At 70.8% G+C, this 52411-nt stretch carries 43 protein-coding genes and 4 pseudogenes; 32 read left to right on the top strand and 15 right to left on the bottom strand.

Annotation, left to right across the window (positions count from 1 at the left end; all coding sequences use genetic code 11):
• The first annotated feature begins 213 nt into the window (after positions 1 to 213).
• The 5 genes from KUM32_RS24835 to KUM32_RS44760 all read left to right on the top strand — a co-directional run bounded on the left by KUM32_RS24835 (position 214) and on the right by KUM32_RS44760 (position 3939).
• Entirely contained in the window at positions 214 to 1200 is a 987-nt protein-coding gene (locus KUM32_RS24835; RefSeq protein WP_217144166.1) for a tripartite tricarboxylate transporter substrate binding protein, read from the top strand.
• A complete protein-coding gene (locus KUM32_RS24840) occupies positions 1197 to 1733 on the top strand; it encodes a tripartite tricarboxylate transporter TctB family protein (protein ID WP_217144167.1) in 537 nt (178 codons plus the stop codon). Before KUM32_RS24835 ends, KUM32_RS24840 begins: the two co-directional genes overlap by 4 nt.
• A 1-nt stretch (position 1734) precedes the next feature.
• Entirely contained in the window at positions 1735 to 3234 is a 1500-nt protein-coding gene (locus KUM32_RS24845; protein WP_217144168.1) for a tripartite tricarboxylate transporter permease, read from the top strand.
• Positions 3235 to 3559: 325 nt separating this feature from the next.
• A complete protein-coding gene (locus KUM32_RS24850; RefSeq protein ID WP_217144169.1) occupies positions 3560 to 3808 on the top strand; it encodes a hypothetical protein in 249 nt (82 codons plus the stop codon).
• Positions 3805 to 3939 (top strand): hypothetical protein, encoded by a 135-nt coding sequence (locus KUM32_RS44760; RefSeq protein WP_302185181.1) that lies wholly within the window; start codon positions 3805 to 3807, stop codon positions 3937 to 3939. Before KUM32_RS24850 ends, KUM32_RS44760 begins: the two co-directional genes overlap by 4 nt.
• 220 nt (positions 3940 to 4159) lie before the next feature.
• Here the strand turns inward: KUM32_RS44760 and KUM32_RS24855 are convergent.
• A pseudogene (locus KUM32_RS24855) lies at positions 4160 to 4264 on the bottom strand (IS5/IS1182 family transposase); the annotation flags it as partial.
• 206 nt (positions 4265 to 4470) lie between these two features.
• Between KUM32_RS24855 and KUM32_RS24860 the strand changes: the two are divergent.
• A complete protein-coding gene (locus KUM32_RS24860) occupies positions 4471 to 6750 on the top strand; it encodes an NACHT domain-containing protein (RefSeq protein ID WP_217144170.1) in 2280 nt (759 codons plus the stop codon).
• 157 nt (positions 6751 to 6907) lie between these two features.
• On the opposite strand, the gene KUM32_RS24865 is transcribed toward KUM32_RS24860, so the two are convergent.
• Entirely contained in the window at positions 6908 to 7372 is a 465-nt protein-coding gene (locus KUM32_RS24865; RefSeq protein ID WP_217144171.1) for a hypothetical protein, read from the bottom strand.
• 303 nt (positions 7373 to 7675) lie between these two features.
• Here KUM32_RS24865 and KUM32_RS24870 point away from each other — a divergent pair, with 303 nt between their 5' ends.
• On the top strand, positions 7676 to 9316 hold the full coding sequence (locus KUM32_RS24870) for a CDP-glycerol glycerophosphotransferase family protein (protein ID WP_217144172.1): 1641 nt from the start codon (positions 7676 to 7678) through the stop codon (positions 9314 to 9316).
• A gap of 9 nt (positions 9317 to 9325) precedes the next feature.
• Here KUM32_RS24870 and KUM32_RS24875 read toward each other — a convergent pair whose 3' ends face one another.
• Positions 9326 to 11341 carry an AAA family ATPase gene (locus KUM32_RS24875; protein ID WP_374227547.1) on the bottom strand — a complete coding sequence of 672 codons (2016 nt, stop codon included), beginning with the start codon at positions 11339 to 11341 and terminating at the stop codon, positions 9326 to 9328.
• A gap of 873 nt (positions 11342 to 12214) precedes the next feature.
• Between KUM32_RS24875 and KUM32_RS45395 the strand changes: the two are divergent.
• Positions 12215 to 13036, top strand: a pseudogene (locus tag KUM32_RS45395) (hypothetical protein).
• Here KUM32_RS45395 and KUM32_RS43730 read toward each other — a convergent pair.
• Together KUM32_RS43730 and KUM32_RS24895 are read right to left on the bottom strand one after the other, a co-directional pair.
• Positions 12972 to 13424: a hypothetical protein gene (locus tag KUM32_RS43730; protein ID WP_254406069.1), complete on the bottom strand. Its 453-nt coding sequence runs from the start codon at positions 13422 to 13424 to the stop codon at positions 12972 to 12974. The pseudogene KUM32_RS45395 and the gene KUM32_RS43730 overlap by 65 nt on opposite strands.
• A 332-nt stretch (positions 13425 to 13756) precedes the next feature.
• The gene (locus tag KUM32_RS24895) at positions 13757 to 14179 is read right to left on the bottom strand and encodes a secondary thiamine-phosphate synthase enzyme YjbQ (protein ID WP_217144176.1); all 423 of its coding nucleotides are present in this window, start codon (positions 14177 to 14179) and stop codon (positions 13757 to 13759) included.
• Positions 14180 to 14332: 153 nt separating this feature from the next.
• Here KUM32_RS24895 and KUM32_RS24900 point away from each other — a divergent pair, with 153 nt between their 5' ends.
• Positions 14333 to 15412 carry an NAD(P)-binding domain-containing protein gene (locus KUM32_RS24900; protein WP_217144177.1) on the top strand — a complete coding sequence of 360 codons (1080 nt, stop codon included), beginning with the start codon at positions 14333 to 14335 and terminating at the stop codon, positions 15410 to 15412.
• A 9-nt stretch (positions 15413 to 15421) separates the two neighbouring features.
• On the opposite strand, the gene mltG is transcribed toward KUM32_RS24900, so the two are convergent.
• Both mltG and KUM32_RS24910 read right to left on the bottom strand, forming a co-directional pair.
• Positions 15422 to 16288 carry an endolytic transglycosylase MltG gene (gene mltG, locus KUM32_RS24905; RefSeq protein ID WP_217144178.1) on the bottom strand — a complete coding sequence of 289 codons (867 nt, stop codon included), beginning with the start codon at positions 16286 to 16288 and terminating at the stop codon, positions 15422 to 15424.
• 43 nt (positions 16289 to 16331) lie between these two features.
• On the bottom strand, positions 16332 to 18134 hold the full coding sequence (locus KUM32_RS24910) for an ABC transporter ATP-binding protein (RefSeq protein ID WP_217144179.1): 1803 nt from the start codon (positions 18132 to 18134) through the stop codon (positions 16332 to 16334).
• Between the two features lie 138 nt (positions 18135 to 18272).
• Here KUM32_RS24910 and KUM32_RS24915 point away from each other — a divergent pair, with 138 nt between their 5' ends.
• The 5 genes from KUM32_RS24915 to KUM32_RS24935 all read left to right on the top strand — a co-directional run bounded on the left by KUM32_RS24915 (position 18273) and on the right by KUM32_RS24935 (position 24463).
• Positions 18273 to 18734: a MarR family winged helix-turn-helix transcriptional regulator gene (locus KUM32_RS24915; protein ID WP_217144180.1), complete on the top strand. Its 462-nt coding sequence runs from the start codon at positions 18273 to 18275 to the stop codon at positions 18732 to 18734.
• Between the two features lie 628 nt (positions 18735 to 19362).
• Positions 19363 to 21306, top strand: coding sequence for an ABC transporter ATP-binding protein (locus KUM32_RS24920; protein WP_217144181.1), 1944 nt, complete (start codon positions 19363 to 19365; stop codon positions 21304 to 21306).
• Entirely contained in the window at positions 21303 to 23084 is a 1782-nt protein-coding gene (locus KUM32_RS24925; RefSeq protein ID WP_217144182.1) for an ABC transporter ATP-binding protein, read from the top strand. The genes KUM32_RS24920 and KUM32_RS24925 overlap by 4 nt, the downstream gene beginning before the upstream one ends.
• Before the next feature lie 572 nt (positions 23085 to 23656).
• Complete coding sequence (locus tag KUM32_RS24930) at positions 23657 to 24127, top strand: DUF5709 domain-containing protein (protein ID WP_217144183.1); 471 nt, start codon at positions 23657 to 23659, stop codon at positions 24125 to 24127.
• A 63-nt stretch (positions 24128 to 24190) separates the two neighbouring features.
• Positions 24191 to 24463 (top strand): type B 50S ribosomal protein L31, encoded by a 273-nt coding sequence (locus tag KUM32_RS24935; RefSeq protein WP_217144184.1) that lies wholly within the window; start codon positions 24191 to 24193, stop codon positions 24461 to 24463.
• 72 nt (positions 24464 to 24535) lie between these two features.
• Here KUM32_RS24935 and KUM32_RS24940 read toward each other — a convergent pair whose 3' ends face one another.
• On the bottom strand, positions 24536 to 25330 hold the full coding sequence (locus KUM32_RS24940; RefSeq protein WP_217144185.1) for a metal-dependent hydrolase: 795 nt from the start codon (positions 25328 to 25330) through the stop codon (positions 24536 to 24538).
• A gap of 144 nt (positions 25331 to 25474) precedes the next feature.
• Between KUM32_RS24940 and KUM32_RS24945 the strand changes: the two genes are divergently transcribed.
• Both KUM32_RS24945 and KUM32_RS24950 read left to right on the top strand, forming a co-directional pair.
• Positions 25475 to 27988: an RNA helicase gene (locus KUM32_RS24945; protein ID WP_217144186.1), complete on the top strand. Its 2514-nt coding sequence runs from the start codon at positions 25475 to 25477 to the stop codon at positions 27986 to 27988.
• A gap of 19 nt (positions 27989 to 28007) precedes the next feature.
• The gene (locus KUM32_RS24950; RefSeq protein ID WP_217144187.1) at positions 28008 to 28874 is read left to right on the top strand and encodes an acyl-CoA thioesterase II; all 867 of its coding nucleotides are present in this window, start codon (positions 28008 to 28010) and stop codon (positions 28872 to 28874) included.
• A gap of 211 nt (positions 28875 to 29085) precedes the next feature.
• Here the strand turns inward: KUM32_RS24950 and KUM32_RS24955 are convergent, their stop codons facing one another.
• Positions 29086 to 29505, bottom strand: a complete 420-nt coding sequence (locus KUM32_RS24955) for a roadblock/LC7 domain-containing protein (protein ID WP_217144188.1) — start codon at positions 29503 to 29505, stop codon at positions 29086 to 29088.
• Between the two features lie 106 nt (positions 29506 to 29611).
• Between KUM32_RS24955 and KUM32_RS24960 the strand changes: the two genes are divergently transcribed.
• The 3 genes and pseudogenes from KUM32_RS24960 to KUM32_RS43745 all read left to right on the top strand — a co-directional run.
• Positions 29612 to 30040 (top strand): PPOX class F420-dependent oxidoreductase, encoded by a 429-nt coding sequence (locus KUM32_RS24960; RefSeq protein ID WP_217144189.1) that lies wholly within the window; start codon positions 29612 to 29614, stop codon positions 30038 to 30040.
• Between the two features lie 313 nt (positions 30041 to 30353).
• A complete protein-coding gene (locus tag KUM32_RS24965) occupies positions 30354 to 30953 on the top strand; it encodes a class I SAM-dependent methyltransferase (RefSeq protein ID WP_217144190.1) in 600 nt (199 codons plus the stop codon).
• 227 nt (positions 30954 to 31180) lie between these two features.
• A pseudogene (locus KUM32_RS43745) lies at positions 31181 to 31318 on the top strand (PadR family transcriptional regulator); the annotation flags it as partial.
• Here KUM32_RS43745 and KUM32_RS24970 read toward each other — a convergent pair.
• Positions 31307 to 32203, bottom strand: coding sequence for an oxygenase MpaB family protein (locus KUM32_RS24970; RefSeq protein WP_217144191.1), 897 nt, complete (start codon positions 32201 to 32203; stop codon positions 31307 to 31309). The pseudogene KUM32_RS43745 and the gene KUM32_RS24970 overlap by 12 nt on opposite strands.
• Positions 32204 to 32300: 97 nt before the next feature.
• Between KUM32_RS24970 and KUM32_RS24975 the strand changes: the two genes are divergently transcribed.
• Together KUM32_RS24975 and KUM32_RS24980 are read left to right on the top strand one after the other, a co-directional pair.
• On the top strand, positions 32301 to 32597 hold the full coding sequence (locus KUM32_RS24975) for a hypothetical protein (RefSeq protein WP_217144192.1): 297 nt from the start codon (positions 32301 to 32303) through the stop codon (positions 32595 to 32597).
• 140 nt (positions 32598 to 32737) lie between these two features.
• On the top strand, positions 32738 to 33673 hold the full coding sequence (locus KUM32_RS24980) for a hypothetical protein (RefSeq protein WP_217144193.1): 936 nt from the start codon (positions 32738 to 32740) through the stop codon (positions 33671 to 33673).
• Between the two features lie 233 nt (positions 33674 to 33906).
• On the opposite strand, the gene KUM32_RS24985 is transcribed toward KUM32_RS24980, so the two are convergent.
• Positions 33907 to 34089: a hypothetical protein gene (locus KUM32_RS24985; RefSeq protein ID WP_217144194.1), complete on the bottom strand. Its 183-nt coding sequence runs from the start codon at positions 34087 to 34089 to the stop codon at positions 33907 to 33909.
• 279 nt (positions 34090 to 34368) lie between these two features.
• On the opposite strand from KUM32_RS24985, the gene KUM32_RS24990 reads away from it, so the two are divergent.
• Both KUM32_RS24990 and KUM32_RS24995 read left to right on the top strand, forming a co-directional pair.
• Entirely contained in the window at positions 34369 to 37233 is a 2865-nt protein-coding gene (locus KUM32_RS24990; RefSeq protein WP_217144226.1) for a DEAD/DEAH box helicase, read from the top strand.
• A complete protein-coding gene (locus KUM32_RS24995) occupies positions 37230 to 38498 on the top strand; it encodes an SWF or SNF family helicase (protein WP_217144195.1) in 1269 nt (422 codons plus the stop codon). The genes KUM32_RS24990 and KUM32_RS24995 overlap by 4 nt, the downstream gene beginning before the upstream one ends.
• Positions 38499 to 38688: 190 nt before the next feature.
• On the opposite strand, the gene KUM32_RS25000 is transcribed toward KUM32_RS24995, so the two are convergent.
• Both KUM32_RS25000 and xylA read right to left on the bottom strand, forming a co-directional pair.
• Positions 38689 to 39132, bottom strand: a complete 444-nt coding sequence (locus KUM32_RS25000; protein ID WP_217144196.1) for an NUDIX domain-containing protein — start codon at positions 39130 to 39132, stop codon at positions 38689 to 38691.
• 90 nt (positions 39133 to 39222) lie between these two features.
• Positions 39223 to 40386: a xylose isomerase gene (gene xylA / locus KUM32_RS25005; protein WP_217144197.1), complete on the bottom strand. Its 1164-nt coding sequence runs from the start codon at positions 40384 to 40386 to the stop codon at positions 39223 to 39225.
• A gap of 205 nt (positions 40387 to 40591) precedes the next feature.
• On the opposite strand from xylA, the gene xylB reads away from it, so the two are divergent.
• The 7 genes from xylB (at position 40592) to KUM32_RS25040 (ending at position 49593) form a co-directional block, all read left to right on the top strand.
• On the top strand, positions 40592 to 42037 hold the full coding sequence (gene xylB / locus KUM32_RS25010; protein WP_217144198.1) for a xylulokinase: 1446 nt from the start codon (positions 40592 to 40594) through the stop codon (positions 42035 to 42037).
• 431 nt (positions 42038 to 42468) lie between these two features.
• Positions 42469 to 43677, top strand: a complete 1209-nt coding sequence (locus KUM32_RS25015; protein ID WP_217144199.1) for an ROK family transcriptional regulator — start codon at positions 42469 to 42471, stop codon at positions 43675 to 43677.
• 649 nt (positions 43678 to 44326) lie between these two features.
• Positions 44327 to 44932, top strand: coding sequence for an N-acetylmuramoyl-L-alanine amidase (locus KUM32_RS25020; protein WP_217144200.1), 606 nt, complete (start codon positions 44327 to 44329; stop codon positions 44930 to 44932).
• Positions 44933 to 45043: 111 nt separating this feature from the next.
• The gene (locus KUM32_RS25025) at positions 45044 to 46309 is read left to right on the top strand and encodes a GAF domain-containing protein (protein WP_217144201.1); all 1266 of its coding nucleotides are present in this window, start codon (positions 45044 to 45046) and stop codon (positions 46307 to 46309) included.
• 138 nt (positions 46310 to 46447) lie between these two features.
• Complete coding sequence (locus tag KUM32_RS25030; RefSeq protein WP_217144202.1) at positions 46448 to 47971, top strand: aldehyde dehydrogenase family protein; 1524 nt, start codon at positions 46448 to 46450, stop codon at positions 47969 to 47971.
• Between the two features lie 267 nt (positions 47972 to 48238).
• Positions 48239 to 48709 (top strand): hypothetical protein, encoded by a 471-nt coding sequence (locus KUM32_RS25035; RefSeq protein ID WP_217144203.1) that lies wholly within the window; start codon positions 48239 to 48241, stop codon positions 48707 to 48709.
• Between the two features lie 84 nt (positions 48710 to 48793).
• Positions 48794 to 49593 (top strand): IS5 family transposase gene (locus tag KUM32_RS25040; RefSeq protein WP_217144227.1). Its coding sequence is split into 2 segments (ribosomal slippage): positions 48794 to 49142 and positions 49142 to 49593, totalling 801 coding nucleotides; the frame shifts between segments, so codons are not numbered across the junction.
• Between the two features lie 46 nt (positions 49594 to 49639).
• Here the strand turns inward: KUM32_RS25040 and KUM32_RS25045 are convergent.
• A complete protein-coding gene (locus KUM32_RS25045; RefSeq protein ID WP_217144204.1) occupies positions 49640 to 50599 on the bottom strand; it encodes an SDR family oxidoreductase in 960 nt (319 codons plus the stop codon).
• A gap of 248 nt (positions 50600 to 50847) precedes the next feature.
• Between KUM32_RS25045 and KUM32_RS43750 the strand changes: the two are divergent.
• Positions 50848 to 51045, top strand: a pseudogene (locus tag KUM32_RS43750) (hypothetical protein); the annotation flags it as partial.
• A gap of 270 nt (positions 51046 to 51315) precedes the next feature.
• Here KUM32_RS43750 and KUM32_RS43755 read toward each other — a convergent pair.
• Positions 51316 to 51642, bottom strand: coding sequence for a hypothetical protein (locus tag KUM32_RS43755; protein ID WP_254406092.1), 327 nt, complete (start codon positions 51640 to 51642; stop codon positions 51316 to 51318).
• A gap of 182 nt (positions 51643 to 51824) precedes the next feature.
• On the opposite strand from KUM32_RS43755, the gene KUM32_RS45015 reads away from it, so the two are divergent.
• Positions 51825 to 52124: a hypothetical protein gene (locus KUM32_RS45015; protein ID WP_217144205.1), complete on the top strand. Its 300-nt coding sequence runs from the start codon at positions 51825 to 51827 to the stop codon at positions 52122 to 52124.
• Positions 52125 to 52411: the final 287 nt, after the last annotated feature.

Genomic DNA, 52411 nt, shown 5'->3' on the forward strand with positions numbered 1-52411 from the left:
GGGATGTGCTGTCTTCGCAATGAACCGGCGACGCACCGGCGACCCCGCGGCGACCGCAATGACCACAATCTCCCTTGGTTCCGCAAGGACGACAGGCCGCCACCGCGCGGGCACCATGTGGCCCACGTCACCCCCTTCCCCACAGGGCTCCCCGTACCCCGTACCCGACCGCTCTACCCGACCGCTCTACCCGACCGACAGGTGGTGTCATACGTGCGCCTGCGCACCCCCCTCGCCCTGCTCGGGGCCGCCGTGCTCGTGCTCGCGGGGCCGCCGTTGCTCTCCACGGGCGACGACGCCGAGACCGGCACACAGATCCCCGGCCTGCGTCTCATGGTCCCCAACACGCCCGGCGGCGGCTACGACATCACCGCTCGCACGGCCGCGAAGAACGCCGAGGACGCCGGGCTCACACACAACATCGAGGTGTTCAACCTCCCCGGCGCGGGCGGCACCGTGGGCCTGAGCCGGCTGGTGAGCGAGCACGGCAACGGCAAGCTCGCCATGTCCATGGGCCTCGGCGTCGTGGGTGCCGCCCGCTCCAACCACGCGCCCAAGACCCTCGCCGACACCACGCCGATCGCGCGGCTCACCGAGGAACAGGACGTCGTGGTGGTCGCCAGGGACTCGCCGTACAGGACGATCGACGAGCTGATCGCCGCCTGGAAGAAGAACCCGGGCAAGGTTCCCGTGGGCGGCGGTTCGTCACCCGGCGGGCCCGACCACCTCGCGCCGATGCTGATGGCGCAGGCCGCCGGGATCTCCCCCAGGTCGGTCAACTACATCCCCTTCGACGGCGGTGGCGAGCTGCTCGCCTCGATCCTCGGCAACAAGGTCGGCTTCGGGGTCTCCGGCGTCGGCGAGTACCTGGACCAGATCAAGGCGGGCGAGCTGAGGGTGCTCGCGGTGACCGGCCCGGAACGGGTCGACGACCTGAAGGACGCGCCGACGCTGAAGGAGTCCGGCTACGACGTGGACTTCACCAACTGGCGCGGCATCGTCGCCCCGCCCGGCCTGTCCGACGCGGAGCGCGACAAGCTGGTCCGCCTGGTCGAGGAACTGCACGACTCCCCCGAATGGAAGAAGTCGATGGAGCGCAACGGCTGGGACGACGCCTTCCTCACGGGTGAGGAGTTCGGCGCGTTCCTGGACGCCCAGGACAAGCGTGTGGTGTCGGTACTGAAGGAGCTGGGGCTGTGACGACGCGGACCGGCCCTTCCACGAAACCGGCCGTCGACCGGCGCTCGTGGCTGCGGGACCACTCGGAACTGGGTGTCTGCGGGCTGCTGCTGGCGCTCGGCGTGCTGGTCCTGAGCGACGCGCTCACCATGGACGTCGACATCACCCAGCGCGGCCCCGTCGGCCCCAAGACCGTCCCCGTGGTGGTCGGCATCGGCCTGCTCGTGGTCGCCGCGCTGCTCGCCGTGGACGTCCTGCGCGGCGGCCGGGGCGAGGCCGAGGGCGGCGAGGACGTCGACCTGTCCGAGCCGGCCGACTGGCGCACGGTGCTGCTGCTCTCCGGGATCTTCCTGGGCGCGTCCGTACTGATCGAGCCGGCCGGCTTCCCGGTGGCGGGTGCCCTGTTGTTCTGGGGTGCGGCCTTCGCCCTCGGCAGCCGTCGCGTGGACCGCGATCCGCTGATCGCCGCCGTGCTGTCCCTGCTCACCTACGTCGTCTTCGACAAGCTGCTCGGAGTGCCGCTGCCCGGCGGTCCGCTGATGGGAGTGCTCTGACATGAACGCCTTGAACTCCCTCATGGACGGCTTCGGGACGGCCCTCACCCCGCTCAACCTGCTCTGGGCCGCCCTCGGCGTGCTGCTCGGCACGGCCATCGGCGTCCTGCCCGGCATCGGCCCGGCCATGGCGGTCGCGCTGCTGCTGCCGGTGACGTACGGGCTCGACCCGGTCGCCGCGTTCATCATGTTCGCCGGCATCTACTACGGGGCGATGTTCGGCGGTTCGACCACCTCCATCCTGCTCAACACCCCCGGCGAGAGCGCCGCCGTGGTCGCGGCCATGGAGGGCAACCCCATGGCCAAGGCGGGGCGCGGCGCCCAGGCTCTGGCGGCCGCGGCCATCGGCCACTTCGCGGGCGGCATCATCGGCACGGTCCTGCTGGTGGCCCTGGCGCCGACGGTCGCCGACCTGGCCGTGGACATCGGCGCGCCGGACTACTTCGCCATCATGGTGCTGGCGTTCATCGCCGTGACGTCGGTGCTGGGTTCGTCGCGCATCAGAGGCCTCGCCTCGCTGCTGATCGGTCTGACGATCGGTCTGGTGGGCCTGGACCAGATGACGGGCCAGCAGCGGCTGACCTTCGGCTCGCTGCAACTCGCCGACGGTGTCGACGTGGTGATCGTCGCGGTCGGGCTCTTCGCCATCGGCGAGGCGCTGTGGGTGGCGGCCCACCTGCGGCGCGGGGCGGCCGAGCCGATCCCGGTGGGCCGTCCCTGGCTCGGGCGCGACGATGTGAGGCGGACCTGGAAGTCCTGGCTGCGGGGCCCGTTCATCGGCTTCCCCTTCGGTGCCATCCCGGCGGGCGGCGCGGAGATCCCCACTTTCTTGTCGTACGTCACGGAGAAGCGCCTGTCCAAGCACAAGGACGAATGGGGCAAGGGCGCCATCGAGGGCGTGGCGGGCCCCGAGTCCGCGGCATCGGCCTCGGCGGCGGGCACGCTGGTGTCCATGCTGACCCTGGGGCTGCCGACGACGGCGGTCGCGGCGGTCATGCTGGCCGCGTTCCAGCAGTACGGCATCCAGCCCGGCCCACTGCTCTTCGAACGCGAACCCGAGCTGGTGTGGGGACTGATCGCCTCCCTGTTCGTCGGCATGGTCCTGCTGCTCGCGCTCAACCTGCCGCTGGCACCGGTGTGGGCCAAGCTGCTGCGCATCCCCCGTCCCTACCTCTACGCGGGGATCATGTTCTTCGCGGCGGTCGGCGCGTACGCGGTGGGCGGCGAGGTCGTCGACCTGGTGATCCTGCTCATCATCGGCCTGCTCGGCTTCGGCATGCGGCGCTACGGGCTGCCCGTCCTGCCCGCCGTGATCGGCGTCATCCTCGGCCCGAACGCCGAACAACAGCTGCGCCGCGCCCTGCAGATCAGCGACGGCAGCGTGACCGGCCTGGTCGACACGCCGTTCGCGGTGACGGTGTACGCGGTGATCGTGCTGCTGCTGGCGTGGCCGTTGCTGAAGCGGGCGGCGGGCCGGGGACGGGCACGGGCCGACGCCTGACCCTCAGCCCAGGAAGCTCAGCCGGACCCGGCGTTCGGGGTTGTCCTTGTTGGTGTCCACCAAACTCCGTTAAGTCAACCCGAGGACAACCCTCCTCTGTTGGCTACGGCGATAGAAAATCTCGGCCCGAAGCGGCCAACCTCGACGCCAGCCCAGCCATCGAGCGGCAGGTGTTCGCCTTCGCCGACACTCTCGCCGTCGCTGTCCAGGACACAGCGACCTGCGCAGACGGGACTGCCGAAACCCGGGCACAGCAGACGCACGGGGAACGGCCGGCTCGCGTGCGCACAGCCTGCACTTCGCGTGCGTGTGGGGCGAGGGGCGCGTGCTCAACGAGGACACCGAGCCCGAGCAGCAGCTCGACGGCACCCTCGCCGCACCGGCGTTCGCTCAGCTACCCCCGCACCTGCTGCACCAGGCACGGCATACCGCGCGCCTCGCCGAGGGCCGGCTGCTGCGAACTCTCGGCCTCGACCAGCGCGCCACACCCGTGCCTGACCGTCCGTGCCCGTGGTGCGGCGGCGAACTCACCCCGCACACCGTCCCGCACGAGCCCCCAAGGCCCCGAGGGTGACCTGCTCGACCGGCAACAACTGCACGACGCCCGTGCCGCTCGACGACCGCGGGCAGCGCGTGCGGGGGTGGGGTGACCTCGTTGCCCTCGTCGGCGCGCTCACCGCCACCGAGGAGCGCATCACCGTGTGAGGACAGGCCCGGGACGTGCGTCGGTAACCGGGCCCTCACCTTCGCTGCCACTCATCACGAAGCCGACGAACGGCAGCTATAGCGCGCACCGCCTTGTCAGCAAGCGCGGGCACTTGATCGAGGACGTAGCCCAACACTAAGCGTTGTCCCGTAATTGATCACGGTCGGGCTTACTGAACTCTTCTCGGTAACGTCTCGCGACTCTTCGTGATCTTCGCGCTCAGGCGGTGTGGCCGTGTTCGAGCTGCAACAGGACGAGGGCGGCCCGGGCGATGCGGGTGATGGCCGCGTGGTCGAGGCTGACTCTGCGCAGGGCCTTGATGGCGCATGACAACACAGCTCAGGCTCAGCCAGATTGGAGCAGATCAAAGAGCCTGATCGCATGCGGGCGGGTCGGTCGCGGTGATATCTATGATCGAGCCGTGCTGTCTGTCCGCCTCGGCTGACGAGCTGCTATGGCCATCACTACCGAGCGGCGCCCATTTCCGCGGCATCCATCGCTCCCGGCCCTACCAAGGAGATGCTCTGCGGATGCACAGGAAGCTGCTGTTCCAGATTTTCCTCGTGTGTGGCTATGCAGGCGCCTTCTGGTACCTGTGGAACCACGGGTTGGAAGAGACCGGTTGGCTGGCCGGTGTCATCGCCGCCCTCCTCCTCCCGTTCGTGATATATCTTCCGTCGCTCGTCATTCGGCAACAAGGGTCGAGCGCCACGCAGGTATCAGAGGCTCTCGATGCCCTCTCCCACTCCGTGGCTGAGGCCCCGCAGCTTTGGATGGAGCAACTCGGCCTGCATATACAAGAGTTGGCTGCCGTTCCTTGGGGACGACCACCTGGCACGGTCCTGGTGGACGCGAATGTGCGCGCCTCAGGCAGTGGTCTGCGGGGCAACAGCCGGGACATCGACACACTGGTCGGCGACTTCCTTGCGTTGAAGCCTCCACGGCTCGTCATTACCGGCGAGGCTGGCTCCGGCAAGAGCTGCCTTGCCATCCGGATAGCGCAAGCCATCGTCGAGCGGCGCCGTGACCCGGCGCATGCGGACTTGCCGCTGCCTGTGATCTTTCCACTGGCTGAGTGGTCACCCAAGGCATGGGACGGTTGGCACTGGAAGTGGCGCCCACATCGTGGGCGCAACAGTCTCGAACGGTGGATGGTTTCACTCATACATCAGCAATGCCCTGACCTGCGAGGCTTTGCCCGATTTGGACCCAATGCAGCCGAGTTGCTGATAAGAAACGGGAAGATCCTGCCGGTGTTCGATGGACTGGACGAGATCCCGCAACCGGCGCGGGTGGCTGCATTGTCCGCACTCAAGGATCAGTTTGACGACGGCCTACCCTTCATCCTCAGCGTCCGTCGCAAGGAATACGAACGAGCCGTGAAGGCCGTGTCCCGTAGCGAGAGGATCACTGAGGGGGTGATCCGACGTGCCGAGCTCATCCAGGCGGAGAAGCTGTCACCTGTGGAAGCCGCCGGGTGGTTGGCGCCGCCAAGCAGCTCGACAGAATGGCAGGCCGCGTGGCGCCCTGTGCAAAGGATGATCGTCTCGGATCCGTCCCATCCTGTGACGGAGGCCGTGAATACGCCGCTGATGCTCTTCCTGGCTCGGTCCGCCTATCGCAAGGGCGGTGACCCCGGGGAGCTTCTCAACAGCTCGCGCTTTCCGGACCGGAAAACCGTTCGCAACCATCTGCTTGACGCCTACATTCCGGCGCTACTGGGCGACCGATCGACGGACAGTCGGTCAACGCGGAGAAGGCAGGACGCCGCCGGCCGAACGGTTCGGACCATGAGAGCGACACGGTTGCAGCGCCATCTAGAGTGGCTCGCGTATCTACATAGCGGCTCTCATCGATCGTATGCCCTAGCCAGCGCAAATATCGCAAAGGGCTCCGCCATCACTCGGAGACTTCCGTTCCACGCCGTGATGCTGGTCTCCGCCCTGGCCCTCGTGCCGTGGCTCGAAGTGATGTACCACCTGTGGTACGCAGCCACTCTCTCTGAGGGGAGCGGCCAAGCGCCAGGTGACGCGGGCAGGCAGCTCTTGGAGAAGTCTGACAGCGAACTGGACAATATAGCAGCAGCATTGCAAAGTGTAAATTTCAGCCTGAACATCCCGTTGTGTGTGGTGCTTGGGGCGGTAGCCGCGGAGCTGGTGATCGCCATCGGCATGCGGATGATGGAATGGCGCGGCCCCAGCCATGATCGAGAGACGATCTCCATCTGGATGGTTTCGCCTCTGCTCGGCATGATCCTTCTCGTTGCCTTGGAGCCGTTCCTCAGAGAGGCAGGTCATATTCCAGCGTGGCTCCTTGACAGTAAGGACGACCGGCTGGACTCGGCCACCGGAGGTGTCGGCGCCCTCATGACCTCCCTGCTGTGCTGCTTGGGCATCGCGGCCGGAGGCGGCCGCATGCATTTCGCGCCGCGAGGGCACCGTCGGGTCAGGCTTGCCCGCGGGTGGCTCGTCTTGCCTTTCGGATGCTTAGCCGTGGTGGCGGCTGTCACCCTCTGGCGGTCCGCTGATCCTCCTCTTGACCATGTTCCAGGCTGGCCGGTGGGCCCACTCCTGACTGCGCTTGCCGCGATCTCTGGTGCGGCCATCAGTTCCCTGGGCTCGGGCTGGGTCTTTCTCCGAGCCGCTCATGCCGAAGCGGTACTGAGAGGACGGCTACCACTTCGGCTCTTCAGCTTCATGGAAGACATGCATCGGTTGGGTGTTCTGCGCCTCACCGGCTCCACATACCAGTTCCGGCACGCCGAACTCCAGGATCGGTTGGCCGAGCTGGGGCGAGACCGCTGGGCATAGCCCACTTCGGCAACCGGCTCATCAGTGCGATGACCAGCAGGGTGGCCGCGGGCGGAAAGGTGCGAAGCCCCTGCTAGGAACGGGTCTGCGAAGATCAAGTTCCGGCAGGTTGTGGAGACGGGCGACGCCGAGCGCGGACGCTCACCTCCTTTCGCGGTCAAGGACTCCTGAGAGCAGTCACCGCCCGCTGGGCCTCCTCGACGAAGTTCGTCTTCGCGCGGTGCAGGTCATCCAGCTTCTCGTGGCGTCGAAGGCTCTCCAGGAAGGCGCTCGCGGCGGCTGCCGCTTCGGGAGGGCCCTCGAGAACGACGCCGGCGTAAGCCCGCTGCAGAAGCAGCTCTTGGTCACCATTGCCCCGTCCCGTGCGCTCGGCCAGGATCCTGGCCTCCACAGCACCGATGAACTCGGCGTAGACCTGTTGCCGGAGAGCGATCGCGCGTTGGCCGTCCGCGCCCCGGAGCGTCATCCGAACCGACTCCAGCAACGCTTCCGCCTGTCGGTCGCCTGCGTGGCGGGCCGCCTCGGCCTGTCGCACACCGGCGCTCCTGCTGTACCAGCCCGTGACGACGCTGCCCGCGATCGCCGCGCCCGCGGCAATCAGTGCGATACCCCATTCACCCATGCCACCATCATCGCGGTCACGCACGGCACCGTGCCCTGCTCCGGCCACATGTGCGTCAGGTATCACTCGCAGCTGTTGAACAGTGTGCCCGGTACGATCGGGCCATGTCTCCGGAGGATGCCAAGAAACCAGCACCAACCTGCACAAACAGCACCTCTGGGCACACAGCCTTGGATAGAATTAATAATTCGGGCGACGGGCGACGGGCGACGGGCGACGGGCGACGGGCGACGGGCGACGGGCGACGGGCGACGGGCGACGGGCGACGGGCGACGGGCGACGGGCGACGGGCGACGGGCGACGGTGCTGCTTGCCGCCCGTTCGGCGGTGGCCCTCTACCGCCTGTTGGACACTCTCCCCGCGCTGTCGGGTGATGACCGGATCACTCGGCTCTTCACCCTCATGCCGGGCTCCGACTTCGGGGTCGACGTACTTTCCGTCATCGAGGAAGTCGGCGGGAGGCTGGTGCCCTGGAGCGAGGCGTGTTCACGCTCGTACGACCTCGTCCTCGCGGCCAGCCCGAAAGGTGACCTGCATCTGCTCCGCGGTCGGCATGTGTTGTTGCCGCACGGCGCCGGGTACAACAAGTCGATTCCCGGGGAGAGTTCGGACTCGGCGTCCGGGCTCGATCCCGCGTTCCTCCTCCGTGACGGCGATGACGCCGCACCCATAGCCCTCCACGCGGTCGCACACCCCGATCAGGTCGCGCGGATCGCCGCGGTCGACCGGCGGGCCGCCGACCGGGCCAAGGTGGTCGGCGACCCCACACTGGAGCGTGTCCTCGCTTCACGCCCATTGCGTGAGCGTTACCGTGCGGCACTGGGTACGGGAGCACGCAGGCTTGTCGTGCTGGTCTCCACCTGGGGACCGGAATCGCTGCTGCGGCAGCACCCTGATCTGCCGGCCCGGCTGGCCGCCCGGCTTCCACAGGACGAGTACCAACTGGCACTGGTCGTACACCCCAACGAGCACAGTCTGCTCGGCACATACGAACTGACCGAGCGGCTCGCACCCGCCCTCGACGCCGGCATGGTCCTGGCGAGCCCCCACGAGGAGTGGGCGTCCATCCTGATCGCCGCCGATGCGCTGGTCACCGACCACGGCTCCGCGGCGCTGTACTACTGCGCCGCGGAGGACCGGCCCGCCGTGAGCGTCTACCAGGACGGGATCGAGCTGATACCGGGCAGCCCCATGCACGCGCTCCTGCGTCGGATACCGCGGCTGGGCTCCGTCGAGTCATTGGAGGAGGATCTCCGTGCCTACCGGCCGGGAACAGGCCGGGAGGCCGCTCAGGCGGCCTTCGCGCACCAGGGAAGAGCACTGTCCCTGCTGCGGGCCGAACTGTACGCCCTCCTCGGTCTGACACCCCCGGCCCTTGCCAGTCCACCCCGGGTCCTGCCCCCACCTGGCCCCGCCGACCGCGCACCCGCGGCGTTCGACGTGGACGCCGACGTGGACGGCAAGAGCCTCCACGTCGCCCGACGTCCCGTCGGAATCGGCTCGCCCGGCCATCACCTGGCCGTGGAGTACGGGGCCGCGAGCGAAGCACTCGTCCGCTCGGCGGGGCTGCTGTACCGGCGCCCGCTCCCCACCTCCAACACCCGGTCAGGGCTGCGCTGGACCTCGGACGGATGGATCCAACACGTGTTGTCCGCGTATCCGGGCTGCCGTTCGGCCGCGGCGATCCTGCCATCGGGCCTGGTCCTGTTCCGGACGCGCGGACACGCCGAGGCGTACGCCGTCCAGGTCGAGCCCCGGAGCGAAGGCGGCCGGGTGACGCGCCTCGACCCGGCCGCAGCGGCGTCGGCAGTCCACGCCTGGTTCCTGCGCCGCTCCCCCGCTGACCCTGTTGCTCCGAGCCGTCTGAGCTGCGTCATCGGCAACCGCGCCTTCGCCCTCGTCTTGCGCCCGGCCACGAACGCCGAAGCGGCGGAGCTCTTCTGATCCAGCCGCCTATTCGCCCAAACCGTTGTACCGCCGGATGTCACGGGCGGCAGCACGGTGCTCCGCGGCCTCGGCACTTAGCCCCTCGCCCTGGGCCAGTTCGGCCATCGCGTCGTGGACACGGGCCTGGTCGAAGCCGGACCGCCGTCGGCGCGCGGCTCGCAGCGACTCCTCGTACAACGGGCGGGCCTGAGCCGTACGGCCGAGGCGGCACAGCACTCCGGCGAGTGCGAAGCCCGTACGACGGGTCATCCTTTCGCGCTCCTGGGCCACGGCCAGGCCGTGTGCCTCGGCGAGCAGTTCGTACGCCTCCCCCAGCTCACCAAGCTTCGCTCTGGCCTCACCCAGCCGATATGTCTGGAGCATGGCTCCGTAGGGGTTGGGGATCGCCAGGTGCATCTGGCGCGACCGTGCGAACTCGGCAGCGGCGGAGGCCCATTCACCCCGGGCTCCGTCGAGCATGCCCCGGGACTCGACCAGCGATGCGGCGAGCTTGCGGTCCCGCTCACTGTCTCCGAGTCCCCCGAGCACCGCTTCGGCGTTGTTGAGCTGATCCTCCGCCTCGTTCACCAGGCCGGCCTCCCACAGGTGACGGGCGAGCTGGCATCGCGTGCGCACCAGCCAGGCCGGCCGGGCGCCGTCGCGGATCGCGGACGCGACGGCGAGCCTCATGGCCCCGATGACATCCGACTGGTGGGGGTGGTCCAACGCGTACGTCCACACGACCTCGGACAGAGCCACCACCTCGGTGTCCATCCCGCGCTCGTGGGCCAGGCGCAGGGCTGCGAACAGCACATGGCGCTCTTCGTACAGCCAGGCGGACGCCCGGTCGGAACGCGCGGCCTTCTCCGTGGGGTCGGCCGTCTCCCTCGGGTCCTCCAACGGAACATCCGGGGCCTCGGCCAGAGCTGCGAACTCGTCACCGACGATGAGCCGGGGGCCGGCGGCGAACCGGTCGGCCCGCTGGAACTGCCTGACAAGCCAGCGCAGAAGCCTCCTGAGCTGCTCCTCCGCCTCGCCCTCCTCGGCATCCCGGCGTGACCGCCGCACGGCGTGGGCGCGCAAAGGACCGGGCAGGCGCATCCGGCCGTCCGCCGAGGCCAGCATCTCGCTCAGGTCCAGCAGTCCGGCTCTGTCCAGTTCCTCGAGCGCGCCTTCGCACTCCTCGGGCCCCAGGCCCAGCAGCGCCGTGGCGGAATCCAGCGTGAAGGTCGTCGAGGGGTGGTGCGGCAGCAGGCGGTAGAGCAGACTCGCGGTGGAGGACAGGCCCTCGTAGACGGTGTCCCAGAACCGCTCCACGCCGGGGATGCCCTTACCCTCCCATTCGTTCCGCAACTGCGTGACGAGGCGGGACAGGGGCCTCAGCCGATGCTCGCGCACCCACCCGCCCGCGACGTGGAGTGCCGCCGGCATGCCTTCGCACAGGCGCACCAGCGTCCGTACGGACTCGGGATCGGCCGCCAGCCTGGGGTCCCGGACGACCAGTTCCAGCAGCTCGGTCGCCGCCCACTCTTCCAGCGGCGGCAGCGTGATCCCGAGAGCGGCTCCGTCCTCCAGATCACGCAGCGGGCTGTGACTGGTGACGATCATCAGGCTCTCGCCCGACGCCGGCAGAAGCGGGACGATCTCCGACGCGTACCGTGCGTTGTCCACGATCAGGATCAGCCGCGCAGCGGCGGTCCTGCTCCAGTACTGGTTGCACCGCGCCTTGAACTGCGCCGAGACGAAGGCCGGTTCCACATCGAGGGATTCCAGCAACTGCGCGAGCACGTCGCCGGGGTCCGCCCCACCGCCCATCCGGAAGTCGTCGAGGTCCACGGACAGAACCCCGTCGGGGAACTCGTCGCGCAGTACGCGGGCGATCAGACGAGCCAACTCCGTCTTCCCCATGCCCTGCGGTCCACTGAGCGTCACGAGCAGGGGACGGGAACGCCCTGTCCACTCCCTCACCGCACGCAGCACGCGCTCTCTCTGCTCGTCGCGGTCGACGAAACACGCCGGCTCAGGAGGAAGCTGCATTCTCATGGGTCCGTCCCAGCCCTTCGCGTTGTCGTCTCGGTCGCCTGAAGGCACGACCGAGAGAGGATTTCCCCCCGGAGCGCCCTCACCTGAGCACCTCGATCGCCTAACGCCCCACTCTAAGGGCGCGGTTGTATGCACAGGCCCAAGTCGTTGCCCCTCCACCTCACTTCGGCCACAACAGGGCACTCAATGGTGCCAGACCCGGCGCACGATTCCCCCTCCGACCCGTCGCAGTGACTGGCCTTCGGGTCGCGTACCGATCACATACCTACCGCCTCTGCTCGATCAGATGAAGATGCCCATGGCACAGAAGGCTGTGTCTCGCTCGTGCGGGCGGCCGGGCGCAGCCGACTGGACACCGCTTCCCGCCAGCCCGCAAAAAGCGCGGAGTGTACCGCTGATTGGTCACCCTCGGGACAAGTGTCGCTCGAACGATGGGACGGCCGCCCGGCTGAGTGAGGCTGAGCAACTACGAGAGCCAAGCAACAGAGGGCGTGAAGCCGGCGGTCCCCGCCCGCACCCCTGGCCCAGGCATCCGAACCCGGTCTTCCTGCGACAAGGAGAGAGAACGTGAGCATCGCCGTATCAACGGTCACGGACAGTGGCAGCGCCGACCACGAGGCCGACGGCAGGCAGCTGTGCACCGTGCACCCGGACTGGTGTGTCGAGACCGGTGTCCACGACCCACACCTCGGAGCCGTGCATGCCGTCATGGGCAATGACGGCAGGGAACTCCTGGATGCGCGTCTGGTGGACTTCTCCGGTTCGGATCCGGTCATCGGCCTGGGAGGGACGGACACGGACGCGGCTGAAGCCCGCACGAAGGCGACGGAGCTGCGCAGGTTCGCCGACGACCTCGAGACCCTCGCGGACAGGATGGACGCCTCGGCCATCGACGAACAGTCAAGCAATCCGGACACGGCCTCCTGCCCCGACGGCGTCTCCTTCTGCACCGGACACCCTGCGGACCACGAGGACCCGAGTGAGCACATTCACCACAGCCCGCTCACCGCCATGGGCGCGCACCGCTCCTACGTTGACCGGCACAGGGACGGCATCATGGCCTTCCACCTGTCCCAGATCAACGACGAAGCACCCGGACTGGACTTCGTCGCCGACGGCGGCTGGCCCACGCTCACCCTCGAAGAGGTCGACGAACTGATCAGCGACATGAGCACGCACCTGATGAAGCTCCGGGCAGCACGTACGCAGCTCGCCGGCCTGGTATCGAGGCGGACCAGCGAGGCAGCCGCGACGCCCGAGCGGACTTGGACGTACGACGACAGGTACGGCCTCCGGCACACCGCCACCTGCCCGTCCTGGTGCACGACGGACCACACCGACGACATGGACGGCACACGCCACCCGGTCGACGTCCACCACCAGCTGTACGGCGCTGAGGCCCGTGCCGAATACACCGAGGGCTACGAGGAGTAAGAGTCCTGGCCTGTGCTCTGCACGCACCTCGCCGTAGATCCGGACTCGACGGTCAGCCCTGCCTACCGGGTCCCGCACGTCCTGGTCGAAGTGGCCGCGGACATGTACACCCGCCCGATGGGCCCGGACCAGCTGGCCGGGTTCATCGAGACGGTGGCCGGGCAGCTGGAAGAGCTTCGCGCGATGCACCCCCGGCTCACCGCGGCCCGCGCCGAATGGACCGCGCGGACCGAGACGACCACCAACGCCGAGACCGCCTGATCGCGCGGGCCCAAGACCACCCTGAGGTCTGCGCCTCCCACGTCATGTTCCGGTGGCTGTCGCGAACGCCCAGCCCAGTGGCCTCGTCCGCCTTTCCTCCCCTCACCTTCCGCACGTACTGGAAGCCGTACGACGACTTGCCCTTCGGACGGCCGGCGGCACGGGTCTTGACGGTGGCGTCACCGTTCCTGCGCTGGATCGCACGCAGTTCCATCTGCGCACCCCAGGCTTCCATGGTGAAGCGGTTCTCGTCGGCGGGGTCGTCGAGATTCCAGGCTCCGTCGTGCCTGTACGTGGCGAGCATCTTCTTCTCGTCCCGCATCTTGTAGCCGGTGTTCAGGCAGTCGACGACATTGCGGCCGAGCTGGTCCACCGCTGCCGCGACCAAGCCGTCGTACGGGCTCCGCTCGTCACGGAGCCACGGGCCCAGGCTGGGGCGGGGTCACGGGATCCGTGGCGCCGGAGACCTCCCAGTCGTCCGCCCAGCCGATGATGTGCGCCCCGACGGAGGCGGCGGCAGTGAGCACGTTCTCGCGCTGGCGCTCAGGCGAAGACGTCGCCAGCTTCACGCGCGACAGCCGCCGCGCTTCGAGCAGGCGTTTGGCGCATTCGCCGTAAGGACGTTAGGCCGCATTGAGGTCCGTACCGCGCATTTCTTCTCTCCGTTCGAGCGCGCGTGGTACGGAGAATCGGCGGCACGCCCCAGCTGGACGATCTTGGTCAGCCCAGGAAGCTCAGCCGGACCCGGCGTTCGGGGTTGTCCTTGTTGGTGTCCACCAGGCACACCGACTGCCAGGTGCCGAGTTCCAGCCGGCCGCCGATCACCGGCAGCGTCGCGTGGGGCGGTACGAAGGCGGGCAGGACGTGGTCGCGGCCGTGGCCGGGGCTGCCGTGGCGGTGCTGCCAGCGGTCGTCGGCGGGGAGCAGGGTGTGCAGGGCGGCCAGCAGGTCGTCGTCGCTGCCGGCGCCGGTCTCGATGATCGCGATCCCCGCGGTGGCGTGCGGGACGAAGACGTTGAGCAGGCCGTCACGGCCGGCCGCCGCCTCGCGCAGGAAGGACTCGCAGTCACCGGTGATGTCGGCGACCCGCTCGGAGGAGCCGGTGGCGAGGTTCAGGACTCGGGTGGTGAAGGCATCTGGCATGTATCCATCCTGACGTACGCGGCGGGTCGGGGGCGGGAGCGCGCGGTCGGCGGTCGGTCTCGTCGGTGGTCGGTCCTCGGCGGTCGGTGGTCGGTCGTTCCTCGTCCTTCGTGCGCGGGGAAGACCGGCGCACCGCGTGTGGTTGGTGCAAGCGTGAACAGCACACGTGAGGCCGAGGTCGTCGTCATCGGTGCCGGCCAGGCGGGACTCGCCGCCGCGTATCACCTGCGGCGCACCGGGTTCGCGCCGGAGCACGACTTCGTGGTGCTCGACCACTCCCCCGGGCCCGGCGGGGCCTGGCAGTTCCGCTGGCCTTCGCTGACGTACGGCAAGGTGCACGGGATGCACTCCCTGCCGGGCATGGAGCTGACCGGCGCGGATCCGGCGCGGCCCTCCGCCGAGGTCGTCGGTGAGTACTTCGCGTCGTACGAGCGGGCCTTCGACCTTCGGGTACGGCGGCCGGTCGACGTCCGCGCGGTGCGTGAGGGGACGGGTGGGAGGCTGCTCGTCGAGACGTCGGACGGGTCCTGGTCGACGCGGGCGCTGATCAACGCGACGGGTACCTGGGACCGGCCCTTCTGGCCCCGCTACCCGGGCCAGGAGGCCTTCCGGGGGCGGCAACTGCACACCGCGCAGTACGCCGGTCCGCAGGAGTTCGCCGGGCTGCGTGTGGTCGTGGTGGGCGGGGGTGCCTCGGGGACCCAGCACCTGCTGGAGATCGCCCCGTACGCCGCGGCCACCACGTGGGTGACCAGGCGGCCCCCCGTCTTCCGCGAAGGGCCCTTCGACGAGAACGCCGGCCGCGCGGCGGTCGCGCTCGTGGAGGAACGGGTGCGGCAGGGACTGCCGCCGAGGAGCGTGGTGTCGGTCACCGGGCTGCCGCTCAACGACGCGATCCGGGCGGGCCTGGAGTCGGGCGTGCTGGACCGGCAGCCCATGTTCTCCCGGATCACACCCGACGGGGTCGAGTGGAGCGACGGACGGCACGTGGCCGCCGACGTCATCCTCTGGGCCACCGGGTTCCGGGCCGCCGTCGATCATCTGACGCCGCTGCGGCTGCGGGAGGCGGGCGGCGGCATCCGGATCGAGGGGACGCGCGCGGTCGCCGACCCGCGCGTCCATCTCGTCGGCTACGGACCGTCGGCGAGCACCATCGGCGCCAACCGGGCGGGACGCGCGGCCGTACGGGACATCAGGCGGCTGCTGGCCGAGGAGGAGCCGGTCGCCGTGTGACGCGCCGGGTCACTTCGCCGCGGCCCCGGCCGGGGCGCTCTGCCCGGTGCGGCGGGACTCGGCCACGTTGCTCCGGTGTTCGGCGTGGTCGGCGGTGAAGCGGGTGTCGCCCGGCTTGACGGTGACGAAGTACAGCCAGTCGCCCGGGGTCGGGTTGATCGCGGCGTGCATCGCCTCGTCGCCCGGGTTGCCGATGGGCGTGGGCGGCAGGCCCATGCGCTGGTACGAGTTGTAGGGGCTGTCGATCCGGGTGTCCTCGGTGCTGGTCCTCGGCGTGGAGCGGTCCAGGGCGTAGTCGATGGTGGAGTCCATCTGCAGCGGCATACCGCGCTCCAGCCGGTTGAAGATCACCCGGGCCACCTTGCCCATGTCCTCCTTGGTGGTGGCCTCGGCCTGCACGATGCTGGCGATGGTGACCGCCTGGTAGACGTTGAGCGCGTTGCGCTGGGCGCCCGCGGCGATCGGCGCACCGGTGAACTTCCTGTTCGCCGTGTCGACCATGGCCGTCAGCAGCCTCTTCGGGGTCGGGTTCTCGCCGAGCGGGTAGGTCGCCGGGAAGAAGTAGCCCTCGGGGTTGCCCTCCGCGTCGTTGGGCAGGTCGAGGTCGGCCTCGGCCACGGACTTCTTCGTGGTGCCCGCGGGCAGGGCCAGGACCTTGTCGACGGCCGCGTAGACCTGGCTCGCGCGCCAGCCCTCCGGGATCACCAGGGACGTGGGACGGGACTCGGTCTGCTCGTCCGTCGTCAGCAGCGGTACCGCCGCGGCGGTACCGGCGACGACGGCACCGGTCATGATCAGGGCGATGCGCCCGCGGCGCGTCAGTCGGATCGTTCTCCTGCTGCCTCTCGTGCTCCGTGGCGGAGTGTTCGTCTGCATGCGGGCACGGTAACCCCCAGGAACGGACACACCCGGCATATCGTCATTTCGCCGGCTCCAGTCGGGCGTCCCGGCGGACCAGCGCCGCGTACCGCCCGTCCCGCTCCAGCAACTCCTCGTGCGTGCCCCGTTCGGCCAGACGTCCGCCGTCGAGGACGACGATCTGGTCGGCGTCCCGGACCGTGGACAGGCGGTGCGCGATCGTGAGGGTGGTGCGGTTGGCGGACAGCGCGTCGATGGCGTCCTGCACGGCGGCCTCGGTGCGGGTGTCCAGCGCGCTGGTCGCCTCGTCGAGGACGAGGACGGGCGGGTCGCGCAGAATGGTGCGGGCGATGGCCAGGCGCTGCTTCTCGCCGCCGGAGAAACGGTGGCCGCGCTCGCCGACGACCGTGTCGTACCCGTCGGGCAGGGCGGCGATGTGGTCGTGGATCTGGGCCGCGCGCGCCGCCGCCACGAGTTCCTCGTCGGTGGCGTCGGGCTTGGCGAATCGCAGGTTCTCGGCGACCGAGGCGTGGAAGAGGTACGTCTCCTGCGAGACGACGCCGACCGCGCGGGCGAGGGTGTCGAAGTCGAGGTCGCGCACGTCCACCCCGTCGAGGGTGACCCGGCCGCCCGTGACGTCGTACAGCCGCGGCACCAGGTGGCCGAGGGTGGACTTGCCGGCGCCGGTCGGGCCGACGACGGCGAGGCTGCTGCCCGCGGGGACGGTGATGTCGATGCCGTCGAGGACCGGCCCGCCCTTGCCGTCGTAGCGGAACTCGACGTCCTCGAAGCGGACCTCGCCCTTGACGTGGTCGAGGTGGACGGGCTCGTCCCGCTCCGTGATGTCGATCGGCAGGTCGAGGTACTCGAAGATGCGCTGGAAGAGCGCGAGCGAGGTCTGGATCTGGACCCCGGTCGACAACAGGCTCACGGCCGGACGGAACAGTCCCTGCTGGAGCGAGACGAAGGCGACGATGGTGCCGAGGGAGACGTCGGGGCCGCCGAGCTGGAGGGCGATGCCCGCGGTCCAGTAGATGACGGCGGGCATGGCGGCCATGACGATCGTGATGACGGCCATGCGCCAACGGCCCGCCATGTTCGACTTGACCTCCAGGTCGACCAGGGCCTCGGACTCGTCCGCGAAGGCGCGGGTGAGTGAGTCGGAGCGGCCCATGGTGCGACCGAGCAGGATGCCGCTGACGGAGAGCGACTCGGTGACCGTCGCCGCCATCGCGGCCATCTGCTTCTGGCGCCGGGTGGTGATCTTCCGGCGTTCCCTGCCGACCCGGCGGCTGATCCACACGAACGCCGGCAGGAGAAGCAGTGAGACGACGGTGAGGCGCCAGTCGAGGACGACCATGGCGACGATCGTGGCGACCACGCTGGTGAGGTTGGAGACCAGGGAGGTCGCCGTGGAGGTGACGGTGGCCTGCATGCCGCCGATGTCGTTGGCGATGCGGGACTGGACCTCACCGGTGCGGGTGCGGGTGAAGAAGGCGAGGGACATCCGCTGCAGCCGGCCGTAGACGGCGGTGCGCAGGTCGTGCATGACGCGCTGGCCGACCGTCGTGGAGATCAACGTCTGCAGCACACCGAAGACGCTGGTGAGGACGGCGCCGAGGATCATGCCGAGGGCGAGCAGGCTCAGCAGGCCCGTGCGCCCTTCGGGGATGGCGACGTCGAGGATCTCCCTCAGCAGGAAGGGCGTGGCCACCGAGACCAGCGACGCGGCACCGACGAGCAGCCCGACGACGGCGAGACGGCCGTGATAGGGGCGGAACAGCTTCAGAATGCGGCGCACCTGCCGGGGCTGTTCCTTGGCGTCGGCGGGTGCGGTCCAGGCGGATTCGCGATCGGGGTGCATGGGCTCCTTCGGAGGACGGCGAGGGGCGGCCGGCGGAACCTGCGGATGGCCGGCATGCGCGGGCTGTCACCCACCTTACGGATCGTAGCTCATTGTTACCTACACTCACAATGAACATCGTCCTGATAGTGTTCCCGCATGACCGCCCCCGATCCCGACGGCCTGCTCGCCGAGCAGTTGCTGCGGCTCACCCGCCGGGTGCACCGCATCCAGAAGCGCCATCTCGAGCATCGCGACCTCGGCATCACACCGGCCCAGTCCCGCCTGCTGCGCACTCTGGCGCACTACGGCTCGCCGCCCCGGATGGCCGACCTGGCCGAGCGTCTGGAAGTCGTGCCCCGTGCGGTGACGACACTGGTGGACGGGCTGGAGGCGGCCGGGAAGGTACGCCGCGTCCCGGACCCGGCCAACCGCCGGGTGATCCGGATCGAGCTCACCGACGACGGACGCGCGGCCCTGCGCGAGCTGCACGGCGCCCGGCGGTCCGCCGCCAAGGAGATCCTGGCCCCGCTGACGGACGACCAGCGCGCGGTGCTCGGCGGACTCCTGGACACACTGGTCGACGGACCCGACGCCGGGCGGGGGCACCGGCCGGCGTGACCGTGAGGCGCCCGGCAGCGCTTCAGGTGCGCCCTGCGCCCTGTCCCCCATCACCACCACCGGATGCCGGTCCGGCCGAGCGTGCGCGGCAGACACCCCATCGCGGACTCGGGCAGGCTGACCCAGGCCGACGTACCGCTGCCGCCGGTCGATGTGCAGCCAGATTCCTCCGCCCTGCTTCGTGTACGGCACGACCGTGGAGTCGGCGGAGTCCGGTCCGTCGCCGTACACCGCCACGACCTGGCGCGAGTCGGCCGGGATGCGCTCGTGGAGCCGGTCGCCGACGCCGGGGATCCGCGTCGGGCCGGCCGCGGGGCGGGCCGTGGGGCCGGCCACCGCCGGTCCGCCGGCCGGCCGGCTCGCTCCGGCGTCCGCGGGACTCCCGGACGGGCCGCCGCAGGCGGACAGCGCCGTCAGCGGGATTCCAGGGACCACCACCGCTGCCGCCGCACGCCGTGCACCACCCGTACCCATCCGTCCGTCCTCGCACCCGCCACCGGGAGCCGGATTCGTACCCCACCACGGAAAACCGCTTGATTTTGGGCCTGCCGCGACGCGAACCTTTCACGGTTTGCAGCCTCTTGATGCCGTGTGCAACGGCACCCCTGACACGAGCCACTGGGACGCCATGCAGATCCAAGACCTTCCGTTTCCCGACCCGGGCGTGCCGGACGCACGCTCGGGCCCCCGATTCCTGTGGTGGCTCTTCCGGAACCAGCTGGGTGGACAACTCAAGTCGCTGGCCTGGGGCCTGCTGCACTTCGCCTCCGTCTCCGCCCTGCCCTTCTGCGTCGGTCTCGCCGTCCAGGCCGTCGTCGACCGTTCCGGCACGCGGCTCGCCCTCGCCGGCGGCCTGATGGCGCTGTGCTGCGCGGGCAACGCGCTCGGCGACACCTTCCTGCACCGCGCCGCCGTCACCAACTGGATCACCGCCGCGGCCCGCGTCCAGCAACTGCTGGCCCGTAAGACCGCCCTGCTGGGTTCGGCGCTGACCCGTCGCGTCGCGGCGGGCGAGGTCGTGGCCGTCTCCACCGGCGACGTCGAGAAGATCGGCTGGTTCGTGGAGGCCGTCTCCCGTTTCACCGCGGCGGCACTGACCATCGTGCTGGTCTGCGTGACCCTGGTCGTCTACGAGCCGGCGCTCGGCGTCGTCGTGATCCTGGGTCTGCCGGTGCTGGCCCTCGCCGTGCTGCCCCTCCTGCCCCGGGCCACCCGGCGGGCCGACGTCCAGCGCGAGAAGGCCGGCCGCGCCACCGAACTCGCCTCGGACACCGTCGCCGGGCTGCGCGTGCTGCGCGGCATCGGCGGCGAGGAGCTCTTCCTGGACCGCTACCGCGACGCCTCCCAGGAGGTGCGCCACGCGGCCGTGCGCAGCGCGCGGATGTGGTCCCTGATCTCCGCGATCCAGGTGCTGCTGCCGGGGCTGCTGCTGATCGCGGTGGTCTGGCACGGCGTCCATCTGGCCCGCGAGGGCCGCATCGGCGTCGGTGAGCTCGTCACCGTCTACAGCTCCGTCATGATCCTCACCTACCCCCTGCGGCACTTCGAGGAGATCGCCATGGCGTACTCCTTCTCCCGGCCCTCGGCCAAGCGGGCCGCACGGGTGCTGGCGCTGGAACGGGCCACGGACACCGCGGGGTCACGCGCGGCCGACGTCCCGACCGGCGACCTGTACGACCCCACCACCGGTCTCCTCGCGCCGGCGGGCCGGTTCACAGCCGTGGTGTGCGGCGATCCGGACGCGGCCGGCCGCCTGGCGGAACGTCTCGGCGGACACCCCTCGGAGAAGGGCACGTCGGCCCTGCTGGGCGGGGTGCCGCTGGACGAGCTGCCGCTGGAGACCGCCCGCACCGCCGTCCTGGTCCAGGACAAGGATCCGGTACTGCTCTCCGGCACGCTGCGTGAGCTGCTCGACGTGCCCGCGTCCGGTGCCGTCGGCGCCGCGGAGGCACTGTCCGCGGCCCAGTGCGGGGACGTGCTGGCGGCGCTCGCGCAGGGGTCGCTCGGCGCCGACGATCCGATGGACGCCCGCATCACCGAACGGGGCCGCTCACTGTCGGGCGGCCAGCGCCAGCGGCTCGCGCTCGCCCGGTCCTTGATAACGGACCCCGAGGCGCTCGTCCTGGACGAACCCACCTCCGCCGTGGACTCGCACACCGAGGCACGGATCGCCGAGGGCGTGCGGACCCTGCGCGCGGGACGCACGACGGTGGTGTTCACCTCGTCGCCCCTGCTGCTGGACCGGGCGGACGGGATCGTCTTCCTGCACGACGGCGAGGTCGCCGCGGTCGGCACCCACCGGGACCTGCTGCACACCGAGCCCCGGTACCGCGCGGTGGTGACCCGCGAGACGGACGAGGAGGCCGCGGAGCACCGGGACGGGGACAAGGCCGGCGACGGAGCGGAGCAGGCCCCGCCCGCCGAGGCTCCCCTGAACAGCGAGAAGGCCCTGAAGAGTGGGAGGGGCCTGAACAGTGAGAGGGGCCTGCACGCCGGGAGGGCCCCGGACGACAACGCCCTCGGCGACGACGACGTACTGCACCGACTGGAAGAGATCGAGGAGACGGCATGATCGGCGTCGCGCCACCGTCGTACGACCCGGCGGCCCCCACGACGGCGAGCACCCTGCCCGTCGGCGCGCCCGCGACCGTACGCGCCTACGCGGGAGAACTGCTGCGCCGGCACCGCCGTGCGTTCCTCTTCCTCGTCACTGTCAACACCGTCGCCGTGATCGCCTCGATGGCGGGTCCCTACCTCCTGGGCGGGCTCGTGGAACGGGTGTCCGACGGCGCACGCGAACTGCACCTGGGGCTCACGGCCACGCTGTTCGTGCTCGCGCTCCTCGTCCAGGCGGCGTTCGTGCGGGAGGTACGGCTGCGCGGAGCCGTCCTCGGCGAGCGGATGCTGGCCGATCTCCGCGAGGACTTCCTCGTCCGGTCGGTCGGGCTTCCGCCCGGCGTGCTGGAGCGGGCCGGCACGGGTGACCTGCTCTCCCGGATCACGACGGACATCGACCGGCTCGCCAACGCCATGCGCGAGGCCGTGCCCCAGTTGTCGATCGGTGTCGTGTGGGTGGTGCTGCTGCTCGGCGGACTCGTGGTCACGGCGCCGCCGCTGGCGCCCGTGGTGCTGCTCGCGGTGCCGCTGCTGGTGATCGGCTGCCGCTGGTACTTCCGGCGCGCTCCCGCCGCCTACCGCTCGGAGGCAGCCGGGTACGCCGCCGTGGCGGCCGCGCTCGCCGAGACGGTGGACGCCGGGCGCACCGTCGAGTCCCACCGTCTGGACGCCCGCCGCATCGAGCTCTCGGAGCGCCGGATCAAGGAGTGGACGGCCTGGGAGCGCTACACGCTCTGGCTGCGGTCGGTGCTCTTCCCGGTCATCAACGTCACCCACGTGACCGTGCTCGCCTCCGTCCTGCTGATCGGCGGCGTGTTCGTCCTGCAGGGCTGGATCGGGGTCGGTCAGCTGACCACGGCGGCGCTGATCGCCCAGATGCTCGTCGACCCGGTCGGCCTGATCCTGCGCTGGTACGACGAGCTCCAGGTGGCCCAGGTGTCCCTGGCGCGGCTGGTGGGCGTGCGGGACATCGAGCCGGACGCCGGGGACTCCTCGCTGGCTCCCGAGGGACGGCACGTGCACGCCGACGGGGTGCGCTTCGGCTACGTCGAAGGCGTGGACGTGCTGCGCAAGGTGTCGCTGGAGGTCGCCCCCGGCACGAGGGTCGCCCTGGTCGGCCCCTCGGGTGCCGGCAAGTCCACGCTGGGCAGGCTCCTCGCCGGTATCTACGGTCCCCGGGAAGGCACGATCACCCTGGGCGGCGCGGAACTGTCCCGGATGTCCGCCGAACGGGTCCGCTCCCACGTCGCCCTGGTCAACCAGGAGCACCACGTCTTCGTGGGCTCCCTGCGCGACAACCTCCGCCTCGCCAGGACGGGCGCCACCGACGCCGAGCTGTGGGCGGCGCTGGGCGCGGTCGACGCGGACGACTGGTCACGCGGGCTCGACGACGGCCTGGACACCGAGGTCGGCTCGGGCGGTTTCACGCTCACACCGGCGCAGGCCCAGCAGATCGCGCTGGCCCGCCTGGTGCTGGCCGACCCGCACACTCTGGTGCTGGACGAGGCGACGTCCCTGCTCGACCCCCGGGCCGCGCGCCACCTCGAGCGGTCCCTGGCCCGGGTCCTGGACGGTCGCACGGTCATCGCCATCGCCCACCGTCTGCACACCGCCCACGACGCGGACGTCATCGCGGTCGTCGAGAACGGCCGGATCAGTGAGCTGGGCAGCCACGACGAACTGGTCGCGGCGGACGGCGCCTACGCGGCGCTGTGGCGGTCGTGGCACGGCTGACCGGGACCCGCCCGTCGGCCATCGGAACGGACCGGTCGACACCGGCCGGGCCCTGACCGGGCTCGGCCGATCGCGGAACGGACCCGCACCCGGCCGACCGGGGCCGGCTCCGTCCGGCCGCACCGAGGCCGGGTCCGGCCGCACCGAGGTCGGGTCCGCCCGGCCTCGGCCGGGTCCGGTCCGCGTCCGGTCGGCCGGCGCCCATGTCCGGTCGGCGGGGCCCGCATGCGGTCGGACGGTGCCGGCGGGATGCCGCCCGGTGCCTGACCGGACCGAGCCGGTGACCGGTGGCCCACCATCGGTCACCGACCTGCTGCCACCGGTGCCCGCCGGGCCCCGGGCCCTGGCCGGCCGGGGTGTGAATGCGGGCCGGGAGTGCCGCGGGGTACCCGGCTCGGCTCCGTGCCGTTGCGTGGTCCCGAACGGGAGTGGAAGGCTGGGAGGAGGCACCGGCTCGGGGAAGGCCCGGGAGCCGTGTGGCCCGGTGACGGGCGACGCCTGTGCCCCGTGCAGCGGCGGCCCGCCGCGGTGCACGGTGAGAAGGGGCCCGTCCCCACCCCCTGGAGGTACCCGTGAACAGCGTCGACGGATGGGGAGATGACGTCTACCAGCCCGACGGTTCCGAGCAGCGGGAGGACACCGGGCTGCTCGACGCGGAGGACACCCTCGAGTACGACGGTGTCGACGATCCCCTGGACCGCGGCTGGTCCCCGCCCGAGCGCCCCTGGGCGGTGGAGCACACCGGCGTGACGGCCGGCGAACGTCACCGGGGCGAGACGCTGGACCAGCGGCTGACCGAGGAGCAGCCGGACGTGATCGCAGCCGACGGAGACGGCCTCGGCGACTCCGAGGACACCGACGGCGAACTGCTGGACAACGAGGTCGGCACGGACCGCTCCGGCCGGCTCGTGGCACCCGACGAGGGAGCGCACGAGGACGAGGAGCCGGCGCTGGTCGCCATGGACGTGGGCATCGACGGCGCGGCCGCCTCCGCCGAAGAGGCCGCGATGCACGTCGTCGACGAGGACTCGCTGCCCGGCTGACACCACCCGCGGCGGTGTTCCCGCGCCGTCGCGCCCATGTTCCGCGCCGTACGAGGAGCCGCCATGCCGCAGGACAAGCACCCCGACTACCGGCCCGTCGTCTTCCGCGACCGCGCCGCCGGGTACGCCTTCCTCACCCGGTCCACCGCGAACAGCGACGAGACCATCGCGTGGGACGACGGGGAGACCTACCCGGTGGTGGACGTGGAGATCTCCTCGGAGAGCCACCCCTTCTACACGGGCAGAGCACGGACGGTGGACTCGGAAGGCCGTGTCGCGCGCTTCGAGCGGCGCTACGGAGGCGGCGAGGGCCGGGACACCGACGGGACCGGGTGAGCGGCCCCGGCGCACGACCGGGGAGCCGGTGCCGCCCGCGGGACGCGGACGGTTCCGGTCCGCCGGGAGCCCTCAGATGAAGTTGAGCGCCGCGGCGCCGCCCACCCCGCCGAGCACCATGAATGCCGGCATCAGCACCTTCAGCTCCACCCAGCTGCCCGCACGGAACCGCATCGCCTTCGGCGGGCCGATGGGGTACCAGCGCTTGCGGCCCACCGGTATCGGCCAGAGTATGGGGCAACCCGAGACGGTCAGTGCGTCGCCGATGTCGTGCACCAGCGCGCCGAGCACGATCGGCAGCCCCAGCCACAGGTACTCCTGGCCCGGTGCGGTGAACAGCCAGTCCGAGCCGCCGTCCGGCTTGTCGAGTATCCCGGCGAGGATCCACGCGCTCGTCCCGGCCAGCAGCCAGACCAGCACGTCGCTGCTGGACCCGCGGGTCGCCCGCCACAGCAGGCCCTCGATCGCCAGCACCATGTGCACGAAGAGGATCGTCAGGACCGCCCAGCGGCCACCCGTGATGGCCAGTACCGAAGTGCCCGCGCCGATCAGGACCGCCCAGAGCCAGGTGTGCGTCAGCGTGCGGTGGCCGCCGGAGCGGCGCGGGTCGCCCTGCTTCTTGGTGGCCTTGTAGACGGCGTACGACAGCTTGTCGACGATCTCGCAGAGCCCGCGGGAGACCGGCCCGAACGCCCGGGAGATGGTGGCCGCCTTGTGGTCGAGATCCGGGGCGAGCGCCGCGCCCGCGCAGATCAGGGCACCGGCCAGCAGTACCGGCCAGGGCATCGGGTGCCCCGCGGCGGCGGTCGCGGCCCCGACGCCGAGCCAGGCCGCGGCCCCCGACAGTGAGTGTGCTGGTCCCATCATCGCCGTTGCCCGCCCCATTCCTCGTGCGCCGCTGTCCAGTTGTCCGGTTCGCTGCTGCCTCGTCGGTGACCCAGCGTAGCCTTCGTGATCTTCATGCGGACAGCCGATTCCCCCATCAGGGCCGAGGCCAGGCAAGATGGGGGCGTGACCCTCATCGACCAGCTGCCGCCGACCGCCGACCCCGATGCCCTGTACGAAGCCTTCGAGTCGTGGGCCCAGGAACGCGGACTCGCGCTCTACCCCCATCAGGAGGAGGCGCTGATCGAGGTGGTGTCCGGCGCGAACGTGATCGTGTCGACGCCCACCGGCTCCGGCAAGAGCATGATCGCGGCAGGCGCGCACTTCGCCGCCCTGGCCCGGGACGAGGTCACCTTCTACACGGCGCCGATCAAGGCGCTGGTGTCGGAGAAGTTCTTCGAGCTGTGCAAACTCTTCGGCACCGAGAACGTCGGCATGCTGACCGGCGACGCCTCCGTCAACGCCGACGCCCCCGTCATCTGCTGCACCGCCGAGGTCCTGGCGTCGATCGCCCTGCGGGACGGCAGGCACGCGGACATCGGCCAGGTCGTCATGGACGAGTTCCACTTCTACGCGGAACCGGACCGCGGCTGGGCCTGGCAGATCCCCCTGCTGGAACTGCCACAGGCCCAGTTCGTCCTGATGTCGGCCACGCTCGGCGACGTCTCCTTCTTCGAGAAGGACCTCGCGCGCCGTACCGGCCGGCCCACGGCGGTGGTCCGCTCGGCCATCCGTCCCGTGCCGCTCTCCTACGAGTACCGCTACACGCCGCTCACCGAGACGCTCACCGATCTGCTGTCGGCCCGGCAGGCCCCCGTCTACATCGTGCACTTCACTCAGGCCCAGGCCGTGGAGCGGGCGCAGGCGCTGATGAGCATCAACATGTGCACGCGCGAGGAGAAGGAGCGGATCGCCGATCTGATCGGCAACTTCCGCTTCACCACCAAGTTCGGCCGCAACCTCTCCCGCTACGTCCGGCACGGCATCGGCGTGCACCACGCCGGGATGCTGCCCAAGTACCGGCGGCTGGTGGAGAAGCTCGCCCAGGCCGGCCTGCTGAAGGTGATCTGCGGGACGGACACCCTCGGCGTGGGTGTCAACGTCCCCATCCGCACCGTGCTGTTCACGGCCCTGACCAAGTACGACGGCAGCCGGGTGCGCACGCTGCGGGCCCGGGAGTTCCACCAGATCGCCGGCCGGGCCGGGCGCGCGGGGTTCGACACGGAGGGCTTCGTCGTCGCCCAGGCGCCCGAGCACGTCATCGAGAACGAGAAGGCGCTCGCCAAGGCGGGCGACGACCCGAAGAAGCGGCGCAAGGTCGTCCGCAAGAAGGCTCCCGAAGGCTTCGTGGCCTGGTCGGAGAACACGTTCGAGAAGCTCATCGCCTCCGAGCCGGAGCCGCTGACGTCCCGCTTCCGCGTCACGCACACCATGCTGCTGTCGGTGATCGCCCGGCCCGGCAACGCCTTCACGGCGATGCGGCACCTGCTGGAGGACAACCACGAGCCGCGCAAGCAGCAGCTCAGGCACATCCGGCGGGCGATCGCCATCTACCGCTCCCTGCTGGACGGCGGCATCGTCGAGAAACTCGACCAGCCGGACACCGAGGGGCGCATCGTGCGTCTGACGGTGGACCTGCAGCAGGACTTCGCGCTGAACCAGCCCCTGTCCACGTTCGCGCTGGCCGCGTTCGAGCTGCTGGACCCGGAGTCGCCGTCCTACGCGCTGGACATGGTGTCCGTCGTGGAGTCCACACTGGACGACCCGCGGCAGATTCTCGCCGCCCAGCAGAACAAGGCGCGCGGTGAAGCCGTGGCCGCGATGAAGGCGGACGGCGTCGAGTACGAGGAGCGCATGGAGCGCCTCCAGGACGTCACGTACCCCAAGCCACTGGAGGAACTGCTCTTCCACGCCTACGACACCTACCGCAGGAGCCACCCCTGGGTGGGCGACCACCCGCTGTCGCCCAAGTCGGTGATCCGGGACATGTACGAGCGTGCGCTGACCTTCACGGAGCTGGTCTCCCACTACGAACTGGCCCGCACCGAGGGCATCGTGCTGCGCTACCTCGCGAGCGCCTACAAGGCCCTCGACCACACGGTCCCGGACGACCTGAAGTCCGACGACCTCCAGGACCTGATCGAGTGGCTCGGCGAGATGGTGCGCCAGGTCGACTCCAGCCTGCTGGACGAGTGGGAACAGCTCGCGAACCCGGAGGAGATGACCGCCGAGGAGGCCCAGGAGAAGGCCGACCAGGTGCGGCCGGTCACCGCCAACGCACGTGCCTTCCGCGTCCTGGTCCGCAACGCCATGTTCCGCCGGGTCGAACTCGCGGCCCTCGACCAGGTCGAGGAGCTGGGCGAGATGGACGCCGACGCCGGCTGGGACGCCGACGCCTGGGGCGAGGCGATGGACAAGTACTGGGACGAGTACGACGACCTCGGCACCGGTCCCGACGCCCGCGGTCCCAAACTGCTGGTCATCGAGGAGGAACCGCGCAACGCCCTGTGGCGTGTGCGGCAGATCTTCGACGACCCGAACGACGACCATGACTGGGGCATCAGCGCGGAGGTCGACCTCACGGCCTCCGACGCGGAGGGGCGGGCGGTCGTCCGCGTCACCGATGTCGGCCAGCTGTGAGCACAGGAGAATCCCACCGATGACGAACCCGGCCGAGAGCCTCGTCTCCCTGCTCGACCTGGAGCAGATCGAGGTCAACATCTTCCGTGGCCGCAGTCCCGAGGAGTCGCTGCAGCGGGTCTTCGGCGGCCAGGTGGCGGGCCAGGCGCTGGTCGCCGCGGGCCGCACCACGGAGGGCGACCGCCCGGTGCACTCGCTGCACGCGTACTTCCTGCGCCCGGGGCGGCCCGGGGTGCCCATCGTGTACCAGGTCGAACGGGTGCGGGACGGCCGGTCGTTCACGACCCGCCGGGTCACCGCCGTGCAGCAGGGCCGCACGATCTTCAATCTCACCGCCTCCTTCCACAAGGCCGAGCAGGGAGGTTTCGAGCACCAGTTGCCCGCGGCCCGCGAGGTGCCGGATCCCGAGTCCCTGCCGACCGTCGCCGACGAGATCCGGGAGCACCTGGGCGCGCTGCCCGAGCAGTTGGAGCGGATGGCACGTCGCCAGCCGTTCGACATCCGCTATGTCGACCGCCTGCGCTGGAGCGCCGAGGAAGTCAAGGACGCCGAGCCCCGCAGCGCCGTGTGGATGCGCGCGGTCGGGCCGCTCGGTGACGACCCGCTCGTGCACACATGTGCCCTGACCTACGCCAGTGACATGACTCTCCTGGACGCGGTGCGCATCCCGGTGGAACCGCTGTGGGGTCCGCGGGGCTTCGACATGGCGTCCCTGGATCACGCCATGTGGTTCCACCGGCCGTTCCGCGCGGACGAGTGGTTCCTGTACGACCAGGAGTCGCCGATCGCGACCGGTGGTCGGGGGCTGGCGCGCGGGCGCATCTACGACAGGGAGGGCCGCATGCTGGTGTCCGTCGTCCAGGAGGGCCTGTTCCGAGCTCTGTAGGTCACGTGCCTTCGCTCCGCAGTCGGCCGAGCGGACCGCGGAGCCGCCGAGCCCGGCGCGCCCTGGGCCGGCGGCCGCGGGCGGACCGGTTCGCCCGCCTGACACAGGACCGTAGCCGCCGGCGCGACAACCGTGGCGAGCCTGCGGACAACTTCGCGGCCACCCTTACGCGAGCATCGAATGCCCAGGTCAGGGCTCTATGGGCGGTGCTCTACGAGCGGTGCTCCATGGGCGGTATTCGACCCGGCTGCCGGGCATCGACGTCGAGGTGCTCGCCGACCCGGTTCACGAGCAGTGTCATCTCGTACCCGATCTGTCCGATGTCGGCGTCGGCTCCGCTGAGCACGCACAGACAACTGCCCGAGCCCGCCGCGGTGACGAACAGCACCGCGTCGTCGAACTCGACCATCGTCTGCCGTACCTGACCCGCGCCGAAGTGGCGGCCCGAGCCCTTCGCGAGGCTGTGCAGTCCGGACGAGACGGCGGCGAGGTGCTCGGCGTCCTCGCGCCGCAGGCCCGTACTGGCTCCCGTCACCAGTCCGTCGTTGGACAGGACCAGTGCGTGCCTGACGTGTTCGACGCGCTCGGTCAGGTCGTCCAGCAGCCAGCCGAGTCCCTGGTTCTGCACCATGATCCGGTCTCCCCGTGTCGTCCCCGTATGCGTGGTCTCCCCCTGGCCGGGGGATCTGCCCGCCAGCCTTCACCACGTCCGTGCTCCGGGCAAGGAGGATGGGGGCATGGCACAGAAGATGACCGATGAGGAATGGCGGGCGTTCGTCTCGGACGGCACCCGCACGGCCAAGCTCGCGACCGTCCGCGCGGACGGCAGCCCGCACGTCGCACCGCTCTGGTTCCTGTTGGACGGGGACGAGGTGGTGTTCAACACCGGCAAGGAGACCGTGAAGGGACGCAATCTGGCCCGTGACGGGCGGGTCGCCCTGTGCGTGGACGACGACCGGCCGCCCTTCGACTACGTCGTGCTGCACGGGCGCGCGCGTCTCTCCGAGGATCCCGACGACCTCCGGCACTGGGCCACCCGCATCGCGGCCCGCTACATGGGCGAGGAACGCGCCGAGGAGTTCGGAGCCCGCAACGGCGTGCCGGGTGAGCTCGTCGTCCGCGTCACCGTCGAGAAGGTTCTCGCCCAGAAGGCGGTGGCGGACTGAGGCCTGCCGTGCTGGTCGCCGGTCCGGTCGGCGCACGGAGTCGGGCAGCCGGGCGGTGCGCATCCGCCCGGCGTACTCGACGAGCCGGAGCAACACCTCTCCTTCCCGAGTCGCGGTCGGGGGCCGGCCGGCCGAGGGCGGCGTGGTCCAGGTGTCCCGTGCCCGCGGGACTCCCGTACCGGCAAGGGCGCACGACGGGAGGTAAGTTGCGAGAGCCGTTGCCCTGTGCCGCGGACAGGCACTGGAACGATCGCGTCGGATTCGGCCGTACGTCCTGCGGCGCCCTCCGTGCCGTTGGGGGATCATGCGGAGCATGAGCGACGACCACGCACACGTCCGGGAGTTCTTCGGCGCCCGCGCCGCCGACTGGGACAGCCGGTTCCCCGACGACGGCCCCGCCTACGCGGCCGCCGTCGCCGAGCTGGGGCTGCGGGAGGGGGATCGCGTGCTCGACGCGGGCTGCGGCACCGGGCGTGCCCTGCCCCCGCTGCGCACCGCCGTGGGACCTTCGGGGGTGGTCCTCGGGGCCGATCTGACACCCGCCATGCTCCAGGCCGCCGTACGGGCCGGGAGGGACCGCGACGGAGGGTTGCTGCTGGCCGACGTCGCCGCGCTGCCGCTGCGGTCGAGGTCGCTCGACGCGGTGTTCGCGGCAGGTCTCATCGCGCACCTCTCCGATCCCTCCGGGAATCTGCGGGAGTTGAGGCGCGTCGTGCGTCCCGGCGGGGTGCTGGCACTGTTCCACCCGATCGGGAGGGCGGCGCTCGCGGCCCGGCAAGGGCGGCGGATCACGCCGGACGACCTGCGTGCCGAGCCGAACCTCCGGCCGCTGCTGGCCGGTTCCGGGTGGCGCATGACGTCGTACGTCGACGAGGACGTCCGCTTCCTGGTGCTGGCGGTCCGTGAGGGCTGACCGCCCGGTGCCGTCCCGCGACCGCCGCCGTGAACACGTCGGGGCGGTCGGACATGACGTCGTGCCCGGCTCCCGGCACGGTCACCACACGCGCGCCCGCGGCCTCCGGGACGGTCGACCGGTGGTCCCTCGAGGAGGTCGCGCATCACGGGCTCCGACGGCGGAACGGTGCAGGGCGCGCGGGTCGGCCAGTCGCACCGCCGCCGCCCGCAGGGGGCCGAGGCCGTTTCCCCTACGTCGGTGACCGGCCGCCGCGCGCCGGAGAACTGGACGGTCCCTTCCGGCGTGGCGTGCTGACCGTCGCCCGCGCCACCTCCCGGGCCGGACTCAGCCGACTGCGGGAGACGATCCGGTCACTCGGCGGCTGGGGTGTCGATGTGCCGGACCGGGCAGCCCCGTACGCCCGGGACGGGGCGGGTGCCCAGCTCCGCCAGCCGGTAGCCGTTCGGGTAGCCCTTGATCTCCCGGTTCTGCCGGGCGTGGTGCGGGGCTCGCCGCGGCGGCATCAGGCGGACCGCGCGTCCACGCAGCCACACCGCGCGGCGCACGGTCGCGCGGGTGACGGGGCCCGGCGGGGCGTACCGGAACGCCCGCAGGAGCGGTTCGTCGAGCAGGGCGAGCGTCCCGGTGCGCAGGAGCGGGGCGAGGGGGCGCGGGTACCAGGAGGTCATGAGGTCGAGTGTGGCGTCGGCGACCCGGCGGCCCCCTTCGTCCCAGGCGAAGTGGGCCTCTTCATAGGCGTCGAGGCAGGCTTCGAACTCCTCGTAGGACTCGGGAATGTCCTTGATGCCCATGTGCCGTCCCAGGGTGCGGTAGTGGACGGCGGAGGCGATGGTCTCGTGGCGTGACATCCTGCGCCACCCGAAGGTGTCGATCCAGCGCTTCGGGATGACGACGAACGTGCACAGGACGTAGCGCATGTCGTCGTTGGTGATGTCGTAGCTGCGGTGCATCTGGTTGATGCGCCGGATGGCCGTACGGCCCTGCTCGCTGCCGAAGCCGTGCTCGACGACGGCGTCGAGCAGCAGCGCCGTGTCGTCGTACCGCTTCTGCGGACGGTCCGTGAACTCCGCCGTCCGGGCCAGCAGTCCGCCGATGCTGGGCACGGCGTAGGTGCGGTAGAGGGCCAGCTCCAGGGCGCGGGCGAAGTCCCAGGGGAACTCGTAGGCCGAGGACAGCCGGTAGATCTCCGAAGCGTCCTCGTGCGGGTCCATCCGCCGGATCCGTTCCAATCGGTCGAAGCGCTTCACCGTGGCGGTCCCCTTCTCTTGCGGAAGCTTCAACTCTACGTTGAGCGGGACGAGATGCACGGTGGGCCGGGGAAATCGCCAGGGGAGGGTGGTCAGCTTGTTCGGCAGGATCCGCGAGGCTTGGGCCAGATCTCGCGCCGCTCGGCGCGCGGAAGGACGAACGGGAGGGGAGGCGCGCTCGCACAATCTGTTCGACGCGGCGGCCGCTTACGTCTCGGCGTGTGCGGACGACGATCGGGAACGGATGGACGAGGCGGCGGGCTGGGTGTCGCCGGAAGCCCTGTCGTTCGGGGTGAACGAGCTGGCGTGCCGGGCCGTGCTCACCCTCGCGCGGGAGCGCGACGAGTCTCCGCGGGATGTGGCGCGTGCCCTCCTGGGGCTGCCGGTGACGTGAAGTGCCCGTCCGGCGCACGTGCTCGACTCGCCCGCGCCCGGCCGGGCAGCCGCAGCTCGGGTGCGTCGGGGAGTCGTGACAAGGCCTTCCCGGCCGCACTAGGGTGCGCGCCATTGGACCGAGCCGACGGGGAGGCAGGGATGGCCGGGACGGACGAGGACACCGTCGCCGCCGCGGACGATGCGCTCTATGTGCTCACGGCGGTGTTGCTGACGCCGGCGAAGTTCCCGAGTGTGCTGGGCGACGACTATCCGGAGGCGTGTGCGGCGCTCGGGCTCCCACCACTGGCCGACGGTTACGGGCTGGTGCTCGGCCAGGACGGTGCCGGTGCCCGGTGGACCGTCGCCGTCGACGACGTCTCACTGGTGGCCGTCGCCGTCGCGTCCTGGGACTGCGGCATGGAGTACGACCTGTCGCCCGACGAGCGTACGGTCGTCGCCGTGCTGCCCGGCTGGCCCCTCGCGGTCGCCGTGGCGGCCCCCGGCGTCCCCGCGCCGCACGATCCCGACCCCGGGTCCGCGGGCCGGCCCGCGTTGTCGCCGCCGGACACCACCGTCTGGGGTCCCGCGCAGCGGCGCCTGGGGGCCGACGAGATCGCGCTCCAGTGGGCCCGGTGGCGGGAGCAGGTCGACGACACGAACTTCCCTGTGGCGGCTGAGGATTCGCGGACGGCGGACGCCCCGGCGGAGGGCTCGAGCGCCGAAGGGGGCGCGGAGACCGGTGCCGCGGACCAGGGTGCCGAGTCCGGTGCCGCGGACCAGGCCACGGAGACCGGTGCGACGGGCGAAGCCGCAACGGGCTCCTCCGGGCGAGGCCGTGTCCGGCGAGTACTCGCGGAGGCCCGCGCCTATGTCGACACGCCCCCGCCGCTCGGCCGGGTCCGGTCGTCGTTCGCTCCGGGCGACGCGCGGACGCTGCGTGCCGACGGCCCCGGCTGGTCGCTGGTCGCCAGGACCGACGACATCGCCTTCATCCTGCTCGACGAGGAACCCGGCGAGGTCGTGCCCGTGGGCCGTGGACCGTCGCTGCCCGGGCTCCTGGACGCCCTCGACAGGATGGCCGTACGCCCGAGCTGACCGGGAGGCTGCGGAAGGGTTCCCCACGGGAGGGCGCGAACGCTGAGGCCGGACTGTCTTCGGCCCCATGCCCTGCCCGGCCCCTACTCGCCCTGGCTTCCGCCCCTGCGAGGTTGGCCGAGCAGGCGGGCGGGGCACCCCGCCGCCCGCGGTTCACACGGTCGGCAGACCGCGAACGGCGATGTGTCAGTCCCGCTCCCCGTCAGCGACGGCCGCGACATGGCATCGGAACCTCAGCGGCCGATCTCCTTCCGCGTGACGCGGCGCAGCCTGCGCCGCTGCGAGGGGTCCAGAGTCAGGTACGCGGCGGCCGGGACCCCCAGAACTATCAGCAGGGCCGCCCACCAGGGCAGCCAGATCAGCAGGACGAGGCCGGCCGCCACACCCCCTGCTGCGATCTTGGCGTTCTTCGACATGGTGTCGCCTCCTTCGCGGCCACTGCCGCTCTCTGTCCTGAAAACGGGCCCGCGCTCCCGGCGGTTCCGTCCGGAACCCTGAGACGTCCCGGAGTCCGTACCCTGACGTGCCCCGGAGAAGCCGTCCGCGTGCCCCGGAGAGCCCGTCGGCGGTCCGTCCAGAGGAAGCACCCACACCGCATAGTGACCTACGTCATAGACAGAACACACCCTGCGGTCCGGGGACTGATGTAACATCGGCGCTCGCGTCCCTGGCTAGTCAAATTTGAGGACTACATCATCGCTGCGCAGACCCATCTCCCGCCCACGCCCTCCGAGATCTCCGAACTCGTCCGCCACTGCGCCGTGTTCCTCCCCGGGGACCCGGCACGGACCGGCCGTGTCGCCTTCTGGCGGGCCGACGGCGAGGTCCCGGGGGCCGTCGCGTCGGGGTCCGTGGAGGACCTCACGGTCGTACTGCCCGACGGCGACGGGGTGAAGCAGGTGAGCGTCCCCGCGGTCCTGCTGCCGCTGCGGGCCGCCCTGCCGGTCCTCACCCGCGCGCGGGTCCACACGGACGGCCACCGGGCCGCCGTGTTCTGGGGCGCGGTCGCCGTCGAGGCCCTGCACCTCGTGGCGCGCGGGCTGTTGCTGCCCGGTCTGTCCGTGACCGACCACGACGCGTGGCGTACGGGTCCGCTGCGCGCGGAGGACACCGAGCGCGTCCGCCACCTCGCCGCCGCCATGCCGCCGGAGGCGCACGCCGTCCCGGTCGACGAGGAACCCCCGCGGCTGCCCGGCCCGGAACAACTCGTGCGCGCCTTCCTGGACGCCGTCGCCGACACACTGCCCCGCTCCCCCGCGGCCGAGCTCGTGACGGCCGGGCCGGCCTTCGCGTCGCCGGAGCCTCAGCGGGTGCCCGAGCTGCGCACGTGGGCCGCCGACGTCGCCGCGGGACATGACACGGGCGTACGGCTGTCACTGCGCGTCGAGGTGCGGGGCCTGTCGGCCACGCACCAGGAGGACACGCCGCCGGCGTTCCGGGCCGTGCTCCAGGTGCACAGTGTGAGCGATCCCGCGCTCGTCGCGGACACCGCCGAGGTGTGGGCGGGCACCATGGACGACGCGTTCGGCCCGCGCGCGCGGATGGACACCCTGCTCGCACTCCGCCGTGCGGCGCGGGCCTGGCCGGCGCTCACGCCGCTGCTGTCGGCCGCCGTTCCGGACACCGTCGAACTCGCCGACGAAGAGGTCACCGAACTCCTCGGTGCGGGCTCACGGGCTCTCGCCGGCGCGGGCGTCGACGTGCACTGGCCACGAGAACTGTCCCGTGACCTCACCGTCCGCGCGGAGGTCGGGCCGCCCGACGACGAGCCGGGGGCGCGCACGGGCTCCTCGGACGCCGGCCCGTCGTTGCTGTCCGCCGACGCACTGCTCGCCTTCACCTGGTCGTTCGCCCTGGGCGACAAGCGGCTGACGCGAGAGGAGCTGGATCTGCTCGCCGAGGCCAGTCGCCCCGTGGTGCGGCTGCGCGACCGGTGGGTTCTCGTCGACCCCGCCGAGGCGCACCGCGCCCGCGCCCGGCAGGACCGCAAGGTCACGCCCGTCGACGCGCTCGCCGCGGCCCTGACGGGCTCGACGGAGGTCGACGGGCGCCACGTGGAGGTGCGCCCCACGGGATGGCTGGCCACCCTGCGCGACCGGCTGGCCGATCCGGAGGCTCAGGACGCCGTGGCACAGCCCGCCGCCCTCGACGCCACGCTGCGCGACTACCAGCGGCGCGGCCTCGGCTGGCTCGCCCGTATGACGTCGTTGGGCCTGGGCTGCTGCCTCGCCGACGACATGGGTCTGGGCAAGACCATCACCCTGATCGCCCTGCACCTGCACCGGCAGACCGACGCGTCCGCCGCCGGGCCCACCCTGGTGGTATGCCCGACCTCGCTCATGGGCAACTGGCAGCGGGAGGTCGAGCGGTTCGCGCCCGGCACGCCCGTACGCCGCTTCCACGGCACGCGACGCGACCTGGAGGACCTCGCCGACGGCGAGTTCGTACTCACCACCTACGGGACGATGCGCCTGGACACCGGACGGCTCGCCGCGGTGCCCTGGGGCATGGTCGTGGCGGACGAGGCCCAGCACGTGAAGAACCCCTACTCGGAGACCGCGCGGCAGCTGCGCACCATCGGCGCACGCGCGCGCGTGGCGCTCACCGGCACTCCGGTGGAGAACAACCTCTCGGAACTGTGGGCCGTCCTCGACTGGGCCACCCCGGGGTTGCTGGGCCGGCTCGGCACCTTCCGCAGGCGCTACGCACAGGCCGTCGAGGGCGGTCAGGACCCGGCGGCGGCGGAGCGGCTGGCACGGCTCGTACGACCGTTCCTGCTGCGCCGCCGCAAGTCGGACCCCGGGATCGCGCCCGAGCTGCCGCCGAAGACCGAGACCGACCACCCCGTGTCCCTGACCGCGGAACAGACGGGGCTGTACGAGGCGGTGGTGCGCGAGGCGCTCGCGGAGATCGCCGGGGCGGACAGCATGGCGCGACGGGGCATGATCGTGAAACTGCTGACGAGCCTCAAGCAGGTGTGCAACCACCCCGCGCAGTTCCTCAAGGAGGACCGGCCGACGATCACGGGCCGCTCGGGGAAACTGGAGCTCCTGGACGAACTGCTCGACACGATCCTCGCCGAGGAAGCGAGCGTGCTGGTGTTCACGCAGTACGTGCAGATGGCACGCCTCCTCGAGCAACACCTGGCCGACCGCGGGGTGCCCTCGCTGTTCCTGCACGGCGGAACGTCCGTCACCGCGCGGGAGTCGCTGGTGCGGCGGTTCCAGGAGGGTGAGGTCCCGGTCTTCCTGCTGTCGCTGAAGGCGGCGGGTACCGGGCTGAACCTCACGCGCGCGGAGCACGTCGTGCACTACGACCGATGGTGGAACCCCGCCGTCGAGGCCCAGGCCACCGACCGCGCCTACCGCATCGGCCAGACCCGTCCCGTGCAGGTGCACCGGCTGATCGCCGAGGGGACCATCGAGGACCGCATCGCCGCGCTGCTGCACCGCAAGAGGGAACTGGCCGACGCGGTGCTGGGGGCAGGCGAGTCGGCGCTCACGGAACTGACGGACGCGGAACTGGCCGATCTGGTCGAGCTGCGAGGGGGAACGCGATGACCCGGCACGACGGAAATCCGGAACGGACGTTCGCCGCGCTACCGCCTCTGCCGGGGCGGAGCTTCGCCCAGACCTGGTGGGGCAGGGCGTGGCTGAAGGCGCTGGAGGACGCGGCGATGGACGCGGGGCAGGTGAAGACGGGCCGCAGGCTCGCGCGCGCGGGAGCGGTCGGTGCGGTGTCGGTGCGGCCGGGTCGCATCACCGCGGTGGTCCAGGACCGGGACCGCACGGCGCATCGGGCCGACGTCCTGTGGGAGAAGCTGTCGGATGCGCAGTGGGATCGTTTTGTCGACATGGCGGTCGAGCGGTCCGGGCATGTCGCGGCCCTGCTGGACCGGGACATGCCGCCGCACCTGGTGGAGGACGCCACGGCCGCCGGCATCGACCTGTTGCCGGGCCTGGGCGACCTGGAACCGGAGTGCGACTGTGGGGCCTGGGACCACTGCGGGCACACCGCGGCACTCTGCTACCAGGTCGCCCGGCTGCTGGACCAGGACCCCTTCGTCCTGCTGCTGATGCGGGGGCGTGAGGAGAGCGTCGTGCTCGACGCCCTCCAGGCGCACGGCGAGGCACCCACCGATGCGGCCTCCTCCCGTCCGGAGGGTGTGGAGGCCGCCGAGGCTTATGCGGCGGGGCACGTGCTCCCACCGCTGCCCGCCCCGCCCGTCCTGGAGGAGGGGCCGGGCGTTCCGCCGTCGCTGGACACCGAGACGGCGCCCCCGCCCGGTGTCGACCCGGCCGCCCTGTCGTTCCTGGCCTCCCAGGCCGCGACGGAGGCGCACCGCCTGCTCGCCGAAGCACTGCGGAGCGGACACGGCCGGCAGACCGTGGACCTGGAGCCGACCGCCTCGCGGGACGCGGTACGTCTGGCCGCGGGCGATCCGGGACCGGCCGTACTGCACCGTCTCGGCGACGGTTCGGGCCGCTCTCCGGAGGAGCTGGCCGTCGCTGTCCGCGCGTGGCGGCTCGGGGGCGGCGCCGCCCTGTCCGTGCTGGAGGAGGAGTGGACCGTGGAGGGCGAAGCGCTCGCACGCGCGCGTGCGGTGCTGGAGTCGGCCTGGGACGGGGGCGAACGGCCGTCGCTCCAAGCCCGGGCCAACCGGTGGACCGTCGTCGGCACGCCGCACCAGATCCGTCTCGACCGGGACGGCCGTTGGTGGCCGTACCGCGAGGAGCGCGGTCGCTGGGTCCCCGTGGGCGGCGCGTCGCAGGACCCGGCGACCGCCTTGGTCTCGGCGGCGCTCACGGCCGGGGACGAAGCCTGATCCTCGGCGCGGGCCGGGGCCGCCACCGCCGCTGCGCGGGCCGGTGTCGCCACCGCCGATATCGGCACCGGAGGACGGCGGGCGGGGCGAGCGCTGTTGCGCGCACCGCTCGCCCCCACCAGATCCGTCCCCGGCCCGGCCGCGGCGAGTCGGTGGCTGCCGGACACGTGGCCGACGATCCGGTGGCGTCCTAGCGTGCCATGGAGCCGCGCTGCCGGAGCATGGGGAGGACGTGGTCCGTGACCGCCGGGGCGAGCCGGACATCGGTTTCGTGTCCGGAGACCCACTTCATGTCGGCGAGCTCCGCCGCGGGCCGGGGCAGTCGGTCGATCCGCGCCTCGAAGAGCGTCAGGTGCATGGGTACCCCCTCCAGGGCCGCCACCGACTCGATCCGAGCCAGCAGCCGGGGCTCGCGGGGTTCGACGCCCAGTTCCTCGTCCAGCTCGCGGTGCAGGGCCCGCAGCGGTTCCTCGCCCGCGTCGGGCTTGCCTCCGGGCAGGTAGAAGACCTCGGGGGCGGCCTGCTTGCTCACGACCAGCAGACGTCCCTGCTGGACTATCGCCGCCGCCACGACGGCCAGCGGCTCTCCCGCACCGGGGGCCCGGTCGACCGGCACTCCGTTCTCTTGGTTCATGCGGGCCATCCTGCCAGGCGGCCGGACGGGCTCCGGCCCCCGTCCGTGACTCGGAGGGGGCCGGAGCGTTCACCCAGCGGTGCGGTGGGTTCAGCGGGCGCCGAGGAGGTGGTCCATGGCGAGCTGGTCGAGGTGCTCGAAGGCCATGCCGCGTGCGGCGGCCGCGTCCACGTCGAAGGTGTCGTACGCGGTCGGGTCGGCCAGCAGCGCTGCGAGGCCGTCCTCGGCGGTCGGGCGGGCCAGTTCGTCCAGCCGGGCCGCCGCGAGGGCCTCCTGCACCTGCGGGTCGGCACGGAAGGCTGCCGCCCGGTCCTTGAGGATCAGGTAGTTGCGCATGCAGCCGGCCGCCGACGCCCACACGCCGTCGAGGTCCTCGGTCCGCGGCGGCTTGAAGTCGAAGTGCCGCGGACCCTCGTACCCGGCCCGCTCCAGCAGGTCGACGAGCCAGAACGCGGCCCGCAGGTCACCCGCGCCGAAGCGCAGGTCCTGGTCGTACTTGATGCCCGACTGGCCGTTGAGGTCGATGTGGAACAGCTTGCCCGCCCACAGCGCCTGCGCGATCCCGTGGGGGAAGTTCAGCCCCGCCATCTGCTCGTGTCCGACCTCCGGGTTCACCCCGTACAGCTCCGGCCGCTCGAGCCGCTCGATGAACGCCAGGGCGTGTCCCACCGTCGGCAGCAGGATGTCACCGCGCGGCTCGTTCGGCTTCGGCTCGATCGCGAACTTCAGGTCGTAGCCCTGCTCGGTGACGTACTCGCCCAGCAGGTCGAAGGCCTCCTTCATCCGGTCGAGCGCGTCCCGCACGTCCTTGGCCGCACCGGACTCCGCGCCCTCCCGGCCGCCCCAGGCGACGTACACGCTCGCGCCCAGCTCGACCGCGAGGTCGATGTTGCGGATGGTCTTGCGCAGCGCGTACCGGCGCACGTCCCGGTCGTTCGCCGTGAACGCGCCGTCCTTGAACACCGGGTGCGTGAACAGGTTCGTCGTCGCCATCGGCACCTTCATGCCGGTCGCGTCCAATGCCTGCCGGAACCGCTTGACGTGCGCCTCCCGCTCCGTGTCGCTCGACCCGAACGGGATCAGGTCGTCGTCGTGGAACGTGACGCCGTACGCACCCAGCTCGGCCAGGCGCTGCACCGACTCCACCGGGTCCAACGCCGCCCGGGTGGCATCACCGAACGGGTCACGGCCCTGCCAGCCGACCGTCCACAAACCGAACGTGAACCTGTCCTCGGGAGTGGGCTGGTAGTTCATTCCGCGGCTCCTCACTCGCTGCCGATCACTCGCTGCCGACTATTTCGTCATGGCGCTTTACAAATTAGTATGCACACACGGTCCTGGGAAGGGACAAGGTGTCCCCGAAGGAGTGACGTCCGGGTCACACAGGCCCGTGGAACCACAAAACCCCAGGTCAATCAGTGATATCCCCGCAGAGAGCCGCGGAAGAGGGAGAAACCCGATGTCAGCAGCCGAGGGTCCGCTCGTCGTCGGCGTGGACACGTCCACCCAGTCCACCAAGGCGCTGGTCGTCGACGCGGCCACCGGCCGGGTCGTCGCGAGCGGCCAGGCACCCCACACCGTGTCCTCCGGGGCCGGCCGCGAGAGCGATCCGCGCCAGTGGTGGGACGCGCTGGTCGACGCCCTGGACCAGTGCGGTGACGCGGCACGCGAGGCCGCCGCGGTGTCGATCGGCGGTCAGCAGCACGGACTGGTCACGCTGGACGCCCAGGGCGAACCGGTGCGCCCGGCCCTCCTGTGGAACGACGTGCGCTCGGCGCCGCAGGCCCGCCGGCTGATCGATGAGCTGGGCGGGCCCAAGACCTGGGCGGAGCGCACGGGCCTCGTGCCGAGCGCCTCCTTCACGGTCACCAAGTGGGCCTGGCTGGCCGAGCACGAGCCCGACGCGGCCCGCGCGGCGAGGGCCGTACGCCTCCCCCACGACTACCTCACCGAGCGGCTCACCGGTGAAGGGACCACCGACCGCGGCGACGCGTCCGGCACCGGCTGGTGGGCGTCCGGCACGGAGACGTACGACGAGGAGATCCTCGCGCGCGTGGGGCTCGATCCGGCGTTGCTGCCGCGGGTGGTCCGGCCCGGCGAGGTGGCCGGCACCGTGCGCGACAGCCACGACCTGCCGTTCTCCAAGGGAACCCTGGTCGCCGCCGGAACCGGCGACAACGCGGCCGCCGCGCTGGGCCTCGGGCTGCGCCCCGGCTCGCCGGTGATGAGCCTGGGCACGTCCGGCACCGTGTACGCCGTGTCGCAGCGCCGGCCCGCCGACCCGACCGGCACCGTGGCGGGATTCGCCGACGCACGCGGCGACTGGCTGCCGCTGGCCTGCACCCTCAACTGCACGCTCGCCGTCGACCGGGTCGCGGCCCTGCTGGGCCTGGACCGGGAGGCCGTCGAACCCGGCACCGACGTCACGCTCCTGCCCTACCTGGACGGTGAACGCACGCCGAACCTGCCGCACGCCTCCGGCCTTCTGTACGGGCTGCGCCATGACACGACCGCCGGCCAGCTGCTCCAGGCCGCGTACGACGGCGCCGTCCACTCGTTGCTCGGCGCACTCGACCTGGTCCTGGACGCCGAAGCGGACCCGTCCGCTCCCCTGCTGCTGATCGGCGGCGGCGCACGCGGTACGGCGTGGCAGCAGACCGTACGACGGCTCTCGGGGCGCCCTGTCCAGATCCCGGAGGCCAGGGAACTGGTCGCGCTCGGCGCCGCCGCACAGGCGGCCGGCCTGCTGACCGGCGAGGACGCGGCAGCGGTCGCCCGGCGTTGGGACACCTCCGCCGGGCCTGTCCTCGACGCCGTGGAACGGGACGAGGCGACGCTGACGCGGATCACCGGGGTACTCTCCGACGCGGCACCGTTGCTGGAGCGGAACGCGGCCTCTCACTGAGGAAGCGCCCGCGCTGGGTGACGCCACCGGGGCACCGTCATGCGCGTTCCCGTGGGGCGTCAACGACGCACACCGTCACGGGTCGTTCCCCGTGGCAGGCCCGGAGGCGGGGCCGCCGACGACGCGCGCGCCGTCCGGGGCGCCTTGGCGGACGCGGTCCGGCGCTCGTCGCCGGACCGCGTCTGCGTGGAGGCGACGCGACGGTCGCCCTCGGAGGGTGCCTCGCGGACGCCCGCCGAGGCAGGTCACCGAGGCTCGTCGGCCACCCTCGGACACGTCCGCCGGGCTCGCCCCGGCTCACGTGCCGAGGTCCGGTCCGACCGGGGACCGAACGAGAGCGACGGAGAGCAACCGAGAACAAGCGAAAACAAGCGGAGAACGACGGAGAACGATGGAGACCGCCGGAGGACTGACGGAGGAATGACACAGGAATGACCGCACCGTCGCACGAAACCCACCCGGTCCCCGCCGGGCGCGCACTGCCGGACACCCAGCAGGGCATGCGCCGCCGCAACCTGGCCCGGGTGATGCACACCGTCAGTGCCGAAGGCCCGCTGTCGCGGGCCGCCGTCGCCTCACGGATCGGGCTGACGCGGGCCGCGGTGTCGACCCTCGTGGACGAGCTCATCCGCTCGGGCCTGCTGGAGGAACTCGGCCCCGAGCGTCCCGGCCGGGTGGGCCGGCCCGGGTCGGCGCTCGCCGTCAGCGCGCGGGGCCCGGCGGGTGTCGGAGCCGAGGTGGGCGTCGACCACCTCGCGGTCTGCGCGGTCGATCTGCGCGGCCAGGTGCGATCGCGTGTCGTGCGGTACGGCAGCAACCGGGGCCGCTCGCTGGAGCCGGTGATCGAGCAGCTCACCGGTCTGGTGCGGCAGGTCGTCTCCGAGTCGGAGGCCGAAGGTCTGTGGCCGGCGGGCCTCGCGGTGGCCGTGCCGGGTCTCGTGTCGCGGGACGCCCGGACCGTCGTGCGCGCCCCGAACCTCGACTGGCACGACGCGGACCTCGGCGCCCTGCTGCCCGCGGACCTGCCGTTGACCGTGGACAACGAGGCCAACTTCGGTGCGCTGGCCGAGCTCTGGCTCGGCGACGGAACCCCTCGCGACTTCCTGCACGTCTCGGCGGAGATCGGCATCGGTGCGGCCGTGGTCGTCGACGGACGGCTGCTGCGCGGAACCCGCGGATTCGCCGGCGAGCTGGGTCATGTGCCGGTCCATCCCGACGGGCCGGCGTGCGCCTGCGGAGGGCGGGGATGCCTGGAACAGTACGCCGGTGAGAAGGCGGTACTGCGCGCGGCCGGTGTGGAGCCGGGTGAGGACCGCGTCGGGCTCCTCGCGGGGCGTGCCGCGGAGGGCGACGAGGCCGTCCGGCAGGCCTTGCGCGACGCGGGGACCGCGCTCGGCATCGCGCTCACCGGGGCGGTCAACCTGCTCGACCCCCAGAGCGTGGTGCTGGGCGGAGCACTGGCCGGTCTAGCTCCCTGGCTGCTGCCGTCACTGCGGGACGAGCTCGCCCGGCGCACGGCCGGCCCGGCCTGCCCGGTCTCCGTGTCGCAGCTGGGACCGCGAGGGCCGCTGCTCGGCGCCGCACACGCGGTGGTCCGGGCCGTGCTGGACGATCCGGCGGTGGTGGCGGAGCGGGCTTAGCACGATCCGGCGGTGGGTGCCGGATTCCGACCCACGCCCTGACAGCCTCGGGGTCGGATTCCGACCGCGCTCCGCCCGCCGCAGTGGCGGATTCCGAGCCGAGCCCCGCCCGCCCCGGTGGCGGATTCCGAGCCGAGCCCCGCCCGCCCCGGTGGCGGATTCCGAGCCGAGCCCCGCCCGCCGCAGTGGCGGATTCCGAGCCGAGCCCCGCCCGCCGCGGTGTCGGATTCCGAGCCGAGCCCGATCCAGCCGTGCTCGCGGTTACGGACCCGAGGCCTCTCCAGCCGTGCCCCCGGGACCGGCACCCGAGCCGGAAAACGCCCTGGTCGCGAGGGCAGGCCGTCCGTGGTCGCCGCCTGCCCGCTCCCCTTCCCGCCTCGTCGACCGTCCCCTCGCTCCCGGCCGTCGCCACTCGATCGGGTGAGCACTGTCTCCACAAGGAGGCGGCTGTCCACGGAACGGCGCGGCGCCCTTCTGCGCAACCCGCGGCCCCCGTACGGTGATTCACACGGACGCACCTCGCACACAGGTCCTCGCACCCGGGTCCTCGGACGTCCGTCCGCGGCAGCGTTCTCTCTTCTCAGCCACGTCGCGCATCCGAGCACCCACCCCCACCGGGCCGGAGGCCCACCGACGAAAGGCAGTCCCCATGGAAAGGGAAAGGACAGCACCGGTTCCGACCAGGCGACGGCTCCTCAAGGGCGCCGCTCTCGCCACCGTCCCGTACACCCTGCTCTCCGGCACACGCGCCGCCGCACGTCCCCGGTCCGTCGACTACCCCTCCGCGGAGTGGCAGCCGGCGAACGAGTCCAACTACACCCCGTCGAGCCGGCCCACGGCCTATCCCGTCGACCACGTGGTCATCCACGTCACGCAGGAGACGTACTCCGACACCCTCGCCATCTTCCGCGACCCGGCCAGGCAGGTGTCCGCGCACTACGTCGTCCGGTCCTCCGACGGACACGTGGCGCAGTGTGTCCGTGAGGCAGACGTCGCCTGGCACGCGGGGAACTGGGACTACAACACCCGCAGCATCGGAATCGAACACGAGGGGTGGGTGGACCGGCCCGAATACTTCACCGACGCCCTCTACGAGCAGTCGGCCCGGCTCACCGCGGCGATCTGCGCCGCCTACGGCATCCCCCGGGACCGCACGCGCATCATCGCTCACCATGAGGTACCGGGCAGCGACCACACGGATCCCGGGCCGTTCTGGGACTGGACGCGGTACATCAGACTGGTCAACTTCGCCTGACTCCCCGGGTGCCGCGACGTCCGGTCGATCCGGCTGGTCGTGGAGGTTGTTCGCGCGTACCGGCGGGGTGACGATGTCCCCAGGCGCATCACACCGTCCGGGGAGGCCGAGTTGACCGATTCATGGCTGGCTCTGGAACCGGGGACGGACCCCGCCGAACGCGCGCGGACGCTGCGGCGCGCACACGAGACGTTCACCGAGGCGGGGACGGTGCCGCGGCCCGTGCGTGCCGTGGTGGCGGAGTCGTGGCGGCGGTCGGTCCGGGCAGGTGTCGGCCCGGACGGAACGGCGAGCGTGGAGCTGACGGACGGTGACCTCGGGGCCTACCTGGCCGAGCATCCGCTGGCCCGGGTGATGCCACTGGTGCGGGAACTCATGGGCACGTTCGCCGCCGACGGCGAGCACCTGCTGGCGGTGTGCGACGCGCACGGCAGGCTGCTGTGGGTCGAGGGGCATCCGGCCACCCGGCGGCGGGCGGGACGGATGAACTTCGTACCGGGTGCCCGGTGGGCGGAGTCCGCGGTCGGGACGAACGCGCCGGGCACGGCGGTGGCAGTCGGCCGGCCGGTTCAGGTCTTCGCGGCCGAGCACTTCATCCGGCGGGTCCAGCCGTGGACGTGCGCGGCGGCGCCGGTGCACGACCCCCGTACCGGGCGGGTGCTCGGCGCCGTGGACATCACCGGCGGGGACGGGCTGGCGCATCCGCACAGTCTGGGCTTCGTCCAGGCCGTGGCACGCGCCGCCGAGTCACAACTGGCGCTGCTCACCCCCGAGCGGCCCGGCACCGAAGCGGCCGAGCTGTCCGCGTTGGGCCGTGACCAGGCACTGCTGAGGACGGACGGCCGCAGAGTCCGGCTGAGCCGGCGGCACAGCGAGATCGTCGTGTTACTGGCCCACCACCCGGAGGGCATGACCGGTGACGAGCTGCTGTGCGCCCTGTACGAGGACGAGAGGGTGACGCCCGTGACGTTGCGCGCCGAACTGGCCCGGCTACGCGGGGTCCTGGGGCCGGGCCGGCTCGTGTCCCGGCCCTACCGGCTCGCGGTCCCGGTCGAGTCCGACGCCACCGTGGTCGAGCGTCGTCTGCGGGCCGGTGCGGTGACGGCGGCAGCGACGGAGTACGCCGGTCCACTCCTGCCCGGCTCCCGGGCTCCGGCGGTGGCACGGCTCAGGCGCCGGCTCGCCGACGATCTGCGCACCGCACTGATCGCCTCCGGCGACCCCGACCTGCTGGCCGACTGGGCGCACGCACCCTGGGGCGAGGACGATCTCGAGGTCTGGCAGGCGCTGGCGGCGGTCCGGCCCACCGCCGTCGCCCGGTCCCGGCTCGCCGCGCTGGAGTCCGAACTGACGGCGCCGGCGCCGAACGGGTGGTGACCGCCGCCCGGTGAGAGACGGCCACGGCCCGGATTGTGGCCGCCGCGCACACGCAACGTCCGCGCAACGTCCCACTTCCTAGCCTCGCGGGCAGAGCTGTCCAACGGCGGGCAGCGCCCGATGAGGGAGGCAGACAGGATGACCCGTTACGCGGCGCCCGGCACCGAGGGCGCGATCGTCTCCTACGAGTCGCGCTACGACCACTTCATCGGCGGCGAGTACGTGCCCCCGACGCGCGGGCAGTACTTCGAGAACCCGTCCCCGGTGAACGGTCAGCCGTTCACGGAGGTCGCGCGCGGTACGGCGGAGGACGTGGAGCGGGCGCTCGACGCCGCGCACGAGGCCGCCCCGGGCTGGGGCCGCACCTCGGTGACCGAGCGTTCCGGCATCCTGCTGAAGATCGCCGATCGTATGGACGCGAACCTGGAACGCCTCGCCGTCGCCGAGAGCTGGGAGAACGGCAAGCCGGTGCGGGAGACGCTGGCTGCCGACATCCCGCTCGCCATCGACCACTTCCGCTACTTCGCCGGAGCGATCCGCGCGCAGGAGGGCTCGCTCGGCGAGGTGGACGACGACACCGTGGCGTACCACTTCCACGAGCCGCTGGGTGTCGTCGCGCAGATCATCCCGTGGAACTTCCCGATCCTGATGGCGACCTGGAAGCTCGCCCCCGCGCTCGCCGCCGGCAATGCGGTGGTCCTGAAACCCGCCGAGCAGACCCCGGCCTCGATCCACTTCTGGCTGAGCCTGGTCGCGGACCTGCTGCCGCCCGGTGTCCTCAACGTCGTCAACGGCTTCGGCGTGGAGGCGGGCAAGCCGCTCGCGTCCAGCCCCCGGGTGGCGAAGGTGGCGTTCACCGGGGAGACCACCACCGGGCGGCTGATCATGCAGTACGCGTCGGAGAACATCAGGCCCGTCACGCTGGAGCTCGGCGGCAAGTCGCCGAACATCTTCTTCGACGACGTCTGGGCGCAGGACGACGACTTCCGTGACAAGGCGCTCGAAGGCTTCACCATGTTCGCGCTCAACCAGGGCGAGGTGTGCACCTGCCCGTCCCGGGCGCTGATCCAGCGCGGCAGCTACGGCGAGTTCATCGAGGCCGCCGTCGCCCGCACCGAGCGGATCAAGCCGGGGCATCCCCTGGACACCGGCACGATGATCGGCGCGCAGGCGTCCAACGACCAGTTGGAGAAGATCCTCTCCTATCTGGACATCGGCCGGCAGGAGGGCGCCAAGGTACTCACCGGCGGCGAACGCGTCGAGTACGACGACGAGTTGAAGGGCGGCTACTACGTCCAGCCGACGATCTTCGAGGGCCGCAACCGCATGCGGATCTTCCAGGAGGAGATCTTCGGACCGGTCGTGTCCGTCACGTCCTTCAACGACTTCGACGATGCGATCGCGACCGCCAACGACACCCTGTACGGACTCGGCGCCGGGGTGTGGACCCGCGACATGAACACCGCCTACCGTGCGGGTCGTGCGATCCAGGCGGGGCGCGTCTGGACCAACTGCTATCACGCCTACCCGGCACACGCCGCCTTCGGCGGCTACAAACAGTCGGGGATCGGCCGGGAGACACACAAGATGATGCTGGAGCACTACCAGCAGACGAAGAATCTGCTGGTGTCGTACTCGCCGAAGAAGCTGGGCTTCTTCTAGACGCAGAAAGAAGGGCGCCTGACCTGGACTTATGCCCGCCAGGCGCCCTTCGCTCAGTCTGCTACCCACCGAGCCCGGCTTGCACGCTAACTCCCGATTCCTCCCACGGCTACACCCCTCCCGACCAGTGCTTCCGGACCAGTCACGGACCAAACTCTCGGTTCAGCTCTCGGGTACCTCACCTTGGCTGACGCGCTGCCACTCGCTCATGGACTGCTCGATGAGGCGGTTTGCCTGCTCTCGAAGGCCGTCAAGAAACTTGGCATAGTGGCGGAAGAGGACCTCGATGCTCTGGCCGGCGCGGCGGGCGCACTCGAGTACAAGACGTCGAACTTCGCCGCCGACTTGCGTGAGATCGACCACGTCGACCTGCTGTGGATTCAGCGGCGCGGCGCCCCACACCTGTACCGCAGCGGCCAACTCCCCCCGCTGTGCGGCACCAGCGTCCAATTGGACGCTCGTTCCCTGCTCCTGTACACCCGCGGCTCGGTGCCGTACTTCCGGACCTACCCCGGCCTGTACGTCCCCCAGCCACTGCTGATACGGCCCGCAACACACGGCACAGATCTGCTGACCGCCAGCATGGACATCCTCGCCCTGACAAAGATGAACTGGAACAACGCCCAGCTCGACGAACGCGACCCCCTCACTTTGCGTACCGCTTACCGGGTCGGTTCGATCCTCAAACACGTCCCGCCCAACGCCCGCATCGCCACCCGTTACGCCTACTACATGTAGGCAAGGACGCCCTTAACAGCGCAAACGGCACGACACACTAACATGTCATCTCATTTGGCTGGGTAGGCTGCTGTCGTGGTGGGGATTGTCGAGCGGCTGGTGCCGGATGAGCTGTGGGAGCTGTTCCAGCGAGTGGTGCCCGAGGCGCCGTCGCGACCGCAGGGCGGTGGCCGGCGTCGCCATGGCGACCGCGAGGTCCTGGCCGCGATCGTGTTCGTGGCGACCTCGGGCTGCACGTGGCAGCAGCTGCCGGCGGCTTCGTTCGGGCCGTCCGGCGCGATGGCCCACCGCCGGTTCACCGAGTGGACGAAGGCCCGGGTGTGGGCCAAGCTCCACCGCCTGGTCCTCGACGAGCTCGGTGCTCGCGGCGAGCTGGACTGGTCGCGGTGCGCGATCGACTCGTTGAACATGCGGGCACTGAAAAGGGGGAGCTGACAGGTCCGAATCCTGTCGACCGGGGCAAGTACGGCTCGAAGATCCATCTGATCACCGAGCGGACCGGTCTGCCCCTGTCCGTCGGCATCTCGAGCGCTAGCGTCCACGACAGCCAGGCGCTGATCCCGCTTGTGAAGGGCATACCTCCGATCCGGTCCCGCCGCGGCCCTCGCCGGCGAAGGCCCGGCAAGCTCCACGCCGACAAGGGCTACGACTACCGTCACCTGCGGCAATGGCTGGCACAGCGAGGAATCCAGCACCGCATCGCCCGCAAGGGCGTCGAGACCTCACAGCGACTCGGCCGACACCGCTGGACCATCGAACGCACCATGGCCTGGCTCGCCGGCTGCCGCCGACTCCACCGCCGCTACGAACGCAAGGCCGAGCACTTCCTCGCCTTCACCAGCCTCGCCTGCACCTTCATCTGCCACCGTCGGCTCACCCGATGAGACCCTTCCTTACATCTGTCGGCGGAATCTGGGCAACTCGTCGACGTCAGCGAAACAGGTCAATGTGCTCGCGTACCCAGTCGTCATAGGTCCGCAGTGGGCGGCCGATGATGTCCTGTACGGATGGCCGCTGGTCACGTGTCCACTGAACGAGTTCGGCGAAGCGGGTGCCGTACTCCTCCAAGGCGTACAGCGTCACGTCGATCGCGCCGTCGGGCCAGCCAAGACGTTGCCAGGCCACCCGGCTCTCGTCGGCCGTCAGCTCGACCGTGTCGATGCCGCGCTTCAAAGCAGTGGCGATGCTCCGTATGCGTGATCGGGTACTCAAGGGCGGAGCCACCGCCTCAATGACCATCCCGGTGAAGTCATCGCAGGTCAGGGCTGCGGTCGCTACGGCGGCGAGGTCCTCCTCATGGATGAAGGGATAATGTCCCTGGTTGAGGAAAGCCTCTCGGACCACTCCGTGGGCGCGAACAGAGTCGGGCCAGTCCGACCCTGTCGCCGGGTAAGTCCCCTCGATGACGGCACCCATGACCGCCGACGGCCGAATGTGCGTCCACGGGATGCCCGATCCTTCCACCGCTTTCTCGATCGCAAGCCAGAACCACGTGTCGGGCGGATACGCCTCCTCGTACTCCGGTCCGTGAGACGACAGCAGGACGATTCTCTCGACGGCGGCGTTCCGGGCGAGGGTTAGGGCCTCCTGAACTGTCGATGGAAGCACGCCGGCGAGGAACACGGCCTCGACACCGTCGAATACACGCGCGCACTCCAGCGGGCGGGTGACAGAGCCAGCGACGACTTCCACCCCGTCAGGCCAGCCACCGCACTGGTCCGGTTCGGCAAGCACCCGTACGGTCCGCCCCCTGGCGAGCAGCTGTCGTGCCAGGCGCCGACCAACAACTCCTGTGGGACTGCTGCCTTCGCTCCTGCGTGCGCTGACAACGGTCAGCAGGTGGACACCTGTGGTGTCTGACGCTTTTTTGTGACGCTCGAAGCAGTTCACGGCAAGACCTTTCAACGCGTTTTCGCGGAGATCTTGCACTTGACCCAGGTGCCGAATGGCTTCTGCCGTACGCAACCACCGTTGGACCAAGCTGCGGATCGAGGTCGATGACCATATCAGAGGAAGCTCGGCTGGTGAGGATGACTCTGCTCAGCCTGACAACCAGCCAATCCAAATGAGATGACCTGTAACGAGCTCGTGCACGGTAAGCGGTGAGAAGTCGAGCTTGGATAGTTGATCATGGTCGGGTGGTCGGGAACTCGACGCATGCAGTCGGCTTGTTGTGGCAGGAGCGTCACCAAGCGAGGCTCGCCGCTCGACCGCGGAAGCGGGCCGTGGGCGCTGGCGCGAAGCACCGGCTGGTGTTCGTCGACCGGCTCTTGGCCACGCTCGTCCATCTTCGTCACGCCGTCACCCATGTGGTACCACGGGGGTCGCTCGCCGGCACCACGGACTACGGACCACATACCGCGATCCGGACCAGTCGCGGACCAACTCGGCTTCACAGCACACTATTCCGCCCATTACCGCAGGTCAGAGGTGAAGGCCAACGCGTACCACGAGCAGACGAAGAATCTGCTGGTGTCGTACTCGCCGAAGAAGCTGGGCTTCTTCTAAACGCAGGAAGAAGGGCGCCTGACCTGGGTTCTCACCCGCCAGGCGCCCTTCACTCAGCCTGTTGCCCACCGAGCCCGGCTTGCACGCCAACTCCCGGTTCAGCCCTCGGGTACCTCACCTTGGCTGACGCGCTGCCACTCGCCCATGGACCGCTCGATGAGGCGGTTTGCCTGCTCTCGAAGGCCGTCAAGAAACTCGGCACAGTGGCGGAAGAGGACCTCGAGACCTTCCGCCAATCGGGTGCCGACGGGTGCTCGGATCCTTTCGTAGCAGTTCCTCGGCGCGCCCATCGCGCTCAGCAGCGGCACGATCGGGCAGAAGCGCGGCGAACCGCTGCTGAACCTCGGGGTCGGCTCGAGCCAGTAGCGTATCGAGCGCTGCTTGGTTGTCGAGTTCGAGTTCGGTGGTCCCCCCAGCGCTTCCACCGGGGGATCCGTCGAGGGTTCACGCCGACCAGCTCGGCGAACTCCTTCTGTTTCTTCCGCATGGCCGTGCGCAGTAACTCGGCTTCACGGCCGATCCACCTGGTCACCCCCGCCATGACAGTGCCCCACAGGGTCTCGCCGGGGATCGACAGATACGCCTTCTGGAGCTGTGCCAAGACGGGATGCTCGACGGGGAACTCGGTGCCGTCGATCGCAGCCAGGGGGCGGAGACCGATCGAGGTGTTCGTGGCGAAGGCTGCCGCCATTCCCTCGGCGTGTCACTGAAGGCGTGCGTCTGGATAGTCGAGGTGGGCGAAAGCGGCGGTTTTCAGCCGCCGGATCTCCAGGCGGTGGTGGGCCCGGGTGCGGTCGTAGTGGTCGGGCGTGATCTCGCGCCGGGGCAGGCGGCGGACGCGGGCGGACAGACCGGGATGGTTGGCCTTGACCTGGGGCTTCCGTATTCATCACGTTACGTACCGTGATCAGGATCACGTGGGTGAACGGGAGGGGCGATGCCCAAGTTGCCCCTTTAGTGATCTTGGTGATCTTGCGTCCTTGGCTACTTTTCGAGTCGTTCACGGTTTCCTTACAAGAGACAGGAATGGATTCGTGAGATCTGAAGTGACGCTGCCTCCCCCTGAGGAAAGAGGGTGGATATGGCGTGAGAAGAGCAAGAGTCTGCGCTGGGTATCAGGCGGGCTTGCTGTTCTCCTGTCGGCGGCGATGCTGGAGGGGGCGGCTGCGGCGGCCGCTCCAGCAGAAGCGGACC

The sequence above is a fragment of the Streptomyces sp. AC627_RSS907 genome, assembly GCF_019049165.1.

Bases quoted from the DNA above. Each gene is read 5' to 3' on its own strand.
- KUM32_RS24910 (WP_217144179.1), bottom strand. From the start codon at position 18,134: ATGCACCCCGATCGCGAATCCGCCTGGACCGCACCCGCCGACGCCAAG.
- KUM32_RS24845 (WP_217144168.1), top strand. From the start codon at position 1,735: ATGAACGCCTTGAACTCCCTCATGGACGGCTTCGGGACGGCCCTCACC.
- KUM32_RS25020 (WP_217144200.1), top strand. From the start codon at position 44,327: ATGGAAAGGGAAAGGACAGCACCGGTTCCGACCAGGCGACGGCTCCTC.
- KUM32_RS24875 (WP_374227547.1), bottom strand. From the start codon at position 11,341: ATGAGAATGCAGCTTCCTCCTGAGCCGGCGTGTTTCGTCGACCGCGAC.
- KUM32_RS24935 (WP_217144184.1), top strand. From the start codon at position 24,191: ATGCCGCAGGACAAGCACCCCGACTACCGGCCCGTCGTCTTCCGCGAC.
- KUM32_RS24895 (WP_217144176.1), bottom strand. From the start codon at position 14,179: ATGCCAGATGCCTTCACCACCCGAGTCCTGAACCTCGCCACCGGCTCC.
- KUM32_RS25030 (WP_217144202.1), top strand. From the start codon at position 46,448: ATGACCCGTTACGCGGCGCCCGGCACCGAGGGCGCGATCGTCTCCTAC.
- mltG (WP_217144178.1), bottom strand. From the start codon at position 16,288: ATGCAGACGAACACTCCGCCACGGAGCACGAGAGGCAGCAGGAGAACG.
- KUM32_RS24920 (WP_217144181.1), top strand. From the start codon at position 19,363: ATGCAGATCCAAGACCTTCCGTTTCCCGACCCGGGCGTGCCGGACGCA.
- KUM32_RS24960 (WP_217144189.1), top strand. From the start codon at position 29,612: ATGGCACAGAAGATGACCGATGAGGAATGGCGGGCGTTCGTCTCGGAC.
- KUM32_RS24865 (WP_217144171.1), bottom strand. From the start codon at position 7,372: ATGGGTGAATGGGGTATCGCACTGATTGCCGCGGGCGCGGCGATCGCG.
- xylB (WP_217144198.1), top strand. From the start codon at position 40,592: ATGTCAGCAGCCGAGGGTCCGCTCGTCGTCGGCGTGGACACGTCCACC.
- KUM32_RS24915 (WP_217144180.1), top strand. From the start codon at position 18,273: ATGACCGCCCCCGATCCCGACGGCCTGCTCGCCGAGCAGTTGCTGCGG.
- KUM32_RS24955 (WP_217144188.1), bottom strand. From the start codon at position 29,505: ATGGTGCAGAACCAGGGACTCGGCTGGCTGCTGGACGACCTGACCGAG.
- KUM32_RS24925 (WP_217144182.1), top strand. From the start codon at position 21,303: ATGATCGGCGTCGCGCCACCGTCGTACGACCCGGCGGCCCCCACGACG.
- KUM32_RS24860 (WP_217144170.1), top strand. From the start codon at position 4,471: ATGCACAGGAAGCTGCTGTTCCAGATTTTCCTCGTGTGTGGCTATGCA.
- xylA (WP_217144197.1), bottom strand. From the start codon at position 40,386: ATGAACTACCAGCCCACTCCCGAGGACAGGTTCACGTTCGGTTTGTGG.
- KUM32_RS25015 (WP_217144199.1), top strand. From the start codon at position 42,469: ATGACCGCACCGTCGCACGAAACCCACCCGGTCCCCGCCGGGCGCGCA.
- KUM32_RS24980 (WP_217144193.1), top strand. From the start codon at position 32,738: ATGGCCGGGACGGACGAGGACACCGTCGCCGCCGCGGACGATGCGCTC.
- KUM32_RS24940 (WP_217144185.1), bottom strand. From the start codon at position 25,330: ATGATGGGACCAGCACACTCACTGTCGGGGGCCGCGGCCTGGCTCGGC.
- KUM32_RS24950 (WP_217144187.1), top strand. From the start codon at position 28,008: ATGACGAACCCGGCCGAGAGCCTCGTCTCCCTGCTCGACCTGGAGCAG.
- KUM32_RS25000 (WP_217144196.1), bottom strand. From the start codon at position 39,132: ATGAACCAAGAGAACGGAGTGCCGGTCGACCGGGCCCCCGGTGCGGGA.
- KUM32_RS45015 (WP_217144205.1), top strand. From the start codon at position 51,825: ATGCTCGACGGGGAACTCGGTGCCGTCGATCGCAGCCAGGGGGCGGAG.
- KUM32_RS24985 (WP_217144194.1), bottom strand. From the start codon at position 34,089: ATGTCGAAGAACGCCAAGATCGCAGCAGGGGGTGTGGCGGCCGGCCTC.
- KUM32_RS24995 (WP_217144195.1), top strand. From the start codon at position 37,230: ATGACCCGGCACGACGGAAATCCGGAACGGACGTTCGCCGCGCTACCG.
- KUM32_RS24965 (WP_217144190.1), top strand. From the start codon at position 30,354: ATGAGCGACGACCACGCACACGTCCGGGAGTTCTTCGGCGCCCGCGCC.